The following is a 55,589-nucleotide window of genomic DNA, read 5'->3' on the forward strand; positions in this document are numbered from 1 at the left end:
GGCGGCCCCGGGTGCTGGGGGCGCTGGCGGCCTTCGGGGCGCTGCCTCGGTGTCCCTGCGCGTCAATCGTCGGCGGGGCAGCTCTGTCAGCCCGTCCGGCGTTTGAGGACACCGCGCGAAGCGCGGTACGGGTCCGGGCGGAGCCCGGTTTCGGGAAGGGGCGGGGTGGGGTGAGGCCCGCCGCAGGCGCCCCCCGCCCCGGGCCGAGGAGCTCTCGCGGGCGCGGCGCCTCCGCGGGGACGCTGCCCCGGCGCCCCCCGGGCCCCGCACGCCGGCGGGGCCGGCACGTCGCCCGGGCCGGCACGTCGCCGCAGGCAGGGGCGAGGCCGGGACGTCGCCCCGCGCCTCACACGCCGGCGCGAGCCGGGACGTCGCCCCCGACGCCGGCGGCACCGAGAGCCCGTCCCGAGCGCCCCCTTCGGAGCCCGGTGACGGCCCCCGGAGGGGGTCAGCCGCGGTACAGGGACTCGATCTCGTCCGCGAAGTCCTTCGCCACCACGTTCCGCTTCAGTTTCAGCGACGGCGTGATGTGCCCCGCCTCCTCCGTGAACTGGGTCGCGAGGATGCGGAACTTGCGGACGGACTCCGCCTTGGAGACCGCCGCGTTGCCGTCGTCGACGGCCTTCTGGATCTCGGCCAGCAGCTGCGGGTCCTCCCGCAGGGCCGCCGCCGTGGAGCCGGCGGGCTTGCCGTGGTCGGCCGCCCAGCGGACGAGGAAGTCCTCGTCGACGGTGACCAGCGCGCCCACGAAGGGGCGGCCGTCGCCGACGACCATGCACTCCGCGACCAGGGCGTGCGCCCGGATGCGGTCCTCGATGACCGCGGGGGCGACGTTCTTGCCGCCGGCGGTCACGAGGATCTCCTTCTTGCGGCCGGTGATGGCGAGGTAGCCGTCCTCGTCGAGGGTGCCGATGTCGCCCGTGTGGAACCAGCCGTCGGCCAGCGCCTCCGCCGTCGCGGCCTCGTTGCCCCAGTAGCCCGAGAAGATGTGCTCGCCGTGCAGCAGGACCTCGCCGTCGTCGGCGATGCGCACGACCGAGCCGGGCAGCGGCTGGCCGACGGTGCCGATCTTCTGCCGGTCCCACGGGTTGAAGGCGGTGGCCGCGCAGGACTCGGTGAGGCCGTAGCCCTCCAGCACGGTGAAGCCGATGCCGCGGAAGAAGTGGCCGAGCCGCTCGCCGAGCGGGGCTCCGCCGGAGATCGCGTACTCGCCGCGCCCGCCGAGCACCGCGCGCAGCTTGCCGAAGACCAGCTTGTCGAAGACCTTGTGCTTCAGCCGCAGGCCGATCGAGGGGCCGGACGGCGTGGCGAGGGCCTGGCTGTAGGCGATCGCGGTGTGCGCGGCCTTGTCGAAGATCTTGCCCTTGCCGTCGGCACGGGCCTTGGCGCGCGCCGAGTTGTAGACCTTCTCGAAGACCCGCGGCACGCCGAGGATCAGGGTCGGCCGGAAGGAGGCCAGCTCGTCCGTGAGGTTCTTGATGTCCGGTACGCAGCCCAGCTTGATGGGCGCCATCACCGAGGCGACCTCGACCAGGCGGCCGAAGACGTGCGCGGTGGGCAGGAAGAGCAGGACCGAGCACTCGCCGGTGCGGAAGAGCGGCTTCAGGCGCTCCACCACGTTGCCGCACTCGGCGAAGAACGCCCGGTGGGTGAGCACACAGCCCTTGGGCCGGCCGGTGGTGCCGGAGGTGTAGACGATGGTCGCCGGGTCGTCCGCCTTGGCGGCCGAGCTGCGCTCGTCGACGACCTCCTCGGTGATGTCGGCGCCCGCCGCCTCCAGCTCCGCGACGGCGCCCTCGTCGAGCTGCCAGACGTGGCGCAGGTCCGGCAGGGAGCCGCGCACCGACTCCACGGCGGCGGCGTGCGCCTCGCTCTCGACGATGGCCGCGACGGCGCCGGAGTTGCCGAGGATCCACTGGACCTGCTCGGCGGAGCTGGTCTCGTAGACGGGGACGGTGACCGCGCCCGCGCTCCAGATCGCGAAGTCGAGCTGCACCCACTCGTAGCGGGTGCGCGACATCAGGCCGACCCGGTCGCCGGGCCGGATGCCGGAGGCGATGAGCCCCTTGGCGGCGGCCCGCACCTCGGCGAGGAACTGCACGGCGGTGACGTCGGTCCAGGCGCCGGCGACCTTGCGGCTCATGACGGCCACATCTGGATGCTGAGCGGCATTGCGGCGGATGAGATCCGTCAGGTTGCCGTCCGTCGGGACCTCGTACAGGGCCGGAAGGCTGAACTCGCGCAAGACTGCTGCTCCTCATCGGGCTCCGGCGCCACGGCTCTGTGTGATGCACCGGCTGCGGTCCACGTCGGGCAGGTGCTCGGTGGGGATGAGCACGACTGGACTTCCCGGACGTTACCCATCAGTAGTCGGTTCCCGGTAGGGGGTCCCGGCCAATGTTCCCTGCGTCACACGGCTGCGGCTGGACGTCGGGGGAAGTATTCCACCCCCAGATGTCGCGCGAGTAACCGCAGGTGGAGCCCCTCTGTCCAGGCGCTGCGGACGGGTCGTAGGGTGCTCGCCATGGCAGGCATGCGAGTCAATGTGGTCAGCGACGTGCACGGCAATGCGAAGGATCTCGCCACCGCGGGCGACGGCGCGGACGCCCTGATCTGCCTCGGCGACCTCGTGCTCTTCCTCGACTACGCCGACCACTCGCGCGGCATCTTCCCCGAGCTCTTCGGCGTCGCCAACGCCGATCTGATCGTGGAGCTGCGCACCGCCCGCCGTTTCGACGAGGCCCGCGACCTGGCCCGCCGTCTCTGGGCCGAGCTGGAGGTCGACCGCGAGACGGCCGTCGCCTCGGCGGTGCGGCGGCAGTACGCCGAGATGTTCGCCGCGTTCCCCGCCCCGACGTACGCGACCTACGGCAATGTCGACATCCCGACCCTGTGGCCCGAGTTCGCCCTGCCCGGCACCACCGTCCTCGACGGGGAACGGGTGGAGATCGGCGGCCGGGTCTTCGGCTTCGTCGGCGGCGGCCTGCGCACCCCCATGCGGACCCCGTACGAGATCTCCGACGAGGAGTACGCGGCCAAGGTCGAGGCGCTCGGCGAGGTCGACGTCCTCTGCTCGCACATCCCGCCCGACGTTCCCGACCTCGCCTACGACACGGTGGCCCGCCGCTTCGAGCGCGGCAGCCGCGCCCTGCTCGACGCGATCCGGCGCACCCGGCCGCGCTACGCCCTCTTCGGGCACGTGCACCAGCCCCTGGCGCGGCGCATGCGGATCGGCGCCACCGAGTGCGTGAACGTGGGGCACTTCGCGTCCACCGGGAAGCCCTGGACCCTCAGCTGGTGAGGGCGCCGCGACTGCGGGTCACAATGGCGCGATAGCCTGCACACCACCACACGACCCCGGTCATCACCTTGCACTGTTGAGGAGCCGCAGCGATGGCGGAACACACCAGCTCGAGCATCACGATCGATGCGGCGCCGGCCGACGTCATGGGCGTGATCTCCGACTTCGCGCGCTACCCGGAGTGGACGGGCGAGGTGAAGGAGGCCGAGGTGCTCGCCACCGACGCCCAGGGCCGTGCCGAGCAGGTCCGCCTCGTCCTCGACGCGGGTGCGATCAAGGACGACCACACCCTCGCCTACACCTGGCACGGCGAGAACGAGGTCAGCTGGACGCTCGTGAAGTCCCAGATGCTCCGGGCCATCGACGGCTCCTACCGCCTTGCGCCCGTCGGCGGCGGCGACCGCACCGAGGTCACCTACCAGCTGACCGTCGACGTCAAGATCCCGATGCTCGGCATGATCAAGCGCAAGGCGGAGAAGGTCATCATCGACCGTGCCCTCGCCGGTCTGAAGAAGCGCGTCGAGAGCGGCGCCGCCGCCTGATGCAACGGGTCCTGGTCACCGGCCTCGGCGGCGCGGGCCGCACGACCGTCGCGGCGGCCACGGCACTCGCCGCCGCCTCGGCGGGCCACCGCACCCTGCTGCTCTCCGCGCAGGCCCTCACCGTCCTCGGCGTCCCCGTCGACGGCCCGCCCGAACGGCCCGACCCCGTCGCGGACGGCCTGTGGGCGGCCCGCATCGACACCGCGGGCGACTTCCGCGCCGAGTTCCTCGACCTCCAGGACCGCGTCTCGGCCGCCCTCGACCTGCTCGGAGCCACCCCGTTCGAGGACGAGGAGCTGACCGAGCTGCCCGGCAGCGGTGAGTTCGCGCTGCTGCGCGCGCTGGCGAACGCCTCCCACGGCGGCTGGGACGTCCTCGTCGCCGACCTGCCCCCGCTCGACGAGACCGTGGCGCTGCTCGCCCTGCCCGAGCGGCTCCGCCGCTATCTGCGCCGGCTGCTGCCGCCCGAACGGCAGGCCGCCCGCGCGCTGCGGCCCGTGCTCGCCCAGCTCGCCGGCGTCCCGATGCCCGCCCAGTGGCTCTACGAGACGGCCGGACGCTGGGACACCGCGCTCGCGGACGTCCAGGCGGCCGTCGAGTCCCCGGGCACCCGCCTCACCGTCGTCGCCGAGCCGGGCCCGGCCGCCGCGGAGCGGCTGCGCGCCGTGCGGCCCGGCCTCGGCCTCTTCGGCCACGCCGTGCACGCCGTGGTCGCCAACCGCATGGTGCCGGCCGACTCCCCGGACCCCTGGGTGGCCTCCCTCGCCGCGCAGCAGGCCCGGTGCCTGAAGGAGTGGCACGGCGCCTGGCCCCCGGCGGCCGCCGTCGGCGCCCTGCCGCACCTGGGGCGGGACCCGCGCGGTCTCGGCGACCTCGGCCGGCTGGCCGCCCTCCCCGTCCTCGCCCCGCCCACCGCGGCGGGCGCCCGCGAGGGCCTTCCCGAGCCCGTGCACGGCGACGGCGGCACGCTCGTCTGGCGCCTGCCGCTGCCGGGCGCCGTCAAGGAGGAGCTGTCCCTCGTACGCCGCGGGGACGAACTCCTCGTCACCGCCGGTCCGTTCCGCAGGATCCTGCCGCTGCCGCCGGTGCTGCGCCGCTGCACGGTGGCCGGCGCGGGGCTGGCCGACGGGACGCTGAGCGTGCGGTTCACGCCGGACCCCGGCCTCTGGCCGCGGACACGCTGAAGCCGGCGGGGCCGTTCGGGTACCGTCGAAGGCAAGCAACCCGCTGCCTGCCGCAGGAGTACGCCATGAGCGATGCCACCGAGCGTCCCGACGTCGACGACGACGCGTGGGCCACGGCGTGCGAGGAGGACCTCAGGGCCGAGCAGGCCCGCCGGCGGGCCGAGGCCGGGCAGCCGCCCGAGTCCGCGGCGGAGGAACTCCGCAAGCTTCTGGGCGCCGTCGCCGACAAGGTGAGCGCCTTCCAGTCGTCGCTGCCGGGCATGGCGGCGCAGAGCGCCGTGCACCAGTTCGTCAGCCAGGCCAAGGCCGCCGTCGAGCCGGTCATCGAGCGGAACCCGCAGGTCTTCGACCATCTCGCGGCCGCCGGCGGCGAGCTGCTGGCCGCCTACCGGTCCGCGGTGCAGGCCCAGGAGAGCCGCTGGACCAAGCAGAGCCGTCCCGCCGAGAAGCGCGACGACCCGCGCGACGAAGGCCCGGGTCCGAGCGAGCACATCGACCTGGACTGACCGGCCGGGCCCCGCCCTCGGGTACCGTTGCCCCTAGCGGGGCTCGACCGAATACTGAGGGACACATGGGACTCACCATCGGCGTCGACATCGGCGGCACGAAGATCGCGGCGGGCGTGGTCGACGAAGAGGGCACCATTCTCGAGACGCACACCGTGCCCACGCCGTCGACTCCCGAGGGCATCGTCGACGCGATCTGCTCGGCCGTCGCCGGTGCCGGCGGGGGGCACGAGATCGAGGCCGTCGGCATCGGCGCGGCCGGATACGTCGACGACAAGCGCGCCACGGTCCTGTTCGCGCCCAACATCGACTGGCGCCACGAGCCGCTCAAGGACAAGGTCGAGCAGCGCGTCGGCCTCCCCGTCGTGGTCGAGAACGACGCGAACGCGGCGGCCTGGGGCGAGTACCGGTTCGGTGCCGGGCAGGGGCACGACGACGTCATCTGCATCACCATCGGCACCGGTCTCGGCGGCGGCATCATCATCGGCAACAAGCTGCGCCGCGGACGCTTCGGAGTGGCGGCCGAGTTCGGCCACATCCGGGTCGTGCCCGACGGGCTGCTGTGCGGCTGCGGCAGCCAGGGCTGCTGGGAGCAGTACGCCTCCGGCCGGGCCCTGGTCCGGTACGCCAAGCAGCGCGCCAACGCCACCCCCGAGAACGCCGGCGTGCTGCTCGGCCTCGGCGACGGCACCGTCGACGGGATCCAGGGCAAGCACATCAGCGAGGCCGCCCGGCAGGGCTGCCCGGTGGCCGTCGACTCCTTCCGGGAGCTGGCCCGCTGGGCCGGCGCGGGGCTCGCCGACCTGGCGTCCCTCTTCGACCCGTCGGCGTTCATCGTCGGCGGCGGTGTCTCCGACGAGGGCGACCTCGTCCTCGACCCGATCCGCAAGTCCTTCCGCCGCTGGCTGATCGGCGGCCACTGGCGGCCCCACGCCCAGGTGCTCGCCGCCCAACTCGGCGGCAAGGCCGGTCTTGTGGGCGCCGCCGACCTGGCCCGCCAGGGCTGAGTCCCGCCGCCGTGTGCCCGCCGCGTCCTCACCGGATCGCGGCGGGCACCGTCGTATCTTGATCCGCATGGCCATGAGCGTGAACGAGCTGCCCGCGCTGCCCAACTCCCGTACGGAGGAAGACGGTTCGGCCGTCATCCGGGTACTGGGCTACAACATCCGGTCCCTGCGCGACGACGAGGAGGCCCTCGTCCGGGTCATCCGGGCCTGCGAGCCCGACCTCGTCCTCGTCCAGGAGGCCCCGCGCTTCTTCCGCTGGCGCAAGCACGCCGCCCGCCTCGCCGCCGCCAGCGACCTGGTGATGCTCTCCGGCGGGGCGACCGCCGCCGGCCCGCTCCTGCTGTGCTCGCTGCGGGCGACCGTGGAGCACACCGAGGACATCCTGCTGCCGCTCACCCGCGGGCAGCACCGGCGCGGGCTCGCCACGGCGGTGGTCCGCTTCGGCGGGGCACGGCTCGGCGTGGTGAGCTGCCACCTGAGCCTGACGTCCGCGGAGCGCTTCGACCAGGCGCGGATGCTGCTGGACCACCTCGCCTCGCTGGACGTGCCGCACGCGGTCGTCGCCGGGGACATCAACGAACGCCCCGAGGGGCGCAGCTTCCGGATGCTCGCCGGCACGCTCCAGGACTGCTGGACGGTCAACCCGTGGGGCGACGAGCACACGTCGACACCCGCCGACCCCCGGCAGCGGATCGACGCCGTGTTCGCGACGGAGGGCGTGGAGGTCCTCGGCTGCGGCGTCCCGCGGGGGCTGCCGGGTCTGACCGCCGAGGACCTGCGCGCCGCCTCCGACCACCTCCCGGTCCTCGCGGCCCTGCGGGTGCCGGCCTCCTGACGCCCGCCGGGCACCGGCCCCGCGCCCGCCCGCCGGGCACCGGCCCCGCCCGCCGCGCCGACCGGCAGGGATGGCCCCCCGGGGACGCGCAAGGGGCGGGCCGGGGACCACGTCCCCGGCCCGCCCCGTGCGGGACAGGCGCCCGCTACACCACCGCGCCCCGCCCGGGGTCGTCCATGTCATCGTCGTCGTCGGGCGACATCCGGGCGACCAGCGTCGCGAAGCCGCCCAGGAAGCCGCCGACGCACACCGTCGTCAGCCACCACGTCATGTCCCAGCGCAGCAGCACGGCGAGCAGCATCAGCACCGGGCCGCCGATCACCGCCAGCCAGGCGAACTTCGCCGTGACGTCGGCCTCCGGCAGCGGCGGGGGCTCGGGGGGGACGAAGTGGCCCTCGTCCGACTCGTCGAAGTCCTCCTCCTTGGCCTCCGCGACCCGGTAGTCGCGGGGACCCGCGACGCCCGGCGCGAAGGTGATCGAGCTGCCGAGCGCGGGCTTCTCCTCCGGGTCCTCGTCCGCCGCCGTGTCCCGGGGCGCGTCGGACGCATCCGGTGCGTCGTTCGTCCTCGTCTCCAGCAGCGCGAGGTCCTCCACCGACTTGAACGGCTTCGCCCCCGGCGGGTCGGCCGGCTCATCGCCGTACCCTGCGACGATGGCGGCCCAGGCGGCCTCCTCGTCGATCGGCTGCGGCTCACGGTCCGCGTCGTGCTGTTCAGCCACCGGTCGTACTCCCTCCCCATGCCTCCGCCGCGCGGGACCCGCCGGCCCCGGCCTCCGGAGCGAGCCGGCCGATGAACGCGTGACTCTCCTCGAAGATCCGCTCCGCATCGTTGTCCAACGTCGCGACGTGGTAGCTGTGTTCCAGGAGGACCTCGGTGACATCCGTGGACGACACCCGGCGCAGGATCCGCGCGGAGTCCGCGGGCGGGACGACGTGGTCCTGCGGGCTGTGCAGCAGCAGCATCGGCTGGGTCACCTGGGGGAGCTCGCCGTCCACCAGGCGGAAGAACTGCCGCACCGAGTGGGCCGCGTGCAGCGGCACCCGGTCGTAGCCGACCTCCTCGACGCCGGGCTTGGCGATGTCGCTGGTCAGCCCCTTGGTGGAGGGCACCAGATGGCGGACGGCCGGCAGCAGCGACGCCATCGCGCCGTGCACCCTGTTCGCCGGATTGACGACGACGACGCCGCGCACGGCGTCCCCGTGCCGGGCCGCCAGCCGCAGGGTCAGCGCCCCGCCCATGGAGAGGCCGAAGACGAAGACCACACGGCAGCGGTCGCGCAGGGCGTTCAGTTCGCGGTCCACCTCCGCGTACCAGTCCTGCCAGCCGGTCACCTGCATGTCCTGCCAGCGGGTGCCGTGGCCCGGCAGCAGCGGCAGCGACACCGACAGGCCGCGCTCCGCCAGGTACTCGGCCCAGGGCCGCAGCGACTGCGGGGAACCGGTGAATCCGTGACAGAGAAGGACGCCGACCTCGCCGCCGTCATGGCGGTACGGCTCGGCTCCGGGAAGGACCGGCACCGGGGTCTCCTGTTCGTGAGGTGTTGCGTGAGGTGTGCGGAGCGTACGGGGACGCGCTGGGCCGACGGCCCGAAGGGTGTACTTCACGGTACGCGACCGGGCGGACACCGACCAGGGCCGTCACGGCCCGGGCGTTCACCGGAACGGGGGACCGGCCCCCGGCACGGGATAAAGTCTGTTCGAGAACACACAGGAGGATTTCGAGTTGATCTACGGCGCCATGAAGTTCTCCATCGGGGGCTCCCTGAAGCTCGCCTTCCGGCCCTGGGTGGAGGGCCTGGAGAACATCCCGGCCGAGGGCCCGGCGATCCTCGCGAGCAACCACCTCTCGTTCTCGGACTCCTTCTTCCTGCCCGCGGTCCTCGACCGCAAGGTCACCTTCATCGCCAAGGCGGAGTACTTCACCTCGCCCGGCGTCAAGGGCAGGCTGACCGCCGCCTTCTTCAAGGGCGTCGGGCAGCTGCCCGTGGACCGCTCGGGCGCGCGCGGCGCCGGCGAGGCGGCGATCAGGGCGGGCATACAGGTCATCGAGTCGGGCGGTCTCTTCGGCATCTACCCGGAGGGCACCCGGTCGCCCGACGGGCGGCTCTACCGCGGCAAGCCCGGCGGTCTCGCCAGGGTCGCGCTCGCCACCGGGGCTCCGGTCGTCCCGGTCGCCATGATCGACACGGAGAAGATCCAGCCGCCCGGCAAGGTCGTCCCGAAGCTGATGCGTCCGGGCATCCGGATCGGCGCGCCCCTCGACTTCAGCCGCTACCACGGCATGGAGGGCGACCGCTTCATCCTGCGTTCGGTCACGGACGAGGTCATGTACGAGATCATGAAGCTCTCCGGCCAGGAGTACGTCGACATCTACGCCACCGCCGCCAAGCGGGCCATCGCCGAGGCCGAGAAGGCCGAGAAGGCGGCCCGGGCCGAGGCGGAGAAGGCACAGAAGTCGCAGCGGCCGGCCGCGTAGCGGGTCCCGTCGCAGGGGCCCTGGGGGTGGGGGAGATGACCGGGCGCGAGCGCGTCGTGAGGATGTCGGTGGAGCTGCCGCTGTGGCGCGCGCTCATCGGCTACCGGCTGTTGACGACCGTGTACGCGGTGCTGCTGTTCGTCTTCACCCGGGAGAAGTTCGAACGGCCCCAGATCGCGGCCGCATTCCTCGCCGTGATGGTCCTGTGGACCCTCGCCACGCTGCCCCGGGTGAAGAACGCGGCCCGCTGCACCCGCCCCTTCCTGATCGCCGACCTCACCGTGGCGCTCACCGGCATCCTGCTGACGCCCCTGGCCGACGCCCAGGCGCAGAGCGTGGACGGCCCCACCCTGCCGTCGATCTGGACGGCCGGCGCGGTCCTCGCCTTCGCCCTCAAGGGCGGCTGGCGCTGGGCCGGCTTCGCCTCCTCGCTGGTCGCCGTCGCCAACATCGTCGAACGCGGCGAGCCGAGCCGGGACACCCTGCACAACGTGCTGCTCGTCTGGGTCGCCTCCATCGCCATCGGCTACGTCGTGGAGGTCGCCCGGGCGTCCGAGCGCACCCTCGCCCGGGCGCTGGAGATCGAGGCGGCGACCAGGGAACGGGAGCGGCTCGCCCGCGACATCCACGACGGCGTCCTGCAGGTGCTGGCGATGGTGCAGCGGCGCGGCACGGCGCTCGGCGGCGAGGCCGCCGAACTGGGCCGGATGGCCGGTGAGCAGGAGGTCGCCCTGCGCAGCCTGGTCGCCGGCGGGCTGGTGCCGCCGTCCCGGCTGAGCGACGACGGGGCCCTGGGCGCCGTGGTGCGCGAGGCGGAGGCACCGGACGACGACGCACAGGGCGGCCCGGTGGACCTGCGCACCCTGCTGACGCCGCACGCCGGAGCCCGGGTGACACTGTCGGAGCCCGGCGCCCCGGTGCTGCTGGAGCGTCCGGTCGCCAGGGAACTGGCCGCCGCCGCGGCGGCCGCGCTGGACAACGTGCGCCGGCACGCCGGGGCTCAGGCCCAGGCGTGGGTCCTGGTCGAGGAGTGGCCCGACGAGGTGATCGTCACCGTCCGGGACGACGGTCCTGGCATCGCGGCGGGCCGGCTCGCGCAGGCCGAGGGCGAGGGACGGCTGGGGGTGGCCCAGTCCATCCGCGGCAGACTGCGTGACCTGGGCGGTACGGCCGAGCTGATCTCGGTCCCCGGCCAGGGCACGGAGGTCGAGTTGAAGGTTCCACGGGGGAAGGCGGAGAGATGAGCGAGACGCAGACGATCAGGGTGATGGTCGTCGACGACCACCCGATGTGGCGGGACGCGGTGGCCCGCGACCTGACGGCGGCGGGCATGGAGGTCGTGGCCACGGCCGGTGACGGCGCCCAGGCGGTCCGCCGGGCGAAGGCGGTCGTCCCCGAGGTGCTGGTCCTGGACCTCAACCTGCCCGAGCTGCCGGGGGTGCAGGTCTGCAAGGAACTGGTCGCGGCCCTGCCCGGGCTCCGCGTCCTGGTGCTCTCGGCCAGCGGGGAGCACGCCGACGTGCTGGAGGCCGTGAAGTCGGGCGCGACCGGCTATCTGCTGAAGTCGGCCAGCACCGAGGAGCTGACCGACGCGGTCCGGCGCACCGCGGTGGGCGACGCGGTCTTCACCCCGGGGCTCGCCGGACTGGTCCTCGGCGAGTACCGCCGACTGGCCTCCGAGCCCGGCCCGGCGTCCGGGGCCGGCCGGCCGAAGGCCCCGCAGCTGACCGACCGGGAGACCGAGGTGCTGCGTCTGGTCGCCAAGGGGCTGTCGTACAAGCAGATCGCCGAGCGGCTGGTGATCTCGCACCGCACCGTGCAGAACCACGTGCAGAACACGCTCGGCAAGCTCCAGCTCCACAACCGCGTCGAACTGGTGCGGTACGCCATCGAGGCGGGCCTGGACGACGTCTGACGGGCACCGGCCCCCGCCCCGCGGGGCGGGGGCCGGCCGCAGCGCGCCCCGCCGCGGGCCACCGGCCGGCCACGCGCCCGGGAATTGACCATTCGCCGCATATCGGAGTGACCTGGATCACCATTAGCGTGACGGTTCTCGGGCTCACCTGGCGAAGGGAAGCTTCCATGCGCGTCGGAGTACTGACCGGGGGCGGCGACTGCCCCGGCCTCAACGCGGTCATCCGCGGTCTCGTCCGCAAGGGCGTCCAGGAGTACGCGTACGAATTCGTGGGGTACCGCGACGGCTGGCGCGGGCCTCTCGAAGGCGATCTGATCCCGCTCGACATCCCCGCCGTCCGCGGCATCCTGCCCCGCGGCGGCACGATCCTCGGCTCCTCGCGCACCAACCCGCTGAAGCAGGAGGACGGCATCCGGCGGATCAAGGAGAACCTCGCCAAGAACGAGGTCGACGCCCTGGTCACGATCGGCGGCGAGGACACCCTGGGCGTCGCGGCCCGGCTGTACGAGGAGTACGGCATCAAGTGCGTCGGCGTGCCGAAGACCATCGACAACGACCTCTCCGCCACCGACTACACCTTCGGCTTCGACACCGCCGTCGGCATCGCCACCGAGGCGATCGACCGGCTCCACACCACCGCCGAATCGCACATGCGTGTCCTGGTCGTGGAGGTGATGGGCCGCCATGCGGGCTGGATCGCCCTGCACTCCGGCCTCGCGGGCGGGGCCAACGTCATCCTCATCCCCGAACAGCGCTTCGACGTCGACCAGGTGTGCGCCTGGGTGTCCTCCCGTTTCCGTGCCAGCTACGCGCCGATCGTCGTGGTGGCCGAGGGCGCGATGCCCAAGGACGGCGACGCGGTCCTCAAGGACGGCTCGCTCGACTCCTTCGGGCACGTCAGGCTCTCCGGTGTCGGCGAATGGCTCGCCAAGGAGATCGAGAGGCGGACCGGGAAGGAGGCCCGTACGACGGTTCTCGGCCATGTGCAGCGCGGCGGCACCCCGAGCGCCTTCGACCGCTGGCTGGCCACCCGCTTCGGTCTGCACGCCGTCGACGCCGTGCGCGACGGCGACTTCGGCACGATGGTCGCGCTGCGCGGCACCGACATCGTCCGGGTCCCGATCGCCGAGGCCACCGCACGGCTGAAGACCGTGGACCCGGCGCTGTACGAGGAGGCCGGCGTCTTCTTCGGCTGACCCGTGCCGGGCCGAAGGGCCGGCCCGCGCTGCGAGCCGTATATTCGCGATGTCCGATCCGCCTGCATTCGCGCCGTACGGCTCGCAGTACGCATCCGGGAGAATCCGTGGAAGTCCTTGCCTTCGGGGTCCAGGCCGACGAGAAGCCGCTGATCGAGGCGGCGTTCGACGGACGCCACGAGGTGCGCTGCGTCGGCGTCTTCCTCGACGCGGACACCGCGGCCATGGCCGCCGGCTACGAGGCGATCTCCACGAGCGTCAACGCCCGCCTGGACGCCGGGGTGCTCCAGACCCTGGCCGTCGGCGGCACGGCGATGATCGCCCAGCGCTCCACCGGCTTCAACAACATCGACCTCGACGTCGCCGAACGTCTCGGGCTGACCGTGGCCCGGGTGTCCTTCTACTCCCCCTACTCCGTGGCCGAGTTCGCCTGGACGCTGGCGATGGCGGTCAACCGGAGGATCGTCCGCGCGTCCAACCGCACCCGCGACTTCGACTTCCGTCTCGACGGCCTGATGGGGCGCGACCTGCGCGGCCGCACCGTCGGCGTGGTCGGCACCGGCAAGATCGGCGAGGCGTTCACCCGGATCGCCCACGGCTTCGGCATGCGTCTGCTGGGCTGGGACATCGCCCCCAATCCCGCCTGCACCGAGCTGGGCATGACGTACGTGCCCAAGGAGGACCTGTTCGCCGAGGCCGACCTGATCAGCCTCCACGTGCCGCTGCTGCCCGCCACCGAGCACCTGATCGGCGCCGACGCGCTGCGGCTGATGAAGGACGACGCCATCCTGGTCAACTCCAGCCGGGGCGGCCTGATCGACAGCGACGCCCTCGTCACCGAGCTGCGCAAGGGCCGGTTCACCGGCGTCGGGCTCGACGTCTACGAGGCGGAGGCCGGGCTGTTCTTCCTCGACAAGTCGCTGGAGGCGGTCGACGACGACACCCTCGCCCGGCTGGTCACCTTCCCCAACGTGGTCGTCACCTCCCACCAGGCGTACTACACCACGGACGCGGTCGCCCAGATCGTGGACACCACGGTCGCCAACATCGACGACTACGCGGCCGGCAGGCGCAGCGAGAACGTCCTGGTCCCCGCCGCGCCCGCGCCCTGAGCCGGTCAGCCCACGAGCACACCCGCCAGCAGCGTCGCCGTGAGCGCGGCGCCGTTCATCGTCAGCACCGACTCGGGGTGGAACTGCACGCCCGCGAAGCCCTCGCCGCGCAGGGCGTGCACGTCGCCGCTGACCGGGTCGCGGCTCAGCTCGATCCGGTGCGTCGCCAGCTCCGCCGCCGTGCCCGCGTCGCAGCGTGCGGTGTAGCTGTTGTAGAACCCGACCGTCTCCGGGCGCCCGAAGAAGTCGATCCGCTCCTGCGCGCCCTGGTACGGGGCGTCCTTGCGCACGATGTCCAGCCCCAGCTCCGCCGCCAGCAGCTCGTGGCCCAGGCAGACGCCGAGCAGGGACGGACGGGCGGCCGTGCCCGGGGCGGGCGGGGCGGCCCCGGGCCGGCGCCCCGTCAGCAGGTCGCGGGTGAGCCCCCGCAGGAACGCCATCCGGGGGTCGGCGACGTCGGACGGGTCACCCGGCCCGGGCCCCAGCACGACCGGCCCCCCGTGGGCGAGCGCCGCCTCCCGCAGTCCCGGGGCGTCGAAGCGCGCCACGGTCACCTCCAGGCCGGTCGACCGCAGCAGATGCGCCAGCATCGCCGTGAACGTGTCCTCGGCGTCCACCACCAGGCAGTGCCCGTCGAGGTCGGCCGACCGCTGCTGCATCCGCAGCCAGAACGGCGCCAGCCGGGATCTGCGGGAGTCCAGCGCAGCGCGCACCCGGGGATCGTCCGCGAGACGGGGCGCGTCCCCGGCGTCCTCGGCCCGCCCCGGCCGTACGCCCAGCGCGGCGAGCACCGCCGCTGCCTTGGCGTGCGTCTCGGCGACCTCGCCCATCGGATCGGAGTGCCGCACCAGGGTCGCCCCCACCGGAACCCGCAGCGCGCCGTCCGGCCGGATGTCGGCGGTACGGATCAGGATCGGCGAGTCCAGCGTCTGCGCACCCGTCGCGTCCCGCCCGATCAGCGCCAGCGCCCCCGCATAGTAGCCGCGGCCCACCCCGTCCGGCCCGACCGGTTCGTGGCGCTCGATGACCCGGCAGGCGTTCTCCAGCGGGGAGCCGGTCACGGTGGCCGCGAACATGGTCTCCTTCAGCACCTCGCGCACGTCCAGCGAGGTCCGGCCGCGCAACTCGTACTCGGTGTGCGCGAGATGGGCCATCTCCTTCAGCCGCGGCCCCACGACCACCCCGCCCATGTCGCCGACCGTGCACATCATCTTCAGTTCCTCGTCGACCACCATCGAGAGCTCCTCGCGCTCCTTGCGGTCGTCCAGGAAGGCCAGCAGCGATGCGGCGTCCGGACCCTCGGGCGGGTAGCGGAAGGTGCCGCTGATCGGGTTCATCACGACGGTCCCGCCGGACATCCGCACATGCACCTCGGGGCTCGCCCCGACCAGCGTGCGCTCCCCGGTGTGCACCACGAACGTCCAGTACGCGCCCCGCTCACCGGCCAGCAGCCGCCGGAACAGGGCCAGCGCGTCCGCCCGCCCGAAGCCGGGGATGCTGCCGGTGAAGGTCCGCCGGATGACGAAGTTGGCGCCCTCGCCCCGGCCGATCTCCTCGTCGATCACCCGACGGACGATGGAGGCGTACTCCTCGTCCCCGGTGTCGAACGCGCCGTCCTGGACGTGTACCGCGTGACGGGGGAGCGCCTCCAGGGCCTCGGCGAGCGGGAGTTCACAGGTCTGGCCGGCGACCAGCACGGCGAGCGGGGTGCCGTCGTCGGTCACCCGGAAGCCGCGCTCCGCGATCTGGCGGAACGGGACGAGCGCCAGCACGGGCGTGTCGCCGACCGGGATGTCGGCCAGGCGGGCCGCCTCGTGGACGTCGCCGATCAGCACCTCGACCGTGTCGTGGTCGCGGCCGGGCGTCCGGCGGTGCAGCAGGGCGAACGGGGGGCAGTCGTCGTCGAGCAGCCTGTCGATGATCATGCGAGGTGTTCCTTCCGGGTGGGAGGAACGGCCGCGGTCCCCGGAGAAAAGGGAGAAGGCCGCCCCTCGGGCGGCCTTCGTGATCCGGTGCTGCGCGCGATCAGGAGGTGGGCCGCCGAAGAGCGGGCCACCACCAGTTCTGGATCTGCTGCGCGAACATGACGCAGACCCTAACGCATCCGCCCGCGCCGGCGGGGCGCGTCCCACGAAGAGGGACGGCCCCGCCGGCGCGGGCGGAGGGCGGCCGTTCGCCGGCGGGGCCGGCGTCCGGTCAGACCAGCGTGTTGTAGATCTGCCAGCCGTTGCCGACCGAGGAACGGGCGGCGAAGGGGGTGACCGGGTTGCCGGTGCCCTTGTAGAACCAGAGCGCGCCGGACGGCTCGCGGCCCACCATGTCGGGGAAGCCGTCCTTGTTCAGGTCGCCGGTGGCCACCAGCGCGTTGAACATGTTCCAGCCGCCGCCGACCTTGACGCGCTTGGCGTACGGCGCGGCGGCGTTGCCGGTGCCCTTGTAGAACCACAGGTAGCCGGCGGTGTCGCGGCCGACGGCGTCGGCCTTGCCGTCCTTGTCGAGGTCACCGAGGGCGAGCAGCATGTTGTACGTCTGCCAGCCGTCGCCGATCTTCACCCGGCGGGCGAACGGGGCGGCCGGGTTGCCGGTGCCCTTGTAGTACCAGAGCGCGCCCGACGGCTCACGGCCCAGCATGTCCGCGAGGCCGTCGCCGTCGAGGTCCTGCGAACCGACGATCATGTTGAACATGTTCCAGCCGGGACCGACCGCGACCCGGGCCTTGAAGGGCTGGTCGGGGTTGCCGCTGCCCTGGTAGTACCAGAGGTTGCCCGAGGCGTCCCGCGCGACGATGTCACCGGTGCCGTCCGCGCGCAGCGGGCCGAAGTCGGTGATCGCGGTGAAGCCCTGCCAGCCGCCGCCGATCCGGTAGCGGGAGAAGAACGGCGTCGTCGCGCTGCCGGTGCCCTGGTACTGGTACAGCGAACCGGAGGCGTCCCGGGCGAGCGCGTTGAACCGGGTGGTGCCGTTGTCCGCGGCGGTGGGCGCGGCCTCGGTGAGGTCGGTGGACTTCACCCAGGCGAGCCGGTGGTTCCAGCGGATCGGGACGTAGGTGTCGGTGGTGCCGACCACCCGCACCTGCGCGGAGCCGAAGAAGTCGTCGCCGACGACCGCGTCACCGGCCTTCGCGTACGCCTGGCCGCTCGCGACCGTGTACTTGGAGAGGTGTGCCGGGTTGTCCGTCGGCGCGGACTGACCGGTGCCGGTGTACGCCGACGCCTCGGGGAAGGTCCGGCCGTAGATCTTCGCCCCGGTCACGGGCTTGACCAGGGTCCCTCCGGTGACCGGAGCGGTGAACTGGCCGCCGGGGTTGCGGAACCACGCCTTCTTCCCGCCGTACCAGATCGCCGTCCAGTCGTTCTTGGCCTCGGCGACGACATAGGTGCCGCCCGCCACGACCTTGTTGCCCCAGTTCGGGCCCTCGGACCAGAGGTAGGACGGGAAGTACGGGTCGGTGATCGTGGCCGACGAGGTGGACGCCGAGGAGTAGAGGTACAGGAAGTTCGACGGGCGCGGGTCGACCGGCTTGGACGCGCCGCCGTAGGTCAGCGTGGGCTGGTTCGCCGTGGTGAACGGCGGCACCACACGGACCAGCTGGCCCGCCTTGAGCGGACCGCCCGCGCCGCCGGCGCCGGTGGGCGCGCCGAGCAGCGACATGTAGTGGTTCCAGTCCCAGTAGGGACCGGCGTCCCAGTGCATGCCGGAGACCTTGTCGTCCAGCTGACCGGGGACCTCGTCGTGGCCGACGATGTGCTCGCGGTCCAGCGGCACCCCGTACTTCGCCGCCAGGAACTTCACCAGCGCGGCGGAGGACTCGTACTGCGGCTCGGTGTACCAGCTGCCCGCCTTGATGGCGTAGCCCTCGTGCTCGATGCCGATGTCGTGCATGTTCGCGGTCCAGTTGCCCGCGTGCCAGGCGATGTTCTTGTTCTCGACCATCTGGGTGACCAGACCGTCGGAGGCGCGGATCAGGTAGTGCGCGCTGCCCCGGGCCGTGGCGCTCTGGAAGGCGCTGATGGTGCCCGCGTAGCTGCCCTCGGTGTCGTGGACGACGATCCGGCGGACGTCGAACCCGCCGGCCTGGGCGGAACGGTTCGCCAGGGTGTAGTTGCGCTGCCCGGTGCTCGGGACCTCGGCGGGGACGTAGTTGCAGTTCAGTCCGGCCGGGCACTCGGGCGTCGGGAGGGCCGTGGTGCTCGCGGTCGTCGCCAGCGGCACCTTCGACGGCTTGACCGGGGTGACGGACGGGTCGGCCGGCAGCGTGAGCTGCTCGCCGTCGGCGGTGACCCGCTTCTCGCCCGTGCGGATCGACTCGAAGACGCGCTTCGCGAAGAGGTCGGCGCCCTTCCTGTCGGGCGACTGGCTGTAGCGGGCGACGGCCGCGTACCACTGGTCCGCGTCGTCCGGCAGGTCGCCGGTGGCCTGCTTCTGGTACTCCGCGAGGAGGGCGGCGCCGGCGCGGATGCTCTCCCCGGTGTCCGACTTCACGGACTCCTCGGAGCCGTCGATCAGCTGCGCGGCCTCGTCGAGGGTGTGCAGCCGGGGGTCGTCGGTGTCGACCGTCTCGTCCGGCAGCGCCGCGAGGGCCGCGGCGGCGTCGAAGGTCTTCTCGATCTCCGGGTTGCCGCTCGCGTTCAGGTGCGCCAGGCGCTCCTTGCTGTCGTGCTGCTCGACGTCCCCGGGCTCCACGCTGGTCAGCCCCATGACGTTGTACGCGCCGGTGACGCTGGGCTCGCCGGCGTGCGACTCCCAGCGGGTCTGCCGGTAGGAGACGGCCATGAGCACGCTCTGGGGCACGTCGAACTCGCGCGCCGCGTCCGCGAACTGCGACTGGAGCGTCTCGGGCCGGGCGGGGCCGGCCTCGTCGCCGATGCCCACGAGGCCGGGCGAGGCCACCGCGACGGTGCCGATGGTCGCGGTGGCGACGACAGCGGCCGCCGCACCGTAAAAGAGTCGTTTCTTCTTGCGATCTCTGCGGTGACCCTGACTCACGCCCACCCCTGGTCTGTGTTGTGTTGTGATCGGTTTCGACAGCGCGCCGCAGGGTAACACCACTCGTTCGAGCGAATACCCTCGGGGGACATTCCGGGCGGCCGTCTCAGTGACTGGGCAATGGGCCGGACACTTCCCGCAACCCCGTAGTGTTGACGGCGTGACCGTGAACGCTAAGACCACCGCTACCGGTGGCAACACCTGGCGACACCTGCCCGCGGCGCAGCAGCCCGAGTACCCGGATGCCGAGGCTCTGCGCGATGTGATCGCGGACCTCGAGTCGTATCCGCCGCTCGTCTTCGCGGGCGAGTGCGACCAGCTGCGCGCCCGGATGGGAGCCGTCGCCAAGGGCGAGGCGTTCCTTCTCCAGGGCGGCGACTGCGCCGAGGCCTTCGACGCGGTGTCCGCCGACCACATCCGCAACAAGCTGAAGACCCTGCTCCAGATGGGCGCCGTGCTCACGTACGCCGCCTCGGTGCCGGTGGTCAAGGTCGGCCGGATCGCCGGCCAGTACTCCAAGCCGCGCTCCAAGCCGACCGAGACCCGCGACGGGGTCACGCTGCCCACCTACCGCGGCGACTCCGTCAACGGCTTCGACTTCACCGAGGACGCGCGCATCCCGGACCCCGAGCGCCTGAAGCGGATGTACAACGCCTCCGCGTCGACGCTCAACCTGGTGCGCGCCTTCACCACCGGCGGCTACGCCGACCTGCGCCAGGTCCACGCCTGGAACCAGGACTTCGTGAAGTCGTCCCCCTCGGGCCAGCGCTACGAGCAGCTCGCGCGCGAGATCGACAACGCGCTGAACTTCATGAAGGCGTGCGGCACCGACCCGGCGGAGTTCCGCACGGTCGAGTTCTTCGCCTCCCACGAGGCGCTGCTGCTGGACTACGAGTCGGCCCTCACCCGTGTCGACTCCCGTACGGGCCACCTGTACGACGTGTCGGGCCACATGGTCTGGATCGGCGAGCGCACCCGCCAGCTGGACGGGGCGCACATCGAGTTCGCCTCCCGGATCCGCAACCCGATCGGCATCAAGCTCGGCCCGACGACGACGGTCGACGAGGCCCTGAGCTACGTCGACAAGCTGGACCCCGAGCGCGAGCCCGGCCGGCTGACCTTCATCGTCCGCATGGGCGCCGACAAGGTCCGCGACAAGCTCCCCGAGCTGGTCGAGAAGGTCACCGCCTCCGGTGCGACCGTTGCCTGGGTGACCGACCCGATGCACGGCAACACCTTCGAGGCCGCCTCCGGCCACAAGACCCGCCGCTTCGACGACGTGCTGGACGAGGTCAAGGGCTTCTTCGAGGTCCACAAGGCGCTCGGCACGCACCCGGGCGGCATCCACGTCGAGCTGACCGGTGACGACGTCACCGAGTGCGTGGGCGGCGGCGACGAGATCTTCGTCGACGATCTGCACCAGCGCTACGAGACGGCCTGCGACCCCCGGCTCAACCGGAGCCAGTCGCTGGACCTCGCCTTCCTGGTCGCGGAGATGTACCGCGACCAGTAGCGACGGCATGACGACGGTGGGGCGCGGATCGCTGTGATCCGCGCCCCACCGTCGTTCTCCGGGCTTTTGTGCGCCGCACCCGGCGGGTAAGGTTAGGTTAGCCTCACCGATCCACGGAGGGGTGACCCTTCGATCCGGCGCCGCCCCGGGAGGTGAACCGCGTGTACGTCTGCTCGTGTTTCGGCATCACGGAGAAGCAGGTCAAGGAGCACGCGGAGGCCGGGGCCTGCACCCCCCGCCAGATCGCGTCGGTCTCCAAGGCGGGCACCGACTGCGGATCGTGCGTACGCCGTATCCAGGGCCTGCTCGGCCGGGGCGCCTGCCCCCGTCGTGAGCTGCTCGACCAGGGCGAGGGCGCGGGCGTGCTCGCCGCCGACCCCCTCGCATCCCCGCTGCCGGCCGCCGCGGCGCTCGACGAAGCGGCCTGAGGCCGGCCGCGGCGCTCGACGAAGCGGCCTGAGGCCGGTCCGCGCGCCGCGCGACGGCCCCGCAGGGTCAGCTCTCCGGCTGCTCGATCAGCTGGGCGATGTAGAGCGGCTCCCCGAGCTTCTCGACGAGCTCCAGCTGGGTGTCGAGGTAGTCGATGTGGTGCTCCTCGTCCTCCAGGATGGACTCGAAGATGTTCGCCGAGGTGATGTCCCCCTTGGCCCGCATCACCTCGATGCCCCGCTTGAGGCGGTCGATCGCCTCCACCTCCACCTGCCGGTCCGCCTGGAACATCTCCGTGACGGTCTGGCCCACGCGGACGTGGAACAAACGCTGGTAGTTGGGCAGCCCGTCGAGGAAGAGGATCCGGTCGGTGAGGACCTCGGCGTGCTTCATCTCGTCGAAGGACTCGGCCCGGGTGTATTTGGCGAGTTTGGTCCAGCCGAAGTTCTCCTGCATCTTCGCGTGCAGGAAGTACTGGTTGATCGCGGTCAATTCGGCGGTCAGCTGCTCGTTGAGGAACTCGATGACCTCGGGGTCGCCCTGCATCGCAGAGGCTCCTTCCGCACGTATGACTGGGCAGGTCCCGCATCCTTGCACCGCGGCCGGTGACCGTCCAGTAAGTGCCTCCTTAGTAGGAGTTGCCCGAATGGGCCCGTACCTGGTCATGACCACCCCTCGCGGTCTGTCACCATGGATGACATGGGTCAGCCGGAAAGCCGGGAATACCGCGCACCACAGGGGTCCGAGCTTCCGCCGGGGCAGCGACTCCAGCGCGGCTGGCCGGTCACCCACTACGGACCCGTGCCCAAGTTCAAGCCCGACCGCTGGGAGTTCAGGGTCTTCGGCGCCACCGCCGACGGGGACAAGCGCTGCTGGAACCACGAGGAGTTCTCGGCCCTTCCGTTCGCCACCGTGGTCGCCGATCTGCACTGCGTCACGAAGTTCAGCATGCTGGGGGCCGAATGGGGCGGTGTGGCCGCCCGGACCGTGGTCGCCCTCGCCCCGCCCGCGCCGGCCGTCTCGCACGTCATGGTGTGGGCCGAGTACGGCTTCAGCGCGAATCTGCGGCTCGACGACTTCGTCTCCGAGCGCACGATCTTCGCCACGCACAAGGACGGCGAACTGCTCACCGCCGAGCACGGTTTCCCGCTGCGGCTGGTGGTGCCGCAGCTGTACGCCTGGAAGGGCCCCAAGTGGGTCCGCGGCATCGAGTACATGACCGCCGACCGGCGCGGATTCTGGGAGGAGCGCGGCTACCACAACGTCGGCGACCCCTGGAAGGAGCAGCGCTACTCCTACCAGGAGGAGCCGGGGGACGGCCCGGAGCTCTGAGCCGCCGGGCGCCTCAGTGGTACCGGTGCACCACCGCGTGCCCCTTGCCGCGGCCGATCAGCCACTTGTTCACCGGGGTGGTGACCAGGAAGGCGACGAGGAAGGCGAAGGCGAGCGCGCCCCAGAAGAGCCCGTCGCCCAGATGCGCATCCATGGCGCCCGGGACCAGGAGCAGGACGCCGTTGTCGACGATCTCCATCACGGTGATGGAGAGGGTGTCGGCGGCCAGGGCGACGCCGACGGCGGCCCGCAGGCCCAGGCCGGCACGGGTGACCGACCGGAGCGTCAGCGAGTAGCCGAAGAGGAACGCCAGGGCGATCGCGAGAGCCATCGTGGGGGCGTTCCCCCAGCCCAGGGCCGTGCCGATGATCATGCCGAGCACCTCGCCGATGGCGCAGCCGGTGAGGCAGTGCAGGGTGGCCCGGACCGCCGTCGCCCACCCGGTGGTGGCGTGCGCGTCGTGGTCCCCGTGGCCGGTGTGCCCGCCGTGCTCGTCGTGACGGGCGTGGTCGCCGCGGCCGTCGGGGTGTCCGGTGCGGTGCTGCGACCGGTGCTCGTCGTGCGGTCCGTGCTGCTCCATGGCCGTGCCCCCATGTCGGATGACGGTTCCTGTCGTACCCGGGAACCGTATACCCCCCAGGGGTATTCCTCAAGCGGAGACGCGCACGTCAGCGCAGTGCCTTCAGCCGTGCCACGTCCGCGGCGTGCCCCTCCTTCCCGCCGGGCGTCTCGATGATCAGCGGCACCCCCGCGGTGGCCGGATGGGCCATCAGCGCGGCGAACGGCCGCTCGCCGATCGTCCCCGCCCCCACGTTCGCGTGGCGGTCCTTGTGCGCGCCCGCCACGTCCTTGGAGTCGTTGGCGTGGATCAGTTTCAGCCGGCCGTCGCCGACGGTGGCCACCAGCTCGTCCAGGGTGCGCGCCACCCCGTCCGGCGCCGCCAGGTCGTGACCCGCCGCGTGGATGTGGCAGGTGTCCAGGCAGACCCCGAGCATCGGATGCGCGTCCAGCGCCGCGAAGTACGGCCCGAAGTCCTCGGCCAGGTAGCACAGCGACGATCCCTGGCCGGCCGTCGACTCCAGCAGCAGGAAGGGGTCGTCGTCATGGGTCAGCTCGTCCAGCAGCGGCAGCATCCACTCCCGCACCTGGGCCAGCGCCACGTCCCTGCCGCGGCCGCCGGTCGCCGAGCCCGTGTGCACCACCACCCCGCGGGCGCCGATCTGCCGGGCCCGGCGCAGCGAGTGCCGCAGCGACAGCACGGACTGCTCGACCGTCGCCACGGTGTGCGAGCCGAAGTTGATCAGATAGGGCGCGTGCACCCAGGCGGACATGCCCTCCGCGGCGCACTCGGCCCGGAACTTCTCGTCCTCGGCGGGGCTGCCCGTCGGCAGGGCCCAGCCCCGGGGATTGGCCACGAACACCTGGACCGCCTCGGCCGCCAGCTCCCGCGCGTAGGCGAGACCGGTGGTGGCGAGACCGCCGGCCACGGGGACGTGACCGCCGACGGGGTTGCGCATGCGTCCTAGAGTCCCTTGATCTTGATGACGATCTCACTGCCCTCGGGGGCCTGGTCGCCGCCCGTGACGGACTGGCCCTCGACCGTGTCGCCGAGGAACGGGAACTTCTTCTCGACCTTCACGGTGAAACCGGCGTCCTCCAGGGCGGCGGTGGCGTCGTCCACGCTGTCGCCCACCACGTCCGGGACGGCGACCAGCCGCGGGCCCTTGGAGAGCGTCAGGGTGATGGTGTCGCCGCCCGCGAGACGGGTGCCCTCCGCGGCCGACTGGCGGGCGACCGTCCCGGCCTCCCCGGCGGAGTGGACGCGCGCCTCGGCGATCACCACCTTCAGCCCGGCCCCTTCCAGCTCCTCGGTCGCGGCCTCGGCCGGTTCGCCCGTCACGTCGGGGACCTCGACCGGGGCGCCCCGGCTGACCACGAGCGCGACCGCCGAGTCCGGACTGCGGCTGCTGCCGGACTCCGGGTCGGTGCGGATCACCGACCCCTGCTGCACCGTCTCGTCGAACTCCCGTGTCACCACACCCGGTGCGAGCCCCGCCTTGCGCAGCTCGCGCCGGGCATCGGCGAGCGGACTGCCGGACACGTCGGGGACCGTCACGATCCGGGGGCCGCGCGAGACGATCAGCGTCACCGAGCCGTTGCCGCGGATGCGCTCGTTGGTGCCCGGGTCGCTGTTGATCACCGATCCGCGGGGCACCGACTCGCTGAACTCCTGCCGTACCGTCCGCACCTCCAGCCCGGCCGCGTCCAGCCGGCCGCGGGCGTCGGTCTCGGTCTTGCCGATCAGGGCCGGCACCCGTGTGAACTGTCCCGAGTTGATGTACCAGACACCGGTGCCGATCCCCAGCACGGCGACGACGGCGATCACCAGCGCCAGCACCCCGCGCCGGTGCGCGAGCGCGCCGAAACCGGGCAGGACGCGGCGCGGCGGCCGGGGCGGCGCGGCGGCCGCCGGCGGGACGGTGAGCCGGGCGGTGTGCCGGACCCCGGGCTCCTCACGGGGCACGGCGCGCGGCAGCACGTCCGTCCGCTCGTCCTCCTGGGGCGCCGGCCGGACGTCGGCGTCCTGGGGGTGCCCCGCCGGGAGCGCGTGCGGCGGCACCGCGTCGAGCTGCGCCTCGCCGATTGCCGCACGCGCCGCGCGGGCCTGCGCCAGCAGCGCGACCGCGTCGTGCGGGCGGACCTCGGGATTGCGGGCGGTGGCGCTCGCCACCAGCTCGTCCAGCTCGACGGCCAGGCCGGGGAAAGCGGCGGAGGGGGCCGGGACGTCCTCGTTGAGGTGCCGGTAGAGCACCTGGGCCGGGGTGTCCCCGCCGTGCGGCTTGCCACCGGTCAGCATCTCGTACAGCACCACGCCGCAGGCGTAGACGTCGGCACGGGTGTCGGCCGTGCCGTACTCGATCTGCTCCGGGGCCAGGTAGGAGACCGTCCCGAGGACCGTGCCCGACGTGTTCGTCACCGAGTCCACCGCGCGGACGAGGCCGAAGTCGGCGACCTTCACCCGGCCGTCGTCCCCGATCAGCACGTTCTCCGGCTTCATGTCGCGGTGCACGAACCCGGCCCGGTGGGCCGCGCCCAGCGCGGCGAGCACCGGCTCCAGGATGTCCAGCGCGGCCCGCGGCGGCAGCGCGCCGCGCTCGCGCAGCACGTCCCGCAGGGTGCAGCCCTCGACGTACTCCATGGCCAGATAGACGTACGCGCCCTCGGCGCCCTGGTCGAAGACGCCCACCACGTTGGGGTGCGCCAGCCGGGCGACGGACTTGGCCTCGCGGATGAACCGTTCGACGAAGGTCGCGTCCGCGGCCAGCTCGGGGTGCATCACCTTCAGCGCGAGCACGCGGTCGAGGCGGGTGTCGACGGCCCGGTAGACCGTGGCCATCCCGCCGACGGCGATGCGCCCCTCGACGCGGTAGCGGCCGTCGAGCAGCTGCCCGACGAGGGGGTCCTTGAGGGTCGTGTCCACGGGGAGAGTCTACGAGCCGGTACGGGAGCGGGGGACGGGCCGGTGAGCGCTGCGACGGAGCTGTGACAGGGGACGCTCCGGCCGTGACGGGGGACGCTCCGGCCGGGGCCGGGGAGCCCGGCGTCCGGGCCGGGACTCAGAACGCGGGGCGCTCCGGGTCCAGGGCGGCCCGGCCCTCGTGCGGGGAGGACGCCTCGGCGAAGTGGCGCACCGGGATGCGGCCGGCCCGCCGTGCCAGGCGGCCCGCCTCGACCGCGCGCCGCATCGCCTCGGCCATCAGCACCGGCTCCTGCGCCCGGGTCACCGCCGACGCCAGCATCACCGCGTCGCACCCCAGCTCCATCGCCAGCGCCGCGTCCGACGCCGTCCCGGCCCCCGCGTCGAGGATCACCGGCACACCCGCCTGCTCGACGATCAGCCGGAAGTTGTGCGGATTGCGGATGCCGAGCCCGGACCCGATCGGCGAGCCGAGCGGCATGACCGCCGCGCAGCCCACGTCCTCCAGCTTCCGGGCGAGCACCGGGTCGTCGTTGGTGTACGGCAGGACCGTGAAGCCGTCGTCGACCAGCGTCTCCGCGGCCTCCAGCAGCTCGACGCCGTCCGGCAGCAGAGTGCGCTCGTCGGCCACCACCTCCAGCTTGATCCAGTCGGTGCCGAGCGCCTCGCGGGCCAGACGGGCCGTGAGCACCGCCTCGCCCGCGGTGAAGCAGCCGGCGGTGTTCGGCAGCACGCGGATGCCCAGCCGGTCCAGCACGGACAGCACCGAGCCCTGCACCGTCGGGTCGAGCCGGCGCATCGCCACGGTCGTGAGCTCCGTGCCGCTCGCGACCAGCGAGCGCTCCAGCACGTCGAGGCTCGGCGCCCCGCCGGTGCCCATGATCAGGCGCGAGGCGAACGTCGTGCCGCCGATGGCGAGGAGGTCGTCCGCCATGACTCAGCCCCCCTGCACCGCGGTCAGGACCTCGACCCGGTCGCCCTCGCCGAGCCGCGTCGCCGCCCACTCGCCGCGCGGCACCACGCTCTCGTTGACGGCCGCCGCCACACCCGAGGGGGCGGCGCTCAGCGCGGCCACGACCGCGTCCAGGGTGGTGCCGGAGGCGAGCTCCCTGGCTTCGCCGTTGACGGAGATGTTCATACGGGCTGTTCCTGTCGTACGGAGGGGATGCGCGGGAGACCGCCGGCGAACCGGCCCGGTCCGAACGGGCGTGCCTCGTCGGGCACGTCACCGTCGGCCAGGGCGGCGGCCATCACGTCACCGGTCACCGGGGTGAGCAGCACCCCGTTGCGGTAGTGGCCGGTCGCCAGCAGCAGGCCGGGCAGCGCGGTGAAGCCCAGCAGCGGCGCGTTGTCGGGGGACCCGGGCCGCAGTCCGGCCCGGGTCTCGGTGAGCGGCAGTTCGGTGATGCCGGGCACCAGTTCATGGGCGTCGCGGAGGAGTTCGTACACCCCGCCGGCGGTGACCGCGGTGTCCCAGCCGAGCTCCTCGCTGGTCGCGCCGACCACCAGCTCGCCCGACTCCCGGGGCACCAGGTACACCTGGCTGCCGCGCACCACGGCCCGCACGGTGCGCGAGAGGAACGGCGCGTACGCGGGCGGCACGGTCAGCCGCAGCACCTGGCCCTTGACGGGGCGCACCGGCGGCAGGACGTCGTCGGGCACGCCCGCGAGCCGGCCGCTCATGCTGCCGCCCGCCAGGGCCACCTGCCCGGCTGCCACCCGGGTGCCGTCCGCCAGCACCGCGCCGGCGGCCCGGCCGTGCTCCACCGTCAGCCGCTGCGCCCAGTCGCGCAGAAGGACGACCCCGGCCCGCTCGCAGGCCGTGACCAGCGCCGAGGCGAGCAGCCGGGGATCCACCTGGTGGTCCCCGTCGACCCGCAGGCCGCCGCGCACCCCCGGCGCGAGCATCGGTTCGAGCCGGCGGCACTCGCGGCCGCTGAGCCAGGTGGACTCCAGTCCCGACCGGGTCTGGAGGGCGTGCAGCTCCCGCAGATGCGCGCGGTCGTCCGCGTCGAGCGCCACCGCGAGCGTGCCGCATGCCCGGTAGCCGACGCCCCGGCCGCTCGCCTCCTCCAGCTCCGCAACGAAGTCCGGGTAGCGGCGCGCCGATTCGAGGTTGAGGGCGAGCAGCGTCTGCTCCCCGTAGTGGAGTTCGGTGACCGCGGCCAGCATGCCGGCGGCCACCCTCGCGGCCCCGCCGCCCGGCTCCGGATCGGCGACATGGACCGTGAGCCCGCGCTGCGCCGCCCGCCAGGCCGTCACGAGGCCGATGATGCCGCCCCCCACGACCAGGACGTCCGGCTGGTTCGCTGTACGGGACATGGGCGTCCAACCCCTCCCTTCGCCGGCATGACCCGGATCAGGTTCGTACGGTCGGAGGCCGGTCAGCCTCCCTCTCAGCCCGGTGCGTCCGGGCTCCCGCGAGTGTTCTACGGTGGCCACCCTAACCCCCCGGCGCACGGCTCAGTAAGGGAGCCGCCCCCGTCGCGGGGGCGCGTACGGCACAGGAGGTCCCCCCGTGGTGAGATCGCTCGACGGCCTGGTGATGGCACCGGTCGAGGACCAGGCCCCGGGCCAGGTCGGCACCCGCACCCGCTTCACGTACCACGAGCGGGACGGCCGTGTCTGGGCCGAGTACGAGGGCGGCGACATCGTCCACGGGCACCTGGTCGGCACCCGCGAGGGCGACCGGCTCGACTTCCGCTACGTGCAGTTGAAGACCGACGGCACCACCTCCGGCGGGCACTGCGTCTCCGCCGTCGTGGCACTGCCCGACGGCCGCGTCCGGCTGGAGGAGACCTGGGAGTGGGAGTCGCAGCCGGGCAGCGGCACCAGTGTCGTCGAGCAGACGGCCTCCTGATGACCCGTCGGGTCCACCGGGCCTCCCGTTCCGGTCCCGGCCCGCTCGCGTGCCCCGGAAGCCGGTCCTGCCCGATCCCCACCGAAGACCCTAGGGTGGCCGGGTGAGCGAGCGAATCGGCGGGACCCCGGAGCGCGACGGCCGGACGGTGGTCGTCGTCGGTGCCGGCATGGCGGGGGTGCAGACGGCGGTCGCCCTGCGGGAGGCCGGCTTCAGCGGACCGGTCACCGTCATCGGCGCCGAGCCCCACCAGCCCTACGACCGCCCGCCGCTGTCCAAGGCGGTCCTGCTCGGCACCGCGGAGGGCTCCGCCTTCGACGTCGACTTCGACGACCTCGGCGTCGGGCTGCGGCTCGGCTGCGAGGTCACCGGCGTGCGCCCCGCCGACCACGAGGTGGACACGGAGGCCGGACCCGTCCCGTACGACGTGCTGGTCCTCGCCACCGGCGCCTCCCCCGTCGCCCTGCCGGGGGCGGAGGGCGTGCCCGGCGTCCACCTGCTGCGCACCCTCGACGACGCCGCCCGGCTGCGGCCCGTGCTCGAACGGCGGCACGACATCGTGGTGGTCGGGGCCGGCTGGATCGGCGCCGAGTTCGCGACCGCCGCCCGGGAGGCGGGCTGCGCGGTCACGGTGGTCGAGGCCGCCGGACGCCCGCTGGCCGGGGCTCTGCCCGCCGAGGTCGTCGCGCCGATGACCCGCTGGTACGCCGACGCCGGGGTGACCCTGCTGACCGGGGAGCGCGTGGTCGCCGTGACCGGGGACGCGGTCGTGCTCGGGTCGGGGCGCACCCTCCCGGCGGAGGCGGTCGTGGTCGGCATCGGGGCGCGTCCCGCGACGTCGGCGCTGGCGGGCAGCGGCATCGAGGTGGGTCCGGACGGGGCGATCGTCGCCGACGAGCGGCTGAGGACCTCCGCGCCGGACGTCTACGCCGTGGGCGACTGCGCCTCCTACCCGTCCGCTCGCTACGGCCGACGGCTGCTCGTGCACCACTGGGACAACGCGCTCCAGGGGCCCCGGACGGTCGCGGCCGACATCACCGGCGGCGGGGCGGGGGCCGAGGCGTACGACCCGGTGCCCTACTTCTGGTCCGAGCAGTTCGGCCGCTTCGTGCAGTACGCGGGCCATCACCCGGCCGGCGACACCCTGCTGTGGCGGGGCGACCCGTCCGGCGACGCCGGCTGGTCCGTCCTGTGGCTGCGCGGGGGCGCCCTGGCCGCCCTGCTCACTGTCGACCGGCCGCGCGATCTCGCCCAGGGCCGCAGGCTCCTCGCCTCGGGCGCGCCGCTTGACCCGGTCCGCGCCGCCGATCCGTCGGTCCCGCTCAAGGCCGCCGTCGTCTGACGGGGCGGTGCCCCGGCGCCGCCCGCCCGCCCCGGCGCCGACCGCCCGCGTCGGGGCCGACCGGCGGATCGGGCGCCCGCTCGGAGGCCGTCGGGTACCGACTGTCCGTCCAGGATGGCAGGCTTGTTCCCGTGACCGAGATTGACGCAAAGACCGATGCTCTCGTCCCCGCCTGGCTCCACCTGCCCGACATCGCCGAAATGCTCGATGTCGAGGTGACGCGCGTGCGGCAGCTGGTCAAGGAGGGCCAGCTGATCGCCGTCCGCCGTGGTGAGAACCGGACGCTCCAGGTGCCCGCCGCCTTCATCGACGGCACCAAGGTGGTCAAGGGTCTCGCCGGGACCCTGACGCTGCTGCGGGACGACGGCTTCACCGACGAAGAGATGCTGGAGTGGCTCTTCACTCCCGACCCGACCCTGCCGGGCACCCCCGCGCAGGCCCTCGGCGAGAATCGCGGCACGGAGGTGAAGCGCCGGGCGCAGGCGCTCGCCGTCTGACACTCTGCCGCAGTTCCGTTCCGCACCACCGGAGCGCGGGTGCGGGCAGGCCTCCCGGCCGCCCGCGCCCGCGCTCCGTCCGCCGCACCACCCCGGGGGGAAGCACCCATGTCCGTGTCCCGTGAGCAGCTCGCCGACGCCCGTCTGTACCTGTGCACCGACGCCCGGAAGCGCCAGGGCGATCTGCCCGCCTTCCTGGACGCCGTGCTCGCCGGCGGCGTCGACATCGTGCAGTTGCGCGACAAGGGCATGGAGGCGGGGGAGGAGCTGGAGCACCTCCAGGTCCTCGCCGACGCCTGCCGCCGGCACGGCCGCCTCCTCGCGGTGAACGACCGGGCCGACGTGGCGCACGCCATCGGCTCCGACGTCCTCCATCTCGGGCAGGGCGACCTCCCGGTCCCCGCCGCCCGGGCGATCCTCGGCGACGGGGTGCTGATCGGCCGCTCCACCCACGCGGAGGCCGAGGTGGACAGGGCCGCCGCCGAGCCCGGCGTCGACTACTTCTGCACCGGCCCCTGCTGGCCCACCCCCACCAAGCCCGGCCGCCACGCCCCCGGCCTGGGCCTGGTGCGGTACGCGGCGTCGCTCGGCACCGGCCGGCCGTGGTTCGCGATCGGCGGGATCGACGCGGGCAACCTCGACGAGGTGCTGGACGCGGGGGCCCGCCGGGTCGTCGTCGTCCGGGCGATCACCGAGGCGGACGACCCGGGGGCGGCGAGCGCGGAGCTGGCGAAGCGGATCAGGGCCCGGGTCTGATCCGCGGCGGCGGCCCCCTCGAAGGCCGCCCACCGGGACCGTCAGGCCCTTCAGGTGTCTCACGGGTGTCCAAGGCGTGGACAACAGACCGGCAAACCATGACAAAAACCCCTGATCCGGTTGGGGGACCCGCCCCGCATGGCTAACCTGCCGTTATGGCCCTCGGCACTGCTTCCACCAGGACGGATCGCGCGCGCACCGTGCGCGACATGCTCGCCACCGGCGAGACCACGTATTCCTTCGAGTTCTACTCGCCCAAGAGCGACAAGGGCGAACGGAACCTGTGGAACGCGCTGCGCAGGGTCGAGGCGGTCGGGCCCGACTTCGTCTCCGTGACCTACGGCGCCGGTGGCTCCACCCGTGCCGGGACGGTGAAGGCCACCCAGAAGATCGCCTCCGACTCCACCCTCACCCCGGTCGCCCACCTCACGGCCGTCGGCCACTCGGTGGCCGAACTGCGGAACATGGTCGGCCAGTATGCGGACGCCGGTATCAGGAACATCCTCGCCGTGCGCGGTGATCCGCCCGGTGACCCGATGGCCGACTGGGTCAAGCACCCCGAGGGCGTCACCTACGCCGCCGAACTGGTCAGCCTCATCAAGGAGTCCGGCGACTTCTGCGTCGGCGTGGCCGCCTTCCCGGAGATGCACCCCCGCTCGGAGGACTGGGACACGGACATCCGGCACTTCGTCGACAAGTGCCGGGCCGGCGCGGACTACGCGATCACGCAGATGTTCTTCAGCCCCGAGAACTATCTGCGGCTGCGTGACCGGGTCGTCGCCGCCGGCTGCGAGACCCCGATCATCCCCGAGATCATGCCCCTGACCAGCGTCCGGCAGCTCGAACGTTTCCCCCAGCTGAGCAACGCGCTGATCCCCGACGATCTGAAAGACAGGATCCTCGCGGTCAAGGACGACGCGGCCGCTGTACGCTCCATTGGCATCGAGTTCGCGACGGAGTTCTGCGCGAGGCTGCTTGCCGAGGGTGTCCCGGGGCTGCACTTCATCACGCTCAACAACTCCACGGCGACGCTCGAGATCTACGAGAATCTCGGACTGCACGAGCAGTTGTGACCGGCCGACTGCGCCCCGACCCGGGGCGGCGGCCGCTGGAGAGGGGCGGACATGGGCTGGACGGTCCTCTACATCGCGTTCGGCATCGTCGCGCTGTGGCTGCTGGGTGAGGTGCTCCTGCAGTACAAGGCGAGGCTGCGCTGGCGGTTGCTCGCGTTCGGCGGCTTCCTCCTGGTCGTCATAGGCGTCCTGCTGCCGTCGGTGCCGGTGATCGCCCTCGGCGCCGCCGCGTTCGCCGTGGGGCAGACGTACGTGACGCTGTCGTTCCGGCGCGGTTTCTCCACGGGCTGGGCGATCGGCGGCAAGCCCGGCGCGAGCAGGCGCCGCAGGTCCGGCGGACCGCAGGCGGAGCGGGAGCCGACGCTGGAGGTCTCGGACCTCTCCTACGAGCAGGACCCCGACGAAGGGCGCCCGGCCCCCGAGGCCCCCGAGGTGTACGAGCCGGAGCCGATGCCCGACGACACGGGCCAGTACGGGATCTACTCGCCCCAGGCGTACGGCCAGGGCGACGCCCAGGGGCCGGACGGCGGCCAGGGCAGCGGGCACGCCTACGCGGGGGGCGCCGCGGGATACGGCGCGTACGACGCCTACGGCGACTACGGGCAGCAGCAGCCGGGTTACCAGGAGCCGGCTCCGGCGGCCTCGTACGACTACGGCGCCGGACAGCAGCACTACCCGGCCTACGACGATCCGTACGCGCAGGGCGGGCAGCAGCAGTACGCGGCCCAGGCCGGCTACTACGACGGCGGGGCCTACGCGGACCCCTACGCGCAGTACCCCGCCGACACCCCGCCGGGAGGCGTGTGGGTGCCGCAGCAGCGGGACAACGACCAGGGCGTCCCCCCGATGCCGCAGGGGCAGCCGTCCCCGTACGGCTACGACGCCGGCTACGACGAGCAGCAGCAGTACCGCTACTGAGCGCACCGCTCCCGCCCGGGAGCGCGCCGGTCCCGGGCGCGGGGCATGACGGGGGGCGTGCTGCCTTCACCGGCCGGCCGCCGGCGGCCGTACCCTCCGGGCCGGCCGCGGGGCGCGGACGCGACCGGGGGCGGAGACGCCCGCCGACGGAACGCGGGGCGCGACCGGGCGGCCGCGACGCACACGCGGACCCGAAGGGGACGGCCCGGCGGCCACGCGCCTCCGCCGGTCACTGCGACCCGCGGAAGCCGGATCCCTCGACGATCAGACCGGACACCAGCGCCCCGGACATGCCCGCGTGGGCCAGCCCGCCGCCCGGGTGGGCCCAGCCGCCCGCGAAGTACAGCCCGGGCAGGGGCGAGGTGTTGGAGGCGGGCAGCAGGGCCCCCGCCGCGCCGGCCAGGGCGGGCGGCGGGACCACCGGCGAACCCGTCGCGGCGCGGATGTCGTCCGGTGTGCGCACCTCGCGCCACAGGATCCGGTCGCGCAGCCCCGGGACGGCCGCCTCCGCCGTCGCCACCATCAGCTCGGCCACATCGGGGCCCGCCTCCGCCCACGACGCCCTGGCGGCGGGCACGGCGGGGACCGTCGCGGTCAGCGTGACCGGCTCATGGGCGTCGTCGGGCCGCAGCAGCGGATCGTCCGGGCGCAGCACCGTCACCGTGGGCCGCGGTGCGACCCGTCCGGCCGCGACGGCGTCCCACTCCCCGGCGGCGTCCGGCGCGTGCACCACCGTCCGGTGCGCCGCGTCCCCGGGGCGGCCGCCGCGCAGCGCGAGCAGCACGGTCACCCGGCCCGTCCGCACCGGCGACTGCCAGTGCGGCCACTCGTCCTGCCGCTCCCACGCGACGACCTGCTCCTCGTACAGCGACGGGACGGGGGCGCCGGAGACCACCGCGTCCGCCTCCACCGGGCCCTCGACGCCGGTCTCGACGCCCACCGCGCGGCCGTCGCGCGTCATGACGCCCGTCACCGCGCAGTCGAAGACGAAGCGCACCCCGCGCGCCAGGCACCTCTCGTACACCGCGTCGGCGAGTGCGCGGATGCCGCCCGCCACGTACCAGGAGCCGAACGTCTGCTCCATGTAGGGCAGCACCGCGGCGGAGGCGGGCGCGGTGCGCGGATCGAGTCCGTACGCCGTGGCATGGGAGGCGAGGAGCGCCGCCAGACGCGGGTCGCGCAGCTCGCGGTCGCCGATCTCGCCGAGCGTGCGCGCACCGCGCCGCAACAGGCCCCGGCGCAGGGCCGGATACGGGTCGTCGTGGCCGAGCGTGCCGCCGGCCGGCCGGGGCTCCTCCAGCAGCGGACGCCGCGAACGCTCCCACGCCTCGCGGGCCCGGCCGAGGAACTCGCCCCAGCGCTCGCCCGATCCCGCACCCAGCGCGGTGTCCAGGGCGGAGACGACGCCCGCGCGGGAGGCGTTCGGCAGGGCGACGGAGGTGCCGTCGGCGAAGACGTGCCGGCTCGACGGGTCCACCTGGGTCAGTGTGACGGTGCGCTCCAGCGGCTCCTTGCCCGTCTTGACGAAGAAGTCGCGCCAGACGGCCGGGAGATGCAGCAGACCGGGGCCCGTGTCGAAGCCGAAGCCCGCACGGGTGAAACCGCCCACCGAGCCGCCGTGGGCCGCCGAGCGCTCGTACACCGTCACCCGGTGGCCCGCCGTGGCCAGCCGGGCGGCCGTCGCCATCGCGCCCATCCCCGCGCCGATCACCGCAATCCGTGCCATGCCCCGACCCTATCGACCGGGGCGGGCGCTCATCGCCCTGGCCCGCGCCGGACCGCCCTGCCCGGCAGGGGTCTCCCCTTCCGGCGCTGTGCCCGGCGTCGCGGGAACCGCCGGATCCGGGACGCCGGGAGGATCTGAGCGCGGTGGAACCGCCCGGCACCCCCGGGCGGCGATCCGTGCGTCGGTGCGCTGCGACGGCTCCGGCACCTCGTCGCCGACGCCGGTCGCGCCGAGGACACCGAGGAGCAGGACGACCGCGCAGGCGTTGAGCGCGCCGGCCCGGCCGCCGGCGAGGAGGAGGGGGAGTACGGACACGGACGCGATCGTCACCAGTGCCCCCGCGCGCGGGTGGGGACCGGGACGAGTGCCTGAGTATCCGTACTCAGCCGCCCAGGTGAGTAGGGGTGCGGATGGCCCGCGACCTGCGCGGACGGAAGAGTAGGGGGCACGGCAGGGGGGCGGCTCCGCACCGGCGGCACGGGGCGCCGGAGCGGGACGCACCCCGGCCGTGACGGGGAGAACGGCCGGAGAGCCCACGACCACGGGGGAACAACGGGGGGACCGGGCTCTTCGGACCAGGGGGACAACGGGGAACAACGGGGGTGTACGCCGCAGGGGCCCGGACCGGTCGGTGACCGGTCCGGGCCCCTGCGGCGTCGCCGGGCGGGAGCCGGCCGTCAGTCGCGGCGTCCGCTCACCCGCCCGTGCAGCAGCAGCGAGAGCGCACCGTGCACATCGTCCAGCGACCGCTCCCGCTGGAACGCCTGCCAGTCCAGGGCGGCCACCAGCACCATGCCGACCAGGGCGGCGGCGGTGAGCGGGATGTCGATCTCCTCGCTCAGCTCACCCGACCCGACGCCCTCGCGCAGCACCGACTCCACGACGGCGACGGCCTCCTGCCGGACCACCAGCAGCGTCGACTGCCAGGCCCGGTTGGTGCGCCACAACTCCGCGACGTAGAGCTGGGTGAACGCCGGATAGCGGTCGATGAACACCAGGCCCGCGCGGATCATCCCGTCCAGCGCCTCGACGCTGGTCCCGCCGCGCTCCGACGCCTCGTCGGCGGCCTCCCGCAGGGACGCCGTCAGCAGGCCGACGCCATGGCGGAGCAACTCCTCGAAGAGCTCGGTCTTGCTCTTGAAGTTGTAGTAGACCGTGCCCTTGGCGACCCCGGCGCGCTCGGCGATCTCGTCCACCGTGGTGGCGGAGAACCCCTGCTCGGCGATGAGGGTCACCGCGGCCTCGTAGAGCTTGGCCCGGGTCGCCCGGCGTCTGGTGCTGCTGCTGTCCATGAGGTCGATTCTCACAGGTCGCGCGAGGCTCACAGGCTCAGCTCCGGGTGGAGCCGGTCCAGTGTCCACACCTGCCGCCGGCGGGCCGACAGGGCGGTCAGCGCGAGCGCCGCCGCGGTGAAGGCGGTCAGGACCGCCACCGCCTGCCACACCGGACCGAGCCCGCCGCCCGTGATCAGTCTGCGCAGCGCCTCCACCACGTAACTCATCGGCAGGAACGGGTGGATCGCCTGGAAGAACGCGGGGCTGGTCTGCACGGGGTAGGTGCCGCCCGCGGAGGTCAGCTGGAGCATCAGCACGGCGAGCACCAGGATCCGGCCGGCCGCCCCGAAGCGGGCGTTGAGCCACTGGACGATCGCGGTGAAGCAGCACGTGACCAGGGTCAGGAAGGCGACGGTGCCGGCCGCCCGTGCGGCCCGCAGGCCGATTCCCCAGTGGAGCACCGCCATCAGCGCGGCGACCTGGAGCACCCCGACCGCCGCGACCGGCAGCCAGCCCGCCAGCGCGATCCGCCAGGCGGACGCGCCCGCCGCGAGGGCCCGCCGGTTGAGCGGCTGGATGATCATGTAGGCGACCATCGCGCCCACCCACAGGGAGAGCGGGATGAAGTACGGCGCGAAGCCGGTGCCGTAGTTGGGGGCCTCGTGCAGGGACTGCGACGCGAGCCGGACGGGGTCGGCCATCACCTCGGTGCGGCGGTCGCGGTCGTCCTTGTCGTAGTCGGGGATCCTCCCCACGCCGTCGCCCAGTCCGTCGGCCAGCTCCGCGGAGCCGCCGGAGAGCTGGAAGAGGCCGCCGTTCAGGTCGCCCGCGCCCTTCTTCAGCCGGCCCACCCCGCCGTCCAGATCCGCGGAGCCGGTCCGGGCGGTGGTGAGTCCGGTGTGCAGGGTGTCGGCGCCGCCGGCCACCTTCCGGGCGCCGTCGTTCAGCTCGTTGATCTTGCCGACCGCGTACTCCAGGTCCTCGTCCAGCCGGGGCGCCCGCTTCGCGAGATCGCCGGCCTGCTTCTCCAGCTTCCGCAGGTGCCCGTCGAGGGTCTTCAGATCGCCCTTGCTGTTCGAGACCAGGGCGTTGACGTCGTCGGCGACGGCGGCGACATCGGCGGCCGTGACCTCGGCCCGCTCCAGAGCGGGGCAGAACGACGGGTCGGGCAGCACGTTCTCCTCGCACCGGGTCCGGTACATCGCGCTCAGCTCGTCCGCCGACTCGTGGGCGAGCTTGGCACTGCCCGGCGCGGTCCGCACCAGGACGTCGAGGTTGTGGCGCACGGCCCGCGAGGAGTCGGCGACCAGCCGCGCCGTGTCGCCGATCGCCTTCCCGTTGTCCTTCACATACGGGCGGACCTGGTCGGCCACGCCGTTGACCTTGTCCGCGAGCTGCTGGGTGCCGGTCGCGACCTGGCGGGAGCCGGTCTCCAGCTGGGCGGCGCCCTTGTCCAGACGCTTGAGGCCGGCGGCCAGCTTCCCGCTGCCGGCCTTGGCGTCCTTCAGCCCGTCCGCCAGGTCCTGCGAGCCCTTCTTCGCCTTGCCGACGCCGTCCTTCAGCTGGTCGGCGCCCTCGGCGGCCTTCGCGGTGGCGTCGTGGATGTCGGAGAAGGAGATGAAGATGCGGTCGAGGAAACCGCGCGAGGCGTTGGTCGACGCCGCCGTGCGCACCTCGGCGAACACCGTCCGCGATATCTGGCCGACGATGTAGTTGTTCGCGTCGTTGGTCCGCACCTGGAGCGCGCCCGTCTCCGGGCTGTCACCCGAACTGGAGGCGATCCGGCGGCTGAAGTCCTCGGGCATCGTCAGCGAGAGGTAGTACGTGCCGTCCTCGACGCCCTCGCGCGCCTCGGCGGCGCCGACCTCGTGCCACTCGAAGACCTCGCTGTCGCGCAGGCCCTCGGTGATCTCGTCGCCCGCGCGGACCGTCCGGCCCGCGGCGGTCGCCCCCCGGTCGTCGTTGACGAGGGCGACCGGGATCCGGTCGAGACGGCCGTACGGGTCCCAGAAGGACCACAGGTACAGCGCTCCGTAGAGCAGTGGCAGCAGCAGCACCGCCACGAGCGCCGCACGCGGCAGCTTCCCCCTGCCGAAACGCTTCAGCTCAAGCGCGGCCAGTTTCGGCGAGCGCATCGGCCGCCCCCTCCTCGGTCGTGTCCTGCTCGTCGGTGGTGCGGGTGGTGGTGCCGGTACGGGCGGCGGCCGGGCCGGCGCCGGCGTCGTCCCGGGCGGCGGCGGTGCCCGCGTCGCTCACGTCCTGGGCGGCATCGGTGCCCGCGTCGCTGACGTCCCGGGCGGCGGCGGTGCCCGCGTCGCTCACGTCCCGGGTGACGCTGTCGCCGCCGTCCGCGGTACCGGTACCGGGGCCGCCGGCGTCCGCGGCGGCGGTGCCGCTGGCGGGGCCGTCGGCTTCCGGGGTCTCGTCGGCGTCCGTGGTGGCGGGGCCCGGGGGCGCGGTCCCGGTGCCGGCGGGCCCCTCGTCCCCGCCGGCACCGGTGGTCTTCGTCGTGGCCGCCCCGGGCTCCCCGGCGCGGACCACCACCGCTCCGGCGCCCCGGGGCGCCTGGCTGCACACGGCCAGCACGGTGATCCCCGAGTCGGCCACGGTGCGCAACAGCTCCCATGCCTCCGCGCGTTCGGCGTCCGACAGCTTGAGATCCGTGTCGTCGACGGCCAGCAGCCGCGGCCGGCCGACGAGGGCCAGCGCGACGCACAGCCGGAGCTCCTCCAGGCGCTCCAGGTCGCGTACGGCCGTGCGTCCCTGCTTCGGGAGGGTCTCCAGGTCGAGGCCGGCCGCCGACAGCGCCTCGCCGACCCGTTCCCCGGCCTCGGCCCTGGTCGCGCGCGGGTGGAGCAGGGCGCGGAACGGGCCGCCGAAACGCCGCTCGAGCAGGGCGCGTTCCCTCAGGTGCTCGGCGACGGTCAGCGCCGGGTCGAGGTCGGTGACACCCGGCACCGGGCCGAGCGCGCTGATCCGGCGGACCGCCGCCATCCTGCGCGGCAGCGCAAGACCGGCGACCTCGGCGCGGCCCTCGCACGGGCGCATCCGGCCGGTGAGGGCGAGCAGCAGAGAGGTGCGTCCGGAGCCCGAGGGGCCCTCCAGCGCCACCAGCGTGCCCGCGGGGACATCCAGATCCATGGAGCGGAAGGCCCACCCCCTGGGCCCTCTGAGCCCCAGCCCCTCGGCCGTGACGGCCGCTCCCCGGATGTTCTCCACGGTGCCCACCACCCCCTGCTCCCGCACTGCACTGTTTTGCACTGACTGGTCAGTGCAGAAACTACCCCTGGACGACCTTCCGGGGCAAAGCCGGGTGTCCGGTCCTCGTGAACCTGGCGGATGTGCACCGAACCTGGCGAAGTGTCCGCTTCGCGTACCGCTGGAGTTGGCGAAGGTGGCGAAGGGTGCGGCCTCAGAGGATCGAGACGTGGTCGTCACTGGCTTTCGCTGCTCGAACCCCCAGGTCACAACTGTCCATCCGCTCCCTGCGGCCTTGGGTGCTCCGATGGGTCGTGCCGGTACGATCGCTCGCGCGCGTGCCGCCGTGGCGGAGTTGGTCTACGGCTCTGCGCGCCCACGGCCGACACGCACACCAGCGCGCGTACAACGTCACTTTCGGATGGGGCGACGGGTTCTGAGCACCAAGGCCAAAGCAGAGGGGGCGATTTGACGTTCGAGGTGTTGAGGTCCGCTCTGGCCCGGAACGGCTCCATCAGCGGGCCCGCGGCCTTGGCTGCTCTGCTGTCGGGCGCGCGGTGGGAGGTGCCTTCGAATACGGCTTCGGCCCGCTCGTTGTGGGCGATCTGGTGCGACCGGCTGGACATGTTGGTGGAGACGGGAGAATCTGATCCGAGTCTGCTGGAGAGCCTGGCTCAGGCCGTGGACGGGCTCCACGATGCAGGAGACTCACGGGTGTACATGGCCACGGTGATCGACCCGCCACGCCGGTTTCACGTCTACCTCTCAGAGGACCTCGCCCACTGTGTCGGGGCGTGGGAGGGCCGAGTGAACGAGCAGGCTCCCCGAACGGCGACCTGAACCGAGGCGGCCAGATCTTCCTGTGAGAACTGGCGAACCATGAACCGCTCGTCCCGGTGAATCTGGCGAAGGTGGCGAGCAAGGTGGTTCGTAGCTCGCCACCGTGGAGGCATGGGTGCGGTTCTGAGATCAGTGACCGGGGGCGTCCCTTCTCCGGGCGCTGGGTTCGAGGTGGCATACATCGACGGGGACGGTGGTGAACACCGCGTAGACCTGTGCGACGTGGCGGCGGTTCCGTTCGAGGGCTGCCGCCCGGTGAGGTCGTTCCCGTCGTGGAAGGGCCAGCGCAACTATCCGGGGTTGTGGTGGGCGGCCACGCTCGGCCGGCACGTCGGGTACGAGTCCTGGCTGGAACGGGATCACGCGATGCTGTTGGACTTCGACCAGCAGGTCACAGCATTCGCGTCGCAGCCGATGTGGCTGTTCTGGACATCCGGCGGGCGCCGCCGCTCGCACGCTCCGGACTGGTTCGCGCGAAAGGCGGACGGCACCGGGCTGGTCGTGGACTGCCGGCCTCTGAACCGGATCAAGCCACGGGACGCGGAGGCGTTCGCCGCGACTGAGCGGGCCTGCCGGGAGATCGGTTGGGAGTTCCGTCTGTCCGGGGCGCCCGACGGCATCCTGCTGGCAAACGTTCGCTGGCTGGCGGGATATCGGCATCCTCGCCATCTAGTAGGCGCCGTCGCGGACCGGCTGCTTGGCGCCTTCGGCCACGAGAGAGCCTTGCGTGACGGGGTGGAGCGGGTGGGCGATCCGATCGCGGTCCTGCCGGTGCTGTTCCATCTGCTGTGGTCAGGGCGCCTGGCGGCGAATCTGTCCGTACTTCTGGGCGAGTACACCCTGGTCCGCAGGGCGGAGGCGGAGTGATGGCTGGTTTGTCGTCCCGGCCTGGGGTGCTGCGGGTCGGTGACCGCGTGCGGTTCGAGGAGACCGAGCACACGGTGGTCGGCATCGAGGGCACCGCCGTGCGTCTGCACGGCGACGACGGGCGGGACCAGGTCGTCCTGCTGCCCTACCTGCTGGCCTCGGACGGTTTCGCGCTGATCGGCTCTGCCTCGGACCCGGAGGAGTTTGCCTCGGTCGGGGTTCTGGAGTCGTTGCCGCCTGCGGCAGTCATCGAAGCCCGGTTCTGGGAACGACATGTGACGGAAGTCGAGTGCGGATTGCCTTGCGATGCCGCCCCGGGCAGTCATCCCCGCCCGGATTACGATCCGGCCCGCACCTCGCTGGCGGAGCGGGAGCGGACCAAGGCCGATGAACTGGCGATGCTTGGGCAGCCGGTGGGGAGGCGCACGCTGCAACGGATGCGGGCCCGCTACCGGGCGCAAGGCTTGCTCGGCCTGGTGGACCGCCGGGCAATGCGCCCTTCGTCTCCGACCGGACGAGCCGACCAGCGGGTGATCGATGCGCTCGTCCGCGCGATCGGCGAGGAGACCGACGTATCCACGGGCACCCGCTCGCGCCTGATGCGGCGAGTCCGGCAGATCCTGGACGACGAACACGGGCCCGAAGCGGTCCCGACGCCAGCCCGGACATCCTTTTACCGCCTGGTCGACCAGTTGTCCGTGGGGCGACACACCTTCGCCGCGGCCACCACCCGGCGGCAGAACGCCAACCGGCCGATAGGCCCCTTCACCCCGACCCTGGCCAGCCGTCCGGGCGAACAGGTGCAGATCGACACCACCAAGCTCGATCTGCTGGCCGTCCTCGACGACGGAACCATCCGCCGGCCGGAGCTGACCATCGCGGTCGACATCGCTACACGGACGATCTGCGCGGCAGTCCTGCGGCCGGAGAGCACGAAGGCAGTGGACGCCGCCCTGATGCTGGCGAAGATGCTGGTGCCCGAGCCGATGCGGCCGACCTGGCCCAAGGCAATTGCCGCGTCGGCGTCCAGGCTTCCACACGCCCGGCTGATGGAGATCGACGCTCGGTTCGAGCACGCTGCCGCGAAACCGGTGATCGTCCCGGAGACCATCGTCACCGATCACGGCACTGTCTATTTGTCCCAGACGTTCACCGCCGCCTGTCAGCGCCTGGGCATCTCCGTCCAGCTCGCCCACCCTGGCACCCCGACCGACAAGGGCGTCGTCGAGAGAACGTTTTCGTCAATCAACACCCTGTTCTGCCAGTACGTCGCCAGCTACACCGGACGGGACGTCAGCCGGCGCGGCGTCGACCCGGCCCGCAAAGCGGCCTTCAGCCTTGCCGAACTCGACGACCTACTCCAGGAATGGGTCATCGCCGGGTGGCAGATGCGCCCGCACGACGGACTGGTACACCCCTTCCTGCCCGGCCGGTCCCTGTCACCCAACGACGCTTACGCGCTCCAGGTCGCCGCCAGCGGCTACCTGCCGATACCGCTCGGCCCATCCGACTACATCGAGCTGCTGCCGGTGACCTGGCGGGTGATCAACGAGTACGGCATTCGTATCGCCAACCGCACGTATAACGCGCCCGAGTTGGCTGCCCACCGAAGGCAGTCCTCCGGTGTCGCGGTCCAGCGCGGCAAGTGGGAGGTCCACTACGACCCCCACGACCTCAGCCACATCTTCGTACGCAACCACCGGCAAGGCGGCTGGATCACCGCTGAGTGGACCCTGCTACCTCTCGTCGCCCGCCCGTTCTCCGACGCACTCTGGCGTCAGGCACGGCGCCAGGTCGTCGAACGCGGCCAGGACGGCGACGACCAGACTGCCATCGCCAGGGCCTTGGACGCGTTGCTGCGACGGGCAGAACGGCAGGCGGAGTCCCGCAAGATTCCGCCGTGGGCGGGGACGAGAAACGTGCCTGAGGCGATTCCGCTGCGGACGGCCCCGGAACTCGACATGGACGACAGCGGCGACGACCAGGACGAGACCGCTCCGACGGAGCTGGCTAAGGTCATCCCGTTCGGCGTCTTCGACCCCTTCAGTGAGGAGGACTACCGGTGACCGCCACCGAGACGGCCGACCGCGAGTTCCCCCTGACCACGAAGGAGGGATGGAGTCGCTTCGTCCAATACGCTCCGGTCAGCACGCCCCCATTGGACCGTTCTGCGCTGCTGGCCCTCAGCGACATCGAGCGCGAGCTCTACGACGAGGCCCGGGCTGAGCACCACACCCAGCTGTTCGTCGCGAAGACCCCGACCATGATGGAAGTGATCCGCACCGGTCGGGAACTGACCCTCCTCAACCGCCGCCAGGTCTCCGCCCGCCGTGGCCTGATCGTCTCCGGCGAGCCCGGCACAGGCAAGACGACCGCGATCACCCAGCTCGGCAAAGCCCACGAACAGCACGTCCGCCGCCGGCTGCCCGCTGGCTGCGGGCCCCGGCTGCCCGTCGCCTACGTGACCGTTCCCCCGGCCGCCACCCCGAAGATGCTCGCGGTCGAGTTCGCTCGGTTCCTCGGCATCCCCCTCTTGCAGCGCATGAACCAGACCGAGATCACCAACGCGGTCTGCGAGGTCCTGGCCGAACTGCGCTGCGAACTGGTCCTGGTCGACGAGATCCACAACATCTCGCTCACCACCAGATCCGGCGCCGAGGTATCCGACCAGCTCAAATACCTCTCCGAGCGGATCGCGGCCACGTTCGTCTACAGAGGCATCGACGTGGAGTCCGCCGGACTGTTCGCCGGCACCCGCGGCAAGCAGATTGCCGGACGTTTCGTCAGCATCCACGCCGAAGCCTTCACCATCGCCACCGCCGCCCAGCGTCAGGAATGGCTCGCCCTGCTGGCCACCATGGAACAGTCCCTACGGCTCCATCGGCACACCCCCGGCCTGCTGGCAGCCCACGCAGACTTCCTCTACCAGCGGACCTCCGGCATGATCGGCAGCCTCGCGCACCTGATCAGGGCCGCGTCCCTGCGGGCCATGACCTCCGGCACCGAGAAGATCACCAAGCAGCTGCTGGCGGAGATCCCCCTCGACACCGCAGCCGAGACGAGCGCACCGCTCAGCGCCCGTTCGAGCCGAGCCCGCACCGCACAGCGCCGAGCCGCCGGATGAGCCACATCCCACTCGGCTCCGAGGCCTTGGCGCCAGCCCGGAGCCTTCCGATCTCAATCCGACCCTGGGGACGCGAGTCCCTGACTTCCTTTGTTGCCCGGCTTGCCGAGGTGAACCGAACGCGTCACACCGCGCTCTGGCGCCATATCGGTCTGCCCTGTGTCAGAACGGTCGGCGCCACGCTGTTGACCAAGGAGGCCGTGCTGAACGGGCTGGCCGTCGAACGACTGGCGATCATGTCCAGCCTGTCAGAGGAACGACTGCGGAGGTCCCTTCCCGCGCTGTCCTGGTCCCATCCCTATCCGCCTTACCTTCCCGCGAACATTCCCTCGGTCTACATGAGTGCCGCGAAGGCCCCATCCGGTGTGATCTGCCGTGGCTGTACCACCAGGCGCGGGATCACCGCCGATGTCCGTGCCCACCTGGCGCTTCCTGACATTGTGTGTCTCCAGCATCGCGTCTGGCAGTCGTCCGCTCCTTGCGATGTTTCGGGGTCGCCTGAAATCGAGCGAGCACAAGCCACCCTCCGACGGATCCGGAGGCTTCATGGCAACCGCGGGATGTCCCTCGGTGTTCGTGACGCTCGCTGGATCATCGCGGCTTGGACCAGCAATGTGTGCAGGGAGCCGGAACTCACCGATCGCTGGAACTCACGGAGAGTAGTCCTCGGCTTGGTGCCGTGGCACCGGAGCGACGACCTATCGGCTCGGATTGTTACCCACCCAGAGGTTGCGATCCTGGCAGCCGCCCTGGCACCCAACTACACGGACCCGACCTACTTCACGCGCACCGGGTTTCAGCTCCGGAGATTCAGTGCCTACCTCCGCGCCAGTCTGGACCTGCAACCCATCCCGCACTCGATGAACGATCCCATCAGGGCGTTCGTCCGCATCGTCCAGAACAACCGGGCCCGCTGGCGCGACCCCAAAAGCGTCATGATCACGGAGACGGCAACACCCAGATACACCTAGTGAACTTGGCGAACTCCAGCTCAGACGAGGGCCCCTTCGCCACGCATGCGAGGAAAGAACACCGGGGGCGGCGCGACGGACGAAACGCGCCGTCCCCCGGCGTATGGGAGGAAAAGTGCAGGTCAGGGCGATTGTCAGTGGGGGGTACCACCATGGACACATACGGCCACAGCGCCGTCACACGACGACAGGAGGCTCGTCATGGCCAGCCACTCCGCAGCCGCCGCCGCGCGGCGCCGCGTCACCGGCCCTGCCCCCTCATCGACCGGACCGGCGCGTGACGTCCACCCGGTCCTGCGCCGGGAGTCCGCGCCGCCCGCCGCCCTCGACCTGCTCGCCCAGGCCCGTGCCGGTCTGGACGAGGCCGCTTCCCTCCCCGTCCCCAACGAGCGGTACGCCACGGCCCATCTCGCCGCCCTGCGCACCGCGGCGGCCGTACTGGCGGCGCGCGGCCGCCCCGAGGCGACCACCCGGCGGCGCCGGCGCATACGCAGCGCCTGGGAGGTCCTGCCGGAGATAGCACCCGAACTGGACGAGTGGAGCATGCTCTTCGCCTCGGGGGCCGAGCGGCGTGCCCGGGCCGAGGCCGGCATCCGCGGCGCCGCGACCACCCGGGACGCGGACGATCTGGTGCGGGACGCGGCGATGTTCCTGCGCATCGTCGAGCGGCTGCTCGTGCTCCAGCCCGTGCTGCCCCGGCCGCGCCACGACCGGCCCGATCCGGAGGGGGAGGGCCCCGTGGGCTGACCGGCGCCGGGGTCGCGCGGCGCCGTACGGGGCGGGGCCGCGGGGCCGCCGCCCCCGTGCGGCCCGCGGCCGTGGCCGGCTCCGGCCAAGGGTGGGAGGAGGGGCACCGGCCGGGTGCACGGAGGCACGGTGCGCGAAGGCAATAGGGTGGGCGGCAGATCGCCAGCACACCGCCGCACACCGCCCGAGGAGCCAACTGCCGTGCCGGACCCATCTCCTGCCTCCGGTGGGGAGACCCCACCGCGACCCTCCCGCGCGTCCCTCCGCACCTCCGTGGTCTGGGAGGTCCTCCAGGAAGCCATCGACCGCCGGGTCAAGGCCGCCGGGACGGACCGTCTGGACGTGCTCGACACCGGCGGCGGCACAGGCAACTTCGCGGTGCCCGTCGCCCGGCTCGGCCACCGGGTCACCGTCGTCGACCCCAGCCCCAACGCCCTGTTCGCGCTGGAGCGGCGCGCCGCCGAGGCGGGCGTCGCCGACCGGGTCCGCGGCGTGCAGGGGGACATCAACGGCCTGTTCGACGTGGTCGACCGCGGCGGGTACGACGCGGTCCTGTGCCACGGCGTTTTGGAGTACGTCGACGACCCGGCCGACGGTCTGCGCAACGCGGTCGCGGCGCTGCGCCCCGGCGGCTCCCTCAGCCTGCTCGCCGCCGGGCTCGGCGGCGCCGTGCTCGCCCGCGCCCTGGCCGGCCACTTCGGCGAGGCCCGTCAGGCCCTGGGCGACCCGGACGGACGCTGGGGTGCGGGCGACCCCGTGCCGAGACGTTTCACCGCCGACCAGCTCACCGAACTGGTCGCCGGAGCGGGTGCGGAGGTCTCGGCCGTGCACGGTGTACGGGTCTTCGCCGACCTCGTCCCGGGCGTCCTCGTGGACACCGAGCCGGGCGCGCTCGACGCGCTGCTGAAGCTGGAGGCCGCCGCCGCGGAACTCGCGGCCTTCCACTCCGTCGCCACCCAGCTGCACGTCCTGGGCGAGAAGCGCGCCTGATCAGGGGCGCAGCCGCAGATGGAGTACGCCACAGACCCCCCGATCGTGGGCTTCGCCACGTATGATCGGGGGACACCGTCCGGCATGACGGATCGGAGGTTGGGGAATCAACGCCTCAGGACTTCGATCGGCATGGCGGCCCGGACTGGCGTTGGGCGAGAGGCGGGTTTCACGGGGGCGAATCCCTGCCTATCCTGAAAGGGCCGCATACCGGTCGCCCCCGCGACCGACGACGAGGAGGACTCCGTGCCGCTCTCGGAGCACGAGCAGCGCATGCTCGAGCAGATGGAGCGAGCGCTGTACGCCGAAGATCCCAAGTTCGCTACAGCGCTCGAGGGAAGCGGGCTGCGTACGTACACCCGGCGACGGGTCTACCAGGCAGTCGCAGGCTTCCTGGTGGGTATCGCGCTCCTCATGGCCGGAATGGTCGCGCAGCAGATCTGGATCAGCGTGGTGGGCTTCCTCGTGATGCTCGGCTGCGCGGTGCTGGCGGTCACCGGCTGGCGCAAGGCCCCCAAACCGGGTGAGCAGCAGACGCCCGGTGCGCCGGCCGCACGCCGGCAGCATCATCCGCGCAGGTCCATGATGAACAGGATCGAGCAGCGGTGGCAGCGCCGCCGCGACGAGCAGCAGGGCCAGTGACCCGGGTCCGCCGCCGAGTGCGGCGGACAGGGCGACGCGTCGGTTGACGCTTGCACTTACGGCTGAGGGGCGACGCGGGCGCGTCGCCCCTCACTCATGCGTGCAGTGAGTCAGCCGGCAGGTGGCTGCGTACCGGCCCGGCCGTCGAACAGCCGTCCAGCAGGCGCGTCCGCGCGGCGCCGGTCCGCGGACCGCATCGGACCCCTCCGGGCCGCCCGGGAGACGTGCCGCTGTCCAGCAGGGCGCGCCGGGGGTGGCCCGTGGCGTGCCCCGCCCCCGTGGGGGAGCGGGGCACCCGGGTCAGCCGCGCTGCCGCGTCGGGCGGCGCAGGAGCGACTGCAGCCGGTCCAGCGGGAGGCGGCGGGGCGACCAGCGGTCGGTGAGGTCCGACCAGCGCTCCGAGAACGCCCATATCACCCGAATGGACGAACGGGGCAGGAGCAGGGCCCGCAGCCGGATCCAGGTGCCCACCTGCTCGCGCAGCCCGGAGCGGATCAGCCGCGCGTCCTCGGCCAGGCCCGTGGCCGGCCTGGGGTCGGGCGCGTAGAGCACCTCCTCCACCGCACGGGCCGTCCGGTGCACCGCGGCCGCCGGCTCGTCCGTCAGCCCGCCCTCCGAGACCAGACGAGCCGCCGTCTTCCGCGGGGTCAGCGACTCGTCGGGAACGATGCCCAGGTCCCACGCGGTATCGGTGATCTCCTGCCAGACGGCGAGCGTGCCCGCCGGGTCCCGGGCCGGGGTCACCGCGCCGGTGACCGGCTCGCCGGCGGCCGCCTCCCGCGGCGGGACGGCTCCGGAGGAGCCGCCGGGCGGCACCGGCGGTGCCGCCGTCCGCAGCGCGTTGAGCCGGCGGGTGCGGGCCATGATCCGCCACAACAGCGGCAGCAGGAGCAGCAGCAGGACCGCCACCGCGCCGATGATCGTGAAGAGCACCGTGGCCCAGGGGAAGCCCTGCTCCTCCTGATCCTCGACGTCGCGCGGCGTCGCGGCCCCGCACTCGCCCAGACGCCGTTCCGGCTCGGGGCAGGCGTCGGGGGACGCGGGGGCCTGGGACGGCTGGGCGCTCGCATCGGTCTCCGGGCGCGCCGGGTCGGTCGCGCCGCCCGCCGGGGTCTCCTCCTGCGCGTACTCCGGCGTGCTGCCGCGGCTCGGCGTCGGCTCGAAGCGCGTCCAGCCGATGCCGTCGAAGTACAGCTCCGGCCAGGCGTGGGCGTCGCGCAGACCGACCGACATGGTGCCGTCGGACTGCGGGCTGCCCGGGGTGAAGCCCACCGCGACGCGCGCCGGGATGCCGAGCGTGCGCGCCATGGCCGCCATGGAGAAGGAGAAGTGGACGCAGAAGCCCTCCTTCTGCTCCAGGAAGCGGGTGATGGCCGCGGCGCCCGAGCCCGAGCGGACCTGCGTGTTGTAGGTGAACCCGCCGTCCTCGGCGAACCACTTCTGGAGCTTGGTGGCCCGCTCGAAGTCGTTCGCCGAGCCCTCGGTGATCCGGCGTGCCGTCGCGGCCACGGAGTCGGGGAGTGCGTCCGGCACGCTGGTGTACTCGCGCTTCAGCTCGGACGGCGGGGCCAGGGCCTGGGCCAGCTGCTCCCGGGTCGGGCGGACCACCAGACTGCTCACCGAGTACTGGACGCCGCCCGTGGTCTGCCCGCGGTCGCCCACCAGCGTCCGGCCCGCGGGCTCGTAGCGCCAGCGGCCGTCGATGGTCACCTTCGTCGCCGGGTACGGCATCGGCAGCCAGCTCTGCTTGTACGAGCCGGCCGCGGAGAGGTTCGTGCGGACCTCGGTGACGGCCACGGCGGGGCTCAGCCCGGACGGCTCGGGGAGCCGGTCCGGCACGTTCTCCACCTTGCGCTCCGACGAACGCCAGGACGTGCCGTCGAAGCGGTCCAGGGCGACGATCCGCAGGTACATGCCCTTGGTGTCGGGCGCGTTGGTGCGGTAGCGGAGCACCTCGCGGTTGGTCGGCTGGTTGAGGCTGCTCTGGAGCGAGACCAGCGGGTTGACGGCCGAGATGGTGCCGCCGCCGCCCGACCCCCGGCCCGGGCCGGTGCCCGTGCCGTCGAACAGCCCGCCGTCCAGGGCGGGCAGCACGGCCGGCACCACCAGAGACACGCCGAGCGCGACCACGCCGATGCGGCGGCCCGTGCGGACCGGGGCGTGCGCGGGGCCGCTCGCGTCCAGACCCGCGTTCTGCCGTCCGCGGCCGCGCGGCGCGCCGCCGAAGACCCGGCCCCACTGGGAGAGCCGGTCGCGGCCCTCGGCGAGCAGGAGCAGCAGGTAGCCGACGGCGGCCAGCACGAACCAGAGCCAGTTCGCCCCTCCGTCGGACAGGCCGGCGGCGACCGTGTAGAGCGCGAGCAGCGGCAGCCCGGCGGGGGCGGCGCTGCGGTAGGTCACCGCGAGGGCGTCGACCACGAGGCCGACCACCAGCACCCCGCCGATGATCATGAGCCGGATGCCGTCCGTCGCCGGGGCGGGGATGGCGTAGCGGCTGACGTCGTCGTACCCCGCGCCGAAGAGCTCCCCGAAACGGGCGAACGCCTCGGGGCCGGGCAGCAGCCAGAGCACGGCGGAGTCCCGGACGAACAGGACCGTCAGCGCCAGCAGCGTCACCAGTGCCTGCAGCGCGATCGTCAGCGGCCTGGCCAGCGGCACCCGCCGGGCCAGCGCACCGGCCCCGGTCTGGAGCCCCAGCAGGACCGCCGCCTGGATCATCCAGCCGGACTCGCCGACCAGGGGCAGCAGGGCCCCCGCCGCCAGCAGTGTCGCCGCGTAGGCGCACAGGGCGAGCCTCACGCGACCGCTCATGACCAACCCCCTGAGTACCCGCCGGAGCCGTCGGACATCCGGCTGCGCTCCTGGCCCGCCTGCTGCCACAGATCGCCGAGCGCCGCGCCGGGCCGCACGGGCAGCGCCGTCCAGCCCGCCTCGCGCAGCTGCCGCAGCCGTTCGTCGACCGCGCCGGACACCGCGCCGGACACCGCTCCGGGATCCGTGCGCGGAGCCTCCCAGTCCATCAGGAAGGCGACGGCCGCGCCGGTGCGCTGCCGCATCCGGGCCGCCAGCGCGGCCTGGTCCTCGTCCAGGTCGCCGAAGAAGGCGACCAGCAGTCCTTCGCCGCCGCCGCGCAGGGCGTCGTGGGCCCTGGACAGGCCCGCCCCGTCGGAGTGCTCGACGACCGCCAGGGTGTCCAGCATCAGACCGGCCGAGTCGGCCGAGTCCTGGGGGGAGCCGGCGAATCCGTCGGCCCCTTCGCCGGGCACGGACGTCCCGGTGTCGGTCAGCAGACGCACCGAGAAGCCCCGCTCCAGCAGGTGCACCAGCGCGGACGCCGCGCCGGACACCGCCCACTCGAACGCGGAGTCCGGACCGCCGCCCTGGTAGCCCGTCCGCCGGGTGTCCAGCAGGACCGTGCAGCCGGCCCGCTGCGGCTGCTCCTCGCGGCGGACCATGAGTTCGCCGAGGCGCGCGGTCGAGCGCCAGTGCACCCTGCGCAGGTCGTCGCCGTACCGGTAGGCGCGCGGAATGATGTCGTCGTCCCCGGCGAGCGCCAGGGAGCGCCGCAGCCCGTCGCCGTAGCCCGAGGCCTCGCCCGCCAGCCGCACCGGCGGCAGCGGCTCGGTCCGCGGGATGACGGTGAGCAGGTCGAAGGCGCTGAAGGAACGCGTCAGTTCGCACATCCCGAAGGGGTCGCTCAGGCGCAACTGGAGCGGCCCCAGGGGATACCGCCCGCGCAGGTCCGAGCGGACGCGGTAGGAGACCTCGCGCCGGCCGCCCGCCTCGACCCGGTCGAGCACGAACCGGGGCCTCGGGCCCAGGACGTAGGGCACGTGGTCCTGGAGCATCAGCAGGCCCGTGGGCATCCGGGAGATGTTGTCCATGCGCAGGTGGACCCGTGCCTCGGCGCCCGCGGGCACCCGCCCGGGGGACAGCCGCCGGCTGGCCGCGACCCGGTAGCGGGTGCGGTAGAGCACCACGACGCAGATCAGGGGCAGCACGGCGAGCAGCAGCCCGACCCGCAGCAGATCGCTCTGGCCGAGCACGTAGGCGCAGGCCGCGGCGGCCACACCGGCGGCGAGGAAGGAGCGTCCGCGGGTGGTGAGCCCGGACAGCGCCGCCCGCACCCCGCCCTTGTCGTCGCCCTCCGGGCCCGCGGGTGCGCTGGGCCGTCCGGCGGACATCACAGCCGCCGGGCGCCGGGCTGCTGGCCGTAGAGCGGCTGCTGTCCCGGACGGCCCGGGACGTACGCGCCGTCGGCGCTGCCGGTCGTGGGCACCGGGGTGCGCTGCACGATGTCCAGGACGACCTGCTCGGCGGTGAGCCGGTTCAGCTGGGCCTGGGCGGTGGGGAGCAGCCGGTGGGCCAGCACCTGCGCGGCGAGCCCCTGGACGTCGTCCGGCAGCGCGTACTCCCGGCCGCTGAGGGCCGCGGACGCCTTGGCGGCGCGCAGCAGGTGCAGGGTGGCCCGCGGGGAGGCGCCGAGTCTGAGGTCCGGGTGCGTACGCGTGGCGGAGACCAGGTCCACCGCGTACTTGCGGACGGACTCCGCGACATGGACGCCGCGCACGGCCTCGATCAGCTTGACGATGTCGTGCGCGTGGGCGACGGGCTGCAGGTCGTCGAGCGGGTTGACCGCGCCGTGCACGTCGAGCATCTGGAGCTCGGCGCTCGCGCTCGGGTACCCGATGGAGACGCGCGCCATGAAGCGGTCGCGCTGGGCCTCGGGCAGCGGGTAGGTGCCCTCCATCTCCACCGGGTTCTGGGTGGCCACGACCATGAAGGGGTCGGGCAGCTCGTAGCTGTGCCCGTCGATGGTGACCTGGCGCTCCTCCATCGACTCCAGCAGCGCCGACTGCGTCTTCGGCGAGGCGCGGTTGATCTCGTCGCCGATCACGATCTGCGCGAAGACGGCACCGGGCTTGAACTCGAACTCGCGCCGCTGCTGGTCGAAGATCGACACACCGGTGATGTCGGACGGCAGCAGGTCGGGCGTGAACTGGATGCGCCGCACCGAACAGTCGATGGACCGCGCCAGCGCCTTGGCCAGCATGGTCTTGCCGACGCCGGGGACATCCTCGATCAGAAGATGTCCCTCGGCGAGCAGCACGGTCAGAGAAAGCCGTACGACCTCAGGCTTGCCCTCGATCACACTCTCCACCGACCGGCGCACCCGCTCCGCCGTCGATGTCAGATCAGTGAGGCTCGCTCGATCGTCATAGGTCGTCACCGGCCCTCCTCGGCCACTTTCCTGGGCCTGCGCACCACGGACGGCGCGGCCCACCAAGAAATACGGACGCCGCCACCGGAACGTTCCGGACCGGCGTCACTTCCGCATTCTTGTTGGCGTCACCGCGTCGTGTCACTTGCCTGTGGATAACTGGGGGCGAAATGACGATTTTGATCTGATTTATCGGGTGCTCGGCCGCTCACGCAGCGGGGTCGATCTCCCGCAGCGCGCCGGACTTCACGTCGAAGACGAAGCCGCGGATGTCGTCCGTGTGCAGCAGGAACGGCGAGGTGCGCACCCGCTGCATCGACTGGCGGACGTCCTGGTCGACGTCGCGGAACGCCTCGACGGCCCACGACGGACGCTGGCCGACCTCCTCCTCCAGCTCGATCCGGAAGTCCTCGGTGATCGACTCCAGGCCGCAGCCCGTGTGGTGCACCAGGATCACGCTGCGGGTGCCGAGCGCCCGCTGGCTGATGGTGAGGGAGCGGATCACGTCGTCGGTGACGACACCGCCCGCGTTGCGGATGGTGTGGCAGTCGCCCAGCTCCAGACCGAGGGCGGCGTGCAGGTCGAGCCGGGCGTCCATGCAGGCCACCACGGCCACCTGGAGGACGGGCCGGGCGTCCATGCCCGGGTCCGTGAAGGCGGCGGCGTAGCGGGCGTTGGCCTCGACGAGGCGGTCGGTCACGGTGCCGGCCCCGGGGACGGAAGCGGCGGCGGGGGCGTTCGCAGAAGTCGACATGGCACGAAGGTAACCGTCACAAGGCGGTCAGGCCTGTAGTGAGAGCGGACAAAGAACATCAACGCGATGTGTTTGTGAGGTAACCCACAGGCCCTGGAGCGCAGCCCGCGACGCGCTGCCCGGTTGATTGACCGACCGCACCTGTGGACTAAAGTGACGCGGAGTTCCGGGACGTCACCAGCGCATTCGGCGACACCCCTGACGGAACCCCGCATCGCGCATTCCGCTCCACCTCCCGCAGTTCCCGCTCCACCGCATTTCCCGCATACCCGCGTGCGCGGCGTAACGCACGGCCCGGCCCTGCTTCGCCCGCCGGACCTGAGAGGGCGCATGAGCCAGACCCGACACGTCCCGGTGATGCTCCAGCGGTGCCTGGACCTGTTGGCCCCCGCCCTCCAGCGGCCCGGCGCCCCCGCCGGCGAGGGGCCGGTCGTCGTGGACTGCACCCTGGGTCTCGGCGGACACAGCGAGGCCCTGCTGACCCGCTTCCCCGAGGCCAGTCTCATCGCCCTGGACCGGGACACGGAGGCCCTGCGGCTGTCCGGCGAGCGCCTCGCCCCCTTCGGCGACCGCGCCACCCTGGTGCACGCCGTCTACGACGAACTCCCCGACGTGCTCGCCCGGCTCGGCGTGCCGAAGGTCGACGGCGTCCTCTTCGACCTCGGCGTCTCCTCCATGCAACTCGACGAGGCGGACCGCGGGTTCGCCTACGCGCAGGACGCACCGCTGGACATGCGGATGGACCAGACGACGGGCGTCAGCGCGGCCGAGGTCCTCAACACCTACCCGCCGGGCGAACTGGTGCGCATCCTGCGGGCCTACGGCGAGGAGAAGCAGGCCAAGCGGATCGTCTCCGCGATCGTGCGCGAGCGCGATCGGGAGCCCTTCGCCCACAGCGCCCGGCTCGTCGAGCTGATCCGCGACGCGCTGCCGCAGGCCGCCAAGCGGACCGGCGGCAATCCGGCCAAGCGCACCTTCCAGGCCCTGCGCATCGAGGTCAACGGCGAGCTGACCGTCCTGGAGCGCGCCGTCCCGGCCGCGGTGGCGGCCCTCGGCGTCGGCGGGCGCATCGCCGTCCTGTCGTACCACTCGCTGGAGGACCGGCTGGTCAAGCAGGTGTTCGCGGCGGGCGCCGCGAACACCGCCCCGCCCGGTCTGCCGGTGGTCCCGGAGGAGTACCAGCCCCGGCTGAAGCTGCTCACCCGCGGCGCCGAACTGCCCACCGAGGAAGAGGTGGCCGAGAACCGCCGGGCCGCACCCGCGCGTCTGAGGGCAGCGGAACGCATCCGCGAGGACGTGGCCTAGGCGCACACGGGCGGACGGGCGGCGCGGGCGGCACGGAGCGATGCGGAGGACACGGTGAGCACAGCGGCCAGGGAGCTGAGAGGACGGGCCGCGCGGCTGGCCCGGCTGATGCCGTCCGGGCCCAGCAGCGCCGCACGCACCCCGTTCGTGCTGCTGGTCGTGCTGCTGCTGTCCGGCGGCCTGATCACCCTGCTGCTGCTCAACTCCTCGCTCAGCCAGGGCTCCTTCCGGCTCAGCGAGCTCAAGAAGCAGACCACCGAGCTGACCGACCAGGAACAGGCCCTCCAGCGCGACGTCGACAGCCGCTCGGCCCCCGACGCCCTGGAACGCCGGGCCCGCGAACTCGGGATGGTCCCCGGCGGGAGTCCGGCCTTCCTCGGCCCCGACGGCACTGTCCGGGGCGTCCCGGGGCGGGCCACCGCCCAGCCCGCGCCCACGCCCTCGGCCGGACCCTCGCCCGACGAGGAACCGGCCGGGCAGCCCGCCGCCCCGGCCACGCCCTCCGTGTCCGCCCCGGGACGCCCCGGACAGTGCCGTCGGGGCCGAGGAAGGCCGGACTCCCGCCGGGGACCATCCCGAGTTCGCGGGCCCGGCGTTCCAGGGCGTCGGGGGCCGAGCGGCTGTCGACGTCGCGCTGGAGGGCCTGTTCCTGGTCGGTCAGCTCGGTGGT

Annotated in this window: 50 protein-coding genes and 1 riboswitch; of the genes, 29 read left to right on the plus strand and 21 right to left on the minus strand. The window is 72.8% G+C overall.

The window, feature by feature from the left end; all coding sequences use genetic code 11:
• Nucleotides 1–448: 448 nt before the first annotated feature.
• Nucleotides 449–2,245 (minus strand): AMP-dependent synthetase/ligase, encoded by a 1,797-nt coding sequence (locus EAO77_RS23280; protein ID WP_147990246.1) that lies wholly within the window; start codon nucleotides 2,243–2,245, stop codon nucleotides 449–451.
• Between the two features lie 288 nt (nucleotides 2,246–2,533).
• Here EAO77_RS23280 and EAO77_RS23285 point away from each other — a divergent pair, with 288 nt between their 5' ends.
• From EAO77_RS23285 to EAO77_RS23310, 6 genes are all read left to right on the plus strand, one after another.
• Complete coding sequence (locus tag EAO77_RS23285) at nucleotides 2,534–3,301, plus strand: metallophosphoesterase (protein WP_147990980.1); 768 nt, start codon at nucleotides 2,534–2,536, stop codon at nucleotides 3,299–3,301.
• A 92-nt stretch (nucleotides 3,302–3,393) separates the two neighbouring features.
• The gene (locus EAO77_RS23290) at nucleotides 3,394–3,843 is read left to right on the plus strand and encodes an SRPBCC family protein (RefSeq protein WP_147990247.1); all 450 of its coding nucleotides are present in this window, start codon (nucleotides 3,394–3,396) and stop codon (nucleotides 3,841–3,843) included.
• Entirely contained in the window at nucleotides 3,843–5,027 is a 1,185-nt protein-coding gene (locus EAO77_RS23295) for an ArsA family ATPase (RefSeq protein ID WP_147990248.1), read from the plus strand. The genes EAO77_RS23290 and EAO77_RS23295 overlap by 1 nt, the downstream gene beginning before the upstream one ends.
• 65 nt (nucleotides 5,028–5,092) lie before the next feature.
• Complete coding sequence (locus tag EAO77_RS23300) at nucleotides 5,093–5,533, plus strand: DUF5304 domain-containing protein (protein ID WP_147990249.1); 441 nt, start codon at nucleotides 5,093–5,095, stop codon at nucleotides 5,531–5,533.
• Nucleotides 5,534–5,598: 65 nt separating this feature from the next.
• A complete protein-coding gene (locus EAO77_RS23305) occupies nucleotides 5,599–6,540 on the plus strand; it encodes an ROK family glucokinase (RefSeq protein WP_147990250.1) in 942 nt (313 codons plus the stop codon).
• A 73-nt stretch (nucleotides 6,541–6,613) separates the two neighbouring features.
• Nucleotides 6,614–7,375, plus strand: a complete 762-nt coding sequence (locus EAO77_RS23310) for an endonuclease/exonuclease/phosphatase family protein (RefSeq protein ID WP_147990981.1) — start codon at nucleotides 6,614–6,616, stop codon at nucleotides 7,373–7,375.
• A 145-nt stretch (nucleotides 7,376–7,520) separates the two neighbouring features.
• Here EAO77_RS23310 and EAO77_RS23315 read toward each other — a convergent pair whose 3' ends face one another.
• Together EAO77_RS23315 and EAO77_RS23320 are read right to left on the minus strand one after the other, a co-directional pair.
• Nucleotides 7,521–8,096, minus strand: coding sequence for a hypothetical protein (locus EAO77_RS23315; protein WP_147990251.1), 576 nt, complete (start codon nucleotides 8,094–8,096; stop codon nucleotides 7,521–7,523).
• Nucleotides 8,089–8,895 (minus strand): alpha/beta hydrolase, encoded by an 807-nt coding sequence (locus EAO77_RS23320; protein WP_147990252.1) that lies wholly within the window; start codon nucleotides 8,893–8,895, stop codon nucleotides 8,089–8,091. Before EAO77_RS23320 ends, EAO77_RS23315 begins: the two co-directional genes overlap by 8 nt.
• 205 nt (nucleotides 8,896–9,100) lie before the next feature.
• Between EAO77_RS23320 and EAO77_RS23325 the strand changes: the two genes are divergently transcribed.
• The 5 genes from EAO77_RS23325 to EAO77_RS23345 all read left to right on the plus strand — a co-directional run bounded on the left by EAO77_RS23325 (nucleotide 9,101) and on the right by EAO77_RS23345 (nucleotide 14,076).
• Complete coding sequence (locus EAO77_RS23325) at nucleotides 9,101–9,853, plus strand: lysophospholipid acyltransferase family protein (RefSeq protein ID WP_147990253.1); 753 nt, start codon at nucleotides 9,101–9,103, stop codon at nucleotides 9,851–9,853.
• A gap of 35 nt (nucleotides 9,854–9,888) precedes the next feature.
• Nucleotides 9,889–11,097: a MacS family sensor histidine kinase gene (macS, locus tag EAO77_RS23330; RefSeq protein WP_147990254.1), complete on the plus strand. Its 1,209-nt coding sequence runs from the start codon at nucleotides 9,889–9,891 to the stop codon at nucleotides 11,095–11,097.
• Nucleotides 11,094–11,768 (plus strand): response regulator, encoded by a 675-nt coding sequence (locus EAO77_RS23335; RefSeq protein ID WP_147990255.1) that lies wholly within the window; start codon nucleotides 11,094–11,096, stop codon nucleotides 11,766–11,768. Before macS ends, EAO77_RS23335 begins: the two co-directional genes overlap by 4 nt.
• 167 nt (nucleotides 11,769–11,935) lie before the next feature.
• Nucleotides 11,936–12,964, plus strand: coding sequence for a 6-phosphofructokinase (locus EAO77_RS23340; protein WP_147990256.1), 1,029 nt, complete (start codon nucleotides 11,936–11,938; stop codon nucleotides 12,962–12,964).
• Nucleotides 12,965–13,071: 107 nt separating this feature from the next.
• The gene (locus EAO77_RS23345; RefSeq protein ID WP_147990257.1) at nucleotides 13,072–14,076 is read left to right on the plus strand and encodes a 2-hydroxyacid dehydrogenase; all 1,005 of its coding nucleotides are present in this window, start codon (nucleotides 13,072–13,074) and stop codon (nucleotides 14,074–14,076) included.
• Nucleotides 14,077–14,081: 5 nt separating this feature from the next.
• Here the strand turns inward: EAO77_RS23345 and EAO77_RS23350 are convergent, their stop codons facing one another.
• Together EAO77_RS23350 and EAO77_RS23355 are read right to left on the minus strand one after the other, a co-directional pair.
• The gene (locus tag EAO77_RS23350; RefSeq protein WP_147990258.1) at nucleotides 14,082–16,001 is read right to left on the minus strand and encodes an anthranilate synthase family protein; all 1,920 of its coding nucleotides are present in this window, start codon (nucleotides 15,999–16,001) and stop codon (nucleotides 14,082–14,084) included.
• Between the two features lie 271 nt (nucleotides 16,002–16,272).
• Complete coding sequence (locus tag EAO77_RS23355) at nucleotides 16,273–19,062, minus strand: N-acetylmuramoyl-L-alanine amidase (protein WP_147990259.1); 2,790 nt, start codon at nucleotides 19,060–19,062, stop codon at nucleotides 16,273–16,275.
• 160 nt (nucleotides 19,063–19,222) lie between these two features.
• On the opposite strand from EAO77_RS23355, the gene EAO77_RS23360 reads away from it, so the two are divergent.
• A complete protein-coding gene (locus EAO77_RS23360; protein ID WP_147990260.1) occupies nucleotides 19,223–20,575 on the plus strand; it encodes a class II 3-deoxy-7-phosphoheptulonate synthase in 1,353 nt (450 codons plus the stop codon).
• Nucleotides 20,576–20,736: 161 nt separating this feature from the next.
• Nucleotides 20,737–21,003 (plus strand): bacterioferritin-associated ferredoxin, encoded by a 267-nt coding sequence (locus EAO77_RS23365; RefSeq protein ID WP_261994114.1) that lies wholly within the window; start codon nucleotides 20,737–20,739, stop codon nucleotides 21,001–21,003.
• A 67-nt stretch (nucleotides 21,004–21,070) separates the two neighbouring features.
• Here EAO77_RS23365 and bfr read toward each other — a convergent pair whose 3' ends face one another.
• Nucleotides 21,071–21,550, minus strand: a complete 480-nt coding sequence (gene bfr / locus EAO77_RS23370; RefSeq protein WP_018486665.1) for a bacterioferritin — start codon at nucleotides 21,548–21,550, stop codon at nucleotides 21,071–21,073.
• 153 nt (nucleotides 21,551–21,703) lie between these two features.
• On the opposite strand from bfr, the gene EAO77_RS23375 reads away from it, so the two are divergent.
• Nucleotides 21,704–22,336: a sulfite oxidase-like oxidoreductase gene (locus EAO77_RS23375; protein WP_147990262.1), complete on the plus strand. Its 633-nt coding sequence runs from the start codon at nucleotides 21,704–21,706 to the stop codon at nucleotides 22,334–22,336.
• A 13-nt stretch (nucleotides 22,337–22,349) separates the two neighbouring features.
• Here the strand turns inward: EAO77_RS23375 and EAO77_RS23380 are convergent, their stop codons facing one another.
• The 6 genes from EAO77_RS23380 to thiO form a co-directional block, all read right to left on the minus strand.
• Nucleotides 22,350–22,916, minus strand: a complete 567-nt coding sequence (locus tag EAO77_RS23380; RefSeq protein ID WP_147990263.1) for a DUF4396 domain-containing protein — start codon at nucleotides 22,914–22,916, stop codon at nucleotides 22,350–22,352.
• Nucleotides 22,917–23,004: 88 nt separating this feature from the next.
• A complete protein-coding gene (locus EAO77_RS23385; RefSeq protein WP_147990264.1) occupies nucleotides 23,005–23,853 on the minus strand; it encodes a deoxyribonuclease IV in 849 nt (282 codons plus the stop codon).
• 5 nt (nucleotides 23,854–23,858) lie between these two features.
• Nucleotides 23,859–25,817 carry a Stk1 family PASTA domain-containing Ser/Thr kinase gene (gene pknB / locus EAO77_RS23390; RefSeq protein WP_147990265.1) on the minus strand — a complete coding sequence of 653 codons (1,959 nt, stop codon included), beginning with the start codon at nucleotides 25,815–25,817 and terminating at the stop codon, nucleotides 23,859–23,861.
• Nucleotides 25,818–25,953: 136 nt separating this feature from the next.
• On the minus strand, nucleotides 25,954–26,748 hold the full coding sequence (locus EAO77_RS23395; protein WP_147990266.1) for a thiazole synthase: 795 nt from the start codon (nucleotides 26,746–26,748) through the stop codon (nucleotides 25,954–25,956).
• Nucleotides 26,749–26,751: 3 nt separating this feature from the next.
• Nucleotides 26,752–26,952 carry a sulfur carrier protein ThiS gene (thiS, locus tag EAO77_RS23400; protein ID WP_147990267.1) on the minus strand — a complete coding sequence of 67 codons (201 nt, stop codon included), beginning with the start codon at nucleotides 26,950–26,952 and terminating at the stop codon, nucleotides 26,752–26,754.
• A complete protein-coding gene (thiO, locus tag EAO77_RS23405; RefSeq protein ID WP_147990268.1) occupies nucleotides 26,949–28,136 on the minus strand; it encodes a glycine oxidase ThiO in 1,188 nt (395 codons plus the stop codon). The genes thiS and thiO overlap by 4 nt, the downstream gene beginning before the upstream one ends.
• A riboswitch (TPP riboswitch) is annotated at nucleotides 28,133–28,246 on the minus strand. (Overlaps the previous gene by 4 nt.)
• An 86-nt stretch (nucleotides 28,247–28,332) precedes the next feature.
• On the opposite strand from thiO, the gene EAO77_RS23410 reads away from it, so the two are divergent.
• The 6 genes from EAO77_RS23410 to EAO77_RS23435 all read left to right on the plus strand — a co-directional run bounded on the left by EAO77_RS23410 (nucleotide 28,333) and on the right by EAO77_RS23435 (nucleotide 33,260).
• Nucleotides 28,333–28,674 (plus strand): hypothetical protein, encoded by a 342-nt coding sequence (locus tag EAO77_RS23410; RefSeq protein WP_147990269.1) that lies wholly within the window; start codon nucleotides 28,333–28,335, stop codon nucleotides 28,672–28,674.
• Between the two features lie 103 nt (nucleotides 28,675–28,777).
• On the plus strand, nucleotides 28,778–30,016 hold the full coding sequence (locus tag EAO77_RS23415) for an NAD(P)/FAD-dependent oxidoreductase (RefSeq protein ID WP_147990270.1): 1,239 nt from the start codon (nucleotides 28,778–28,780) through the stop codon (nucleotides 30,014–30,016).
• A gap of 131 nt (nucleotides 30,017–30,147) precedes the next feature.
• On the plus strand, nucleotides 30,148–30,513 hold the full coding sequence (locus EAO77_RS23420) for an Rv2175c family DNA-binding protein (RefSeq protein ID WP_147990271.1): 366 nt from the start codon (nucleotides 30,148–30,150) through the stop codon (nucleotides 30,511–30,513).
• Nucleotides 30,514–30,621: 108 nt separating this feature from the next.
• A complete protein-coding gene (gene thiE / locus EAO77_RS23425; protein WP_147990272.1) occupies nucleotides 30,622–31,269 on the plus strand; it encodes a thiamine phosphate synthase in 648 nt (215 codons plus the stop codon).
• A 155-nt stretch (nucleotides 31,270–31,424) separates the two neighbouring features.
• Nucleotides 31,425–32,342 (plus strand): methylenetetrahydrofolate reductase [NAD(P)H], encoded by a 918-nt coding sequence (gene metF, locus EAO77_RS23430; RefSeq protein ID WP_147990273.1) that lies wholly within the window; start codon nucleotides 31,425–31,427, stop codon nucleotides 32,340–32,342.
• Between the two features lie 51 nt (nucleotides 32,343–32,393).
• Nucleotides 32,394–33,260 (plus strand): hypothetical protein, encoded by an 867-nt coding sequence (locus EAO77_RS23435; protein ID WP_147990274.1) that lies wholly within the window; start codon nucleotides 32,394–32,396, stop codon nucleotides 33,258–33,260.
• 229 nt (nucleotides 33,261–33,489) lie between these two features.
• Here EAO77_RS23435 and EAO77_RS23440 read toward each other — a convergent pair whose 3' ends face one another.
• From EAO77_RS23440 to EAO77_RS23460, 5 genes are all read right to left on the minus strand, one after another.
• A complete protein-coding gene (locus EAO77_RS23440) occupies nucleotides 33,490–34,986 on the minus strand; it encodes a phytoene desaturase family protein (RefSeq protein ID WP_187283376.1) in 1,497 nt (498 codons plus the stop codon).
• A gap of 9 nt (nucleotides 34,987–34,995) precedes the next feature.
• Complete coding sequence (locus tag EAO77_RS38800; RefSeq protein WP_187283377.1) at nucleotides 34,996–35,301, minus strand: hypothetical protein; 306 nt, start codon at nucleotides 35,299–35,301, stop codon at nucleotides 34,996–34,998.
• Nucleotides 35,302–35,663: 362 nt separating this feature from the next.
• On the minus strand, nucleotides 35,664–36,278 hold the full coding sequence (locus tag EAO77_RS23450; RefSeq protein WP_147990275.1) for a TetR/AcrR family transcriptional regulator: 615 nt from the start codon (nucleotides 36,276–36,278) through the stop codon (nucleotides 35,664–35,666).
• Nucleotides 36,279–36,307: 29 nt separating this feature from the next.
• Entirely contained in the window at nucleotides 36,308–38,395 is a 2,088-nt protein-coding gene (locus EAO77_RS23455) for a YhgE/Pip domain-containing protein (protein WP_147990276.1), read from the minus strand.
• Nucleotides 38,367–39,491 (minus strand): ATP-binding cassette domain-containing protein, encoded by a 1,125-nt coding sequence (locus tag EAO77_RS23460; RefSeq protein ID WP_261994115.1) that lies wholly within the window; start codon nucleotides 39,489–39,491, stop codon nucleotides 38,367–38,369. Before EAO77_RS23460 ends, EAO77_RS23455 begins: the two co-directional genes overlap by 29 nt.
• Nucleotides 39,492–40,469: 978 nt before the next feature.
• Between EAO77_RS23460 and EAO77_RS23465 the strand changes: the two genes are divergently transcribed.
• The 7 genes from EAO77_RS23465 to EAO77_RS23495 all read left to right on the plus strand — a co-directional run bounded on the left by EAO77_RS23465 (nucleotide 40,470) and on the right by EAO77_RS23495 (nucleotide 47,639).
• Nucleotides 40,470–41,165, plus strand: a complete 696-nt coding sequence (locus EAO77_RS23465; protein WP_315986110.1) for a TnsA-like heteromeric transposase endonuclease subunit — start codon at nucleotides 40,470–40,472, stop codon at nucleotides 41,163–41,165.
• 47 nt (nucleotides 41,166–41,212) lie between these two features.
• Nucleotides 41,213–43,231: a Mu transposase C-terminal domain-containing protein gene (locus EAO77_RS23470; RefSeq protein WP_315986111.1), complete on the plus strand. Its 2,019-nt coding sequence runs from the start codon at nucleotides 41,213–41,215 to the stop codon at nucleotides 43,229–43,231.
• Nucleotides 43,228–44,289: an ATP-binding protein gene (locus EAO77_RS23475; RefSeq protein WP_147990278.1), complete on the plus strand. Its 1,062-nt coding sequence runs from the start codon at nucleotides 43,228–43,230 to the stop codon at nucleotides 44,287–44,289. The genes EAO77_RS23470 and EAO77_RS23475 overlap by 4 nt, the downstream gene beginning before the upstream one ends.
• 110 nt (nucleotides 44,290–44,399) lie before the next feature.
• Nucleotides 44,400–45,260 (plus strand): hypothetical protein, encoded by an 861-nt coding sequence (locus EAO77_RS23480; protein ID WP_147990279.1) that lies wholly within the window; start codon nucleotides 44,400–44,402, stop codon nucleotides 45,258–45,260.
• A 201-nt stretch (nucleotides 45,261–45,461) separates the two neighbouring features.
• The gene (locus EAO77_RS23485) at nucleotides 45,462–46,007 is read left to right on the plus strand and encodes an SAV_6107 family HEPN domain-containing protein (RefSeq protein WP_147990280.1); all 546 of its coding nucleotides are present in this window, start codon (nucleotides 45,462–45,464) and stop codon (nucleotides 46,005–46,007) included.
• Between the two features lie 273 nt (nucleotides 46,008–46,280).
• Complete coding sequence (locus EAO77_RS23490) at nucleotides 46,281–46,997, plus strand: class I SAM-dependent methyltransferase (protein ID WP_147990281.1); 717 nt, start codon at nucleotides 46,281–46,283, stop codon at nucleotides 46,995–46,997.
• A 246-nt stretch (nucleotides 46,998–47,243) separates the two neighbouring features.
• Nucleotides 47,244–47,639 carry a DUF3040 domain-containing protein gene (locus EAO77_RS23495; protein ID WP_147990282.1) on the plus strand — a complete coding sequence of 132 codons (396 nt, stop codon included), beginning with the start codon at nucleotides 47,244–47,246 and terminating at the stop codon, nucleotides 47,637–47,639.
• A gap of 300 nt (nucleotides 47,640–47,939) precedes the next feature.
• Here the strand turns inward: EAO77_RS23495 and EAO77_RS23500 are convergent, their stop codons facing one another.
• The 4 genes from EAO77_RS23500 to EAO77_RS23515 all read right to left on the minus strand — a co-directional run bounded on the left by EAO77_RS23500 (nucleotide 47,940) and on the right by EAO77_RS23515 (nucleotide 53,614).
• The gene (locus EAO77_RS23500) at nucleotides 47,940–50,450 is read right to left on the minus strand and encodes a transglutaminaseTgpA domain-containing protein (RefSeq protein ID WP_147990283.1); all 2,511 of its coding nucleotides are present in this window, start codon (nucleotides 50,448–50,450) and stop codon (nucleotides 47,940–47,942) included.
• Nucleotides 50,447–51,823: a DUF58 domain-containing protein gene (locus EAO77_RS23505; RefSeq protein ID WP_147990284.1), complete on the minus strand. Its 1,377-nt coding sequence runs from the start codon at nucleotides 51,821–51,823 to the stop codon at nucleotides 50,447–50,449. Before EAO77_RS23505 ends, EAO77_RS23500 begins: the two co-directional genes overlap by 4 nt.
• The gene (locus tag EAO77_RS23510) at nucleotides 51,823–52,869 is read right to left on the minus strand and encodes an AAA family ATPase (protein WP_147990285.1); all 1,047 of its coding nucleotides are present in this window, start codon (nucleotides 52,867–52,869) and stop codon (nucleotides 51,823–51,825) included. The genes EAO77_RS23505 and EAO77_RS23510 overlap by 1 nt, the downstream gene beginning before the upstream one ends.
• Before the next feature lie 199 nt (nucleotides 52,870–53,068).
• On the minus strand, nucleotides 53,069–53,614 hold the full coding sequence (locus tag EAO77_RS23515) for a beta-class carbonic anhydrase (protein ID WP_147990286.1): 546 nt from the start codon (nucleotides 53,612–53,614) through the stop codon (nucleotides 53,069–53,071).
• Nucleotides 53,615–53,944: 330 nt separating this feature from the next.
• Here EAO77_RS23515 and rsmH point away from each other — a divergent pair, with 330 nt between their 5' ends.
• Both rsmH and EAO77_RS41440 read left to right on the plus strand, forming a co-directional pair.
• Nucleotides 53,945–54,919, plus strand: coding sequence for a 16S rRNA (cytosine(1402)-N(4))-methyltransferase RsmH (gene rsmH / locus EAO77_RS23520; protein ID WP_147990287.1), 975 nt, complete (start codon nucleotides 53,945–53,947; stop codon nucleotides 54,917–54,919).
• A gap of 108 nt (nucleotides 54,920–55,027) precedes the next feature.
• Nucleotides 55,028–55,589 (plus strand): septum formation initiator family protein (locus EAO77_RS41440; protein ID WP_410088721.1); only part of this gene is annotated, 562 nt, incomplete at its 3' end.

Origin of the sequence: Streptomyces sp. T39 (genome assembly GCF_008042045.1) — a bacterium.
GTDB lineage: Bacteria > Actinomycetota > Actinomycetes > Streptomycetales > Streptomycetaceae > Streptomyces.

Coding starts and splice junctions, on each gene's coding strand:
- EAO77_RS23285 (WP_147990980.1), top strand. CDS start 2,534: ATGCGAGTCAATGTGGTCAGCGACGTGCACGGCAATGCGAAGGATCTC.
- EAO77_RS23290 (WP_147990247.1), top strand. CDS start 3,394: ATGGCGGAACACACCAGCTCGAGCATCACGATCGATGCGGCGCCGGCC.
- EAO77_RS23295 (WP_147990248.1), top strand. CDS start 3,843: ATGCAACGGGTCCTGGTCACCGGCCTCGGCGGCGCGGGCCGCACGACC.
- EAO77_RS23300 (WP_147990249.1), top strand. CDS start 5,093: ATGAGCGATGCCACCGAGCGTCCCGACGTCGACGACGACGCGTGGGCC.
- EAO77_RS23305 (WP_147990250.1), top strand. CDS start 5,599: ATGGGACTCACCATCGGCGTCGACATCGGCGGCACGAAGATCGCGGCG.
- EAO77_RS23310 (WP_147990981.1), top strand. CDS start 6,614: ATGAGCGTGAACGAGCTGCCCGCGCTGCCCAACTCCCGTACGGAGGAA.
- macS (WP_147990254.1), top strand. CDS start 9,889: ATGACCGGGCGCGAGCGCGTCGTGAGGATGTCGGTGGAGCTGCCGCTG.
- EAO77_RS23335 (WP_147990255.1), top strand. CDS start 11,094: ATGAGCGAGACGCAGACGATCAGGGTGATGGTCGTCGACGACCACCCG.
- EAO77_RS23340 (WP_147990256.1), top strand. CDS start 11,936: ATGCGCGTCGGAGTACTGACCGGGGGCGGCGACTGCCCCGGCCTCAAC.
- EAO77_RS23350 (WP_147990258.1), bottom strand. CDS start 16,001: ATGATCATCGACAGGCTGCTCGACGACGACTGCCCCCCGTTCGCCCTG.
- bfr (WP_018486665.1), bottom strand. CDS start 21,550: ATGCAGGGCGACCCCGAGGTCATCGAGTTCCTCAACGAGCAGCTGACC.
- EAO77_RS23375 (WP_147990262.1), top strand. CDS start 21,704: ATGGGTCAGCCGGAAAGCCGGGAATACCGCGCACCACAGGGGTCCGAG.
- EAO77_RS23380 (WP_147990263.1), bottom strand. CDS start 22,916: ATGGAGCAGCACGGACCGCACGACGAGCACCGGTCGCAGCACCGCACC.
- EAO77_RS23385 (WP_147990264.1), bottom strand. CDS start 23,853: ATGCGCAACCCCGTCGGCGGTCACGTCCCCGTGGCCGGCGGTCTCGCC.
- EAO77_RS23395 (WP_147990266.1), bottom strand. CDS start 26,748: ATGGCGGACGACCTCCTCGCCATCGGCGGCACGACGTTCGCCTCGCGC.
- thiS (WP_147990267.1), bottom strand. CDS start 26,952: ATGAACATCTCCGTCAACGGCGAAGCCAGGGAGCTCGCCTCCGGCACC.
- thiO (WP_147990268.1), bottom strand. CDS start 28,136: ATGTCCCGTACAGCGAACCAGCCGGACGTCCTGGTCGTGGGGGGCGGC.
- thiE (WP_147990272.1), top strand. CDS start 30,622: ATGTCCGTGTCCCGTGAGCAGCTCGCCGACGCCCGTCTGTACCTGTGC.
- metF (WP_147990273.1), top strand. CDS start 31,425: ATGGCCCTCGGCACTGCTTCCACCAGGACGGATCGCGCGCGCACCGTG.
- EAO77_RS23435 (WP_147990274.1), top strand. CDS start 32,394: ATGGGCTGGACGGTCCTCTACATCGCGTTCGGCATCGTCGCGCTGTGG.
- EAO77_RS23440 (WP_187283376.1), bottom strand. CDS start 34,986: ATGGCACGGATTGCGGTGATCGGCGCGGGGATGGGCGCGATGGCGACG.
- EAO77_RS23450 (WP_147990275.1), bottom strand. CDS start 36,278: ATGGACAGCAGCAGCACCAGACGCCGGGCGACCCGGGCCAAGCTCTAC.
- EAO77_RS23455 (WP_147990276.1), bottom strand. CDS start 38,395: ATGCGCTCGCCGAAACTGGCCGCGCTTGAGCTGAAGCGTTTCGGCAGG.
- EAO77_RS23485 (WP_147990280.1), top strand. CDS start 45,462: ATGGCCAGCCACTCCGCAGCCGCCGCCGCGCGGCGCCGCGTCACCGGC.
- EAO77_RS23500 (WP_147990283.1), bottom strand. CDS start 50,450: ATGAGCGGTCGCGTGAGGCTCGCCCTGTGCGCCTACGCGGCGACACTG.
- EAO77_RS23505 (WP_147990284.1), bottom strand. CDS start 51,823: ATGTCCGCCGGACGGCCCAGCGCACCCGCGGGCCCGGAGGGCGACGAC.
- EAO77_RS23515 (WP_147990286.1), bottom strand. CDS start 53,614: ATGTCGACTTCTGCGAACGCCCCCGCCGCCGCTTCCGTCCCCGGGGCC.
- rsmH (WP_147990287.1), top strand. CDS start 53,945: ATGAGCCAGACCCGACACGTCCCGGTGATGCTCCAGCGGTGCCTGGAC.